This window comes from Pantoea sp. E956-1, assembly GCF_982223955.1.
Genome location: NZ_CEUYZP010000013.1, coordinates 1 through 55,797, shown reverse-complemented (window position 1 = coordinate 55,797; position 55,797 = coordinate 1). Strand labels below are relative to the sequence as shown.

56 protein-coding genes and 6 pseudogenes (1 of these 62 only partly in view) are annotated in these 55,797 nt (G+C 52.4%); 32 read left to right on the top strand and 30 right to left on the bottom strand.

The window, feature by feature from the left end; translation table 11 throughout:
* Positions 1-325, bottom strand: the 5' portion of a protein-coding gene (locus AC0T7J_RS22325; protein WP_473797190.1) for a helix-turn-helix domain-containing protein. Its footprint begins 224 nt before the window's first position; 325 of the gene's 549 nt are visible here — the first part of the coding sequence; it begins with the start codon at positions 323-325; its stop codon lies off the left edge, out of view.
* Positions 326-436: 111 nt separating this feature from the next.
* Between AC0T7J_RS22325 and AC0T7J_RS22320 the strand changes: the two genes are divergently transcribed.
* From AC0T7J_RS22320 to AC0T7J_RS22305, 4 genes are all read left to right on the top strand, one after another.
* On the top strand, positions 437-1,105 hold the full coding sequence (locus AC0T7J_RS22320; RefSeq protein ID WP_473797389.1) for an AzlC family ABC transporter permease: 669 nt from the start codon (positions 437-439) through the stop codon (positions 1,103-1,105).
* Positions 1,102-1,425, top strand: a complete 324-nt coding sequence (locus AC0T7J_RS22315; protein WP_473797188.1) for an AzlD domain-containing protein — start codon at positions 1,102-1,104, stop codon at positions 1,423-1,425. The genes AC0T7J_RS22320 and AC0T7J_RS22315 overlap by 4 nt, the downstream gene beginning before the upstream one ends.
* A 107-nt stretch (positions 1,426-1,532) precedes the next feature.
* Positions 1,533-2,435 (top strand): alpha/beta hydrolase, encoded by a 903-nt coding sequence (locus tag AC0T7J_RS22310; RefSeq protein WP_473797185.1) that lies wholly within the window; start codon positions 1,533-1,535, stop codon positions 2,433-2,435.
* Between the two features lie 56 nt (positions 2,436-2,491).
* A complete protein-coding gene (locus AC0T7J_RS22305; protein WP_473797182.1) occupies positions 2,492-3,184 on the top strand; it encodes a DJ-1/PfpI family protein in 693 nt (230 codons plus the stop codon).
* On the opposite strand, the gene AC0T7J_RS22300 is transcribed toward AC0T7J_RS22305, so the two are convergent.
* Genes AC0T7J_RS22300 through AC0T7J_RS22290 form a run of 3 tightly spaced genes read right to left on the bottom strand, consistent with a single transcriptional unit; the run spans position 3,170 to position 8,278 of the window.
* Positions 3,170-4,135, bottom strand: coding sequence for an acyltransferase family protein (locus AC0T7J_RS22300; protein ID WP_473797179.1), 966 nt, complete (start codon positions 4,133-4,135; stop codon positions 3,170-3,172). The two genes, AC0T7J_RS22305 and AC0T7J_RS22300, sit on opposite strands and share 15 nt — an antisense overlap.
* Positions 4,128-7,190 carry an efflux RND transporter permease subunit gene (locus tag AC0T7J_RS22295; protein WP_473797176.1) on the bottom strand — a complete coding sequence of 1,021 codons (3,063 nt, stop codon included), beginning with the start codon at positions 7,188-7,190 and terminating at the stop codon, positions 4,128-4,130. The genes AC0T7J_RS22300 and AC0T7J_RS22295 overlap by 8 nt, the downstream gene beginning before the upstream one ends.
* Entirely contained in the window at positions 7,190-8,278 is a 1,089-nt protein-coding gene (locus tag AC0T7J_RS22290) for an efflux RND transporter periplasmic adaptor subunit (RefSeq protein ID WP_473797173.1), read from the bottom strand. Before AC0T7J_RS22290 ends, AC0T7J_RS22295 begins: the two co-directional genes overlap by 1 nt.
* Before the next feature lie 514 nt (positions 8,279-8,792).
* Between AC0T7J_RS22290 and AC0T7J_RS22285 the strand changes: the two genes are divergently transcribed.
* A complete protein-coding gene (locus AC0T7J_RS22285; RefSeq protein ID WP_473797170.1) occupies positions 8,793-11,522 on the top strand; it encodes a cation-transporting P-type ATPase in 2,730 nt (909 codons plus the stop codon).
* Here AC0T7J_RS22285 and AC0T7J_RS22280 read toward each other — a convergent pair.
* The 3 genes from AC0T7J_RS22280 to parS all read right to left on the bottom strand — a co-directional run bounded on the left by AC0T7J_RS22280 (position 11,511) and on the right by parS (position 13,624).
* Complete coding sequence (locus AC0T7J_RS22280) at positions 11,511-12,542, bottom strand: AI-2E family transporter (protein ID WP_473797167.1); 1,032 nt, start codon at positions 12,540-12,542, stop codon at positions 11,511-11,513. The genes AC0T7J_RS22285 and AC0T7J_RS22280 overlap by 12 nt on opposite strands.
* A 171-nt stretch (positions 12,543-12,713) precedes the next feature.
* On the bottom strand, positions 12,714-13,184 hold the full coding sequence (locus AC0T7J_RS22275) for an RES family NAD+ phosphorylase (protein WP_473797164.1): 471 nt from the start codon (positions 13,182-13,184) through the stop codon (positions 12,714-12,716).
* Positions 13,181-13,624, bottom strand: coding sequence for a type II RES/Xre toxin-antitoxin system antitoxin (parS, locus tag AC0T7J_RS22270; protein ID WP_033760867.1), 444 nt, complete (start codon positions 13,622-13,624; stop codon positions 13,181-13,183). The genes AC0T7J_RS22275 and parS overlap by 4 nt, the downstream gene beginning before the upstream one ends.
* A gap of 455 nt (positions 13,625-14,079) precedes the next feature.
* On the opposite strand from parS, the gene AC0T7J_RS22265 reads away from it, so the two are divergent.
* The 5 genes and pseudogenes from AC0T7J_RS22265 (at position 14,080) to AC0T7J_RS22245 (ending at position 18,340) form a co-directional block, all read left to right on the top strand.
* The gene (locus tag AC0T7J_RS22265; RefSeq protein WP_473797160.1) at positions 14,080-15,267 is read left to right on the top strand and encodes a M20 metallopeptidase family protein; all 1,188 of its coding nucleotides are present in this window, start codon (positions 14,080-14,082) and stop codon (positions 15,265-15,267) included.
* 21 nt (positions 15,268-15,288) lie between these two features.
* Positions 15,289-16,137, top strand: a complete 849-nt coding sequence (locus AC0T7J_RS22260) for an ABC transporter substrate-binding protein (RefSeq protein WP_022624593.1) — start codon at positions 15,289-15,291, stop codon at positions 16,135-16,137.
* Positions 16,138-16,143: 6 nt separating this feature from the next.
* A pseudogene (locus AC0T7J_RS22255) lies at positions 16,144-16,868 on the top strand (ABC transporter permease).
* A gap of 9 nt (positions 16,869-16,877) precedes the next feature.
* Positions 16,878-17,564 (top strand): ABC transporter permease, encoded by a 687-nt coding sequence (locus AC0T7J_RS22250; protein WP_473797157.1) that lies wholly within the window; start codon positions 16,878-16,880, stop codon positions 17,562-17,564.
* A complete protein-coding gene (locus AC0T7J_RS22245) occupies positions 17,561-18,340 on the top strand; it encodes an ABC transporter ATP-binding protein (protein WP_473797155.1) in 780 nt (259 codons plus the stop codon). The genes AC0T7J_RS22250 and AC0T7J_RS22245 overlap by 4 nt, the downstream gene beginning before the upstream one ends.
* Before the next feature lie 324 nt (positions 18,341-18,664).
* On the opposite strand, the gene AC0T7J_RS22240 is transcribed toward AC0T7J_RS22245, so the two are convergent.
* Complete coding sequence (locus AC0T7J_RS22240; protein ID WP_473797152.1) at positions 18,665-19,390, bottom strand: glutathione S-transferase; 726 nt, start codon at positions 19,388-19,390, stop codon at positions 18,665-18,667.
* Positions 19,391-19,526: 136 nt separating this feature from the next.
* Here AC0T7J_RS22240 and AC0T7J_RS22235 point away from each other — a divergent pair, with 136 nt between their 5' ends.
* Positions 19,527-20,096 carry a TetR/AcrR family transcriptional regulator gene (locus AC0T7J_RS22235; RefSeq protein WP_473797149.1) on the top strand — a complete coding sequence of 190 codons (570 nt, stop codon included), beginning with the start codon at positions 19,527-19,529 and terminating at the stop codon, positions 20,094-20,096.
* Between the two features lie 89 nt (positions 20,097-20,185).
* Here the strand turns inward: AC0T7J_RS22235 and AC0T7J_RS22230 are convergent.
* The 7 genes and pseudogenes from AC0T7J_RS22230 to AC0T7J_RS22200 all read right to left on the bottom strand — a co-directional run.
* Positions 20,186-20,419, bottom strand: a pseudogene (locus AC0T7J_RS22230) (TetR/AcrR family transcriptional regulator); the annotation flags it as partial.
* On the bottom strand, positions 20,379-20,603 hold the full coding sequence (locus tag AC0T7J_RS22225; protein WP_473797146.1) for a hypothetical protein: 225 nt from the start codon (positions 20,601-20,603) through the stop codon (positions 20,379-20,381). The gene AC0T7J_RS22225 and the pseudogene AC0T7J_RS22230, both read right to left, overlap by 41 nt.
* Before the next feature lie 156 nt (positions 20,604-20,759).
* The gene (locus AC0T7J_RS22220; protein WP_473797143.1) at positions 20,760-20,888 is read right to left on the bottom strand and encodes a hypothetical protein; all 129 of its coding nucleotides are present in this window, start codon (positions 20,886-20,888) and stop codon (positions 20,760-20,762) included.
* A pseudogene (locus AC0T7J_RS22215) lies at positions 20,881-21,009 on the bottom strand (host cell division inhibitor Icd-like protein); the annotation flags it as partial. The pseudogene AC0T7J_RS22215 and the gene AC0T7J_RS22220, both read right to left, overlap by 8 nt.
* Positions 21,010-21,315: 306 nt before the next feature.
* A complete protein-coding gene (locus AC0T7J_RS22210; protein ID WP_473797140.1) occupies positions 21,316-21,780 on the bottom strand; it encodes a DUF943 family protein in 465 nt (154 codons plus the stop codon).
* Positions 21,764-22,618 (bottom strand): annotated as a pseudogene (locus tag AC0T7J_RS22205) (YPO3983 family protein). Before AC0T7J_RS22205 ends, AC0T7J_RS22210 begins: the two are co-directional and overlap by 17 nt.
* An 83-nt stretch (positions 22,619-22,701) precedes the next feature.
* A pseudogene (locus tag AC0T7J_RS22200) lies at positions 22,702-23,884 on the bottom strand (tyrosine-type recombinase/integrase); the annotation flags it as partial.
* A 634-nt stretch (positions 23,885-24,518) separates the two neighbouring features.
* On the opposite strand from AC0T7J_RS22200, the gene AC0T7J_RS22195 reads away from it, so the two are divergent.
* Positions 24,519-25,088 carry a DUF4142 domain-containing protein gene (locus AC0T7J_RS22195; protein ID WP_473797137.1) on the top strand — a complete coding sequence of 190 codons (570 nt, stop codon included), beginning with the start codon at positions 24,519-24,521 and terminating at the stop codon, positions 25,086-25,088.
* A 352-nt stretch (positions 25,089-25,440) separates the two neighbouring features.
* Here AC0T7J_RS22195 and AC0T7J_RS22190 read toward each other — a convergent pair whose 3' ends face one another.
* Positions 25,441-25,809 (bottom strand): winged helix-turn-helix transcriptional regulator, encoded by a 369-nt coding sequence (locus AC0T7J_RS22190; RefSeq protein WP_473797134.1) that lies wholly within the window; start codon positions 25,807-25,809, stop codon positions 25,441-25,443.
* Positions 25,810-25,908: 99 nt separating this feature from the next.
* Between AC0T7J_RS22190 and AC0T7J_RS22185 the strand changes: the two genes are divergently transcribed.
* The gene (locus tag AC0T7J_RS22185; protein WP_473797131.1) at positions 25,909-26,655 is read left to right on the top strand and encodes an NADPH-dependent F420 reductase; all 747 of its coding nucleotides are present in this window, start codon (positions 25,909-25,911) and stop codon (positions 26,653-26,655) included.
* Between the two features lie 532 nt (positions 26,656-27,187).
* On the opposite strand, the gene AC0T7J_RS22180 is transcribed toward AC0T7J_RS22185, so the two are convergent.
* Together AC0T7J_RS22180 and AC0T7J_RS22175 are read right to left on the bottom strand one after the other, a co-directional pair.
* Positions 27,188-28,501: an NAD(P)/FAD-dependent oxidoreductase gene (locus AC0T7J_RS22180; RefSeq protein ID WP_473797128.1), complete on the bottom strand. Its 1,314-nt coding sequence runs from the start codon at positions 28,499-28,501 to the stop codon at positions 27,188-27,190.
* 334 nt (positions 28,502-28,835) lie between these two features.
* On the bottom strand, positions 28,836-29,444 hold the full coding sequence (locus AC0T7J_RS22175) for a dTMP kinase (protein ID WP_473797125.1): 609 nt from the start codon (positions 29,442-29,444) through the stop codon (positions 28,836-28,838).
* A gap of 566 nt (positions 29,445-30,010) precedes the next feature.
* On the opposite strand from AC0T7J_RS22175, the gene AC0T7J_RS22170 reads away from it, so the two are divergent.
* A complete protein-coding gene (locus AC0T7J_RS22170) occupies positions 30,011-30,451 on the top strand; it encodes a GNAT family N-acetyltransferase (protein WP_473797122.1) in 441 nt (146 codons plus the stop codon).
* Between the two features lie 216 nt (positions 30,452-30,667).
* Here the strand turns inward: AC0T7J_RS22170 and AC0T7J_RS22165 are convergent, their stop codons facing one another.
* The gene (locus AC0T7J_RS22165) at positions 30,668-31,135 is read right to left on the bottom strand and encodes an OsmC family protein (RefSeq protein ID WP_473797119.1); all 468 of its coding nucleotides are present in this window, start codon (positions 31,133-31,135) and stop codon (positions 30,668-30,670) included.
* Positions 31,136-31,304: 169 nt separating this feature from the next.
* Between AC0T7J_RS22165 and AC0T7J_RS22160 the strand changes: the two genes are divergently transcribed.
* From AC0T7J_RS22160 to AC0T7J_RS22150, 3 genes are all read left to right on the top strand, one after another.
* Positions 31,305-31,964, top strand: a complete 660-nt coding sequence (locus AC0T7J_RS22160; RefSeq protein WP_473797116.1) for a GntR family transcriptional regulator — start codon at positions 31,305-31,307, stop codon at positions 31,962-31,964.
* A 237-nt stretch (positions 31,965-32,201) separates the two neighbouring features.
* A complete protein-coding gene (locus AC0T7J_RS22155) occupies positions 32,202-32,549 on the top strand; it encodes a cupin domain-containing protein (RefSeq protein ID WP_473797386.1) in 348 nt (115 codons plus the stop codon).
* A 202-nt stretch (positions 32,550-32,751) separates the two neighbouring features.
* Positions 32,752-33,375: a hypothetical protein gene (locus AC0T7J_RS22150; protein WP_473797113.1), complete on the top strand. Its 624-nt coding sequence runs from the start codon at positions 32,752-32,754 to the stop codon at positions 33,373-33,375.
* Positions 33,376-33,785: 410 nt separating this feature from the next.
* On the opposite strand, the gene AC0T7J_RS22145 is transcribed toward AC0T7J_RS22150, so the two are convergent.
* The 4 genes from AC0T7J_RS22145 to AC0T7J_RS22130 form a co-directional block, all read right to left on the bottom strand.
* The gene (locus tag AC0T7J_RS22145; protein WP_275103190.1) at positions 33,786-34,199 is read right to left on the bottom strand and encodes a hypothetical protein; all 414 of its coding nucleotides are present in this window, start codon (positions 34,197-34,199) and stop codon (positions 33,786-33,788) included.
* A 188-nt stretch (positions 34,200-34,387) separates the two neighbouring features.
* Entirely contained in the window at positions 34,388-34,918 is a 531-nt protein-coding gene (locus AC0T7J_RS22140; RefSeq protein WP_115764339.1) for a GDYXXLXY domain-containing protein, read from the bottom strand.
* Positions 34,911-35,606 carry a DUF4401 domain-containing protein gene (locus AC0T7J_RS22135; protein ID WP_473797109.1) on the bottom strand — a complete coding sequence of 232 codons (696 nt, stop codon included), beginning with the start codon at positions 35,604-35,606 and terminating at the stop codon, positions 34,911-34,913. Before AC0T7J_RS22135 ends, AC0T7J_RS22140 begins: the two co-directional genes overlap by 8 nt.
* A complete protein-coding gene (locus AC0T7J_RS22130) occupies positions 35,564-37,117 on the bottom strand; it encodes a DUF2157 domain-containing protein (protein WP_473797106.1) in 1,554 nt (517 codons plus the stop codon). The genes AC0T7J_RS22135 and AC0T7J_RS22130 overlap by 43 nt, the downstream gene beginning before the upstream one ends.
* A 988-nt stretch (positions 37,118-38,105) precedes the next feature.
* On the opposite strand from AC0T7J_RS22130, the gene AC0T7J_RS22125 reads away from it, so the two are divergent.
* The 5 genes and pseudogenes from AC0T7J_RS22125 (at position 38,106) to AC0T7J_RS22105 (ending at position 42,859) form a co-directional block, all read left to right on the top strand.
* The gene (locus AC0T7J_RS22125; protein WP_473797103.1) at positions 38,106-39,770 is read left to right on the top strand and encodes a carboxylesterase family protein; all 1,665 of its coding nucleotides are present in this window, start codon (positions 38,106-38,108) and stop codon (positions 39,768-39,770) included.
* A 530-nt stretch (positions 39,771-40,300) separates the two neighbouring features.
* A pseudogene (locus AC0T7J_RS22120) lies at positions 40,301-40,716 on the top strand (transposase); the annotation flags it as partial.
* 253 nt (positions 40,717-40,969) lie between these two features.
* Complete coding sequence (locus tag AC0T7J_RS22115) at positions 40,970-41,431, top strand: MarR family winged helix-turn-helix transcriptional regulator (protein WP_473797101.1); 462 nt, start codon at positions 40,970-40,972, stop codon at positions 41,429-41,431.
* Positions 41,428-41,889: a hypothetical protein gene (locus AC0T7J_RS22110; protein WP_473797099.1), complete on the top strand. Its 462-nt coding sequence runs from the start codon at positions 41,428-41,430 to the stop codon at positions 41,887-41,889. The genes AC0T7J_RS22115 and AC0T7J_RS22110 overlap by 4 nt, the downstream gene beginning before the upstream one ends.
* Positions 41,890-41,911: 22 nt before the next feature.
* Positions 41,912-42,859, top strand: a complete 948-nt coding sequence (locus AC0T7J_RS22105; RefSeq protein ID WP_473797096.1) for a quinone oxidoreductase family protein — start codon at positions 41,912-41,914, stop codon at positions 42,857-42,859.
* 109 nt (positions 42,860-42,968) lie between these two features.
* Here AC0T7J_RS22105 and AC0T7J_RS22100 read toward each other — a convergent pair whose 3' ends face one another.
* From AC0T7J_RS22100 to AC0T7J_RS22085, 4 genes are read right to left on the bottom strand one after another with little or no spacing between them, the layout of a single operon-like run.
* Positions 42,969-43,712 carry an SDR family oxidoreductase gene (locus AC0T7J_RS22100; protein ID WP_473797094.1) on the bottom strand — a complete coding sequence of 248 codons (744 nt, stop codon included), beginning with the start codon at positions 43,710-43,712 and terminating at the stop codon, positions 42,969-42,971.
* A gap of 58 nt (positions 43,713-43,770) precedes the next feature.
* Positions 43,771-44,874 carry an alkene reductase gene (locus tag AC0T7J_RS22095; protein ID WP_473797092.1) on the bottom strand — a complete coding sequence of 368 codons (1,104 nt, stop codon included), beginning with the start codon at positions 44,872-44,874 and terminating at the stop codon, positions 43,771-43,773.
* A 53-nt stretch (positions 44,875-44,927) separates the two neighbouring features.
* Entirely contained in the window at positions 44,928-45,509 is a 582-nt protein-coding gene (locus AC0T7J_RS22090) for a TetR/AcrR family transcriptional regulator (protein WP_473797090.1), read from the bottom strand.
* Positions 45,510-45,557: 48 nt separating this feature from the next.
* Positions 45,558-46,178, bottom strand: coding sequence for a TetR/AcrR family transcriptional regulator (locus AC0T7J_RS22085; protein WP_473797088.1), 621 nt, complete (start codon positions 46,176-46,178; stop codon positions 45,558-45,560).
* 120 nt (positions 46,179-46,298) lie between these two features.
* Between AC0T7J_RS22085 and AC0T7J_RS22080 the strand changes: the two genes are divergently transcribed.
* The 7 genes from AC0T7J_RS22080 to AC0T7J_RS22050 all read left to right on the top strand — a co-directional run bounded on the left by AC0T7J_RS22080 (position 46,299) and on the right by AC0T7J_RS22050 (position 50,246).
* Positions 46,299-46,913, top strand: coding sequence for a TVP38/TMEM64 family protein (locus AC0T7J_RS22080; RefSeq protein WP_473797086.1), 615 nt, complete (start codon positions 46,299-46,301; stop codon positions 46,911-46,913).
* Positions 46,914-46,948: 35 nt separating this feature from the next.
* Complete coding sequence (locus AC0T7J_RS22075; protein WP_473797083.1) at positions 46,949-47,332, top strand: nuclear transport factor 2 family protein; 384 nt, start codon at positions 46,949-46,951, stop codon at positions 47,330-47,332.
* Between the two features lie 66 nt (positions 47,333-47,398).
* Positions 47,399-47,785, top strand: coding sequence for a nuclear transport factor 2 family protein (locus AC0T7J_RS22070; protein WP_143789575.1), 387 nt, complete (start codon positions 47,399-47,401; stop codon positions 47,783-47,785).
* Positions 47,786-47,821: 36 nt separating this feature from the next.
* Positions 47,822-48,481: an SDR family oxidoreductase gene (locus AC0T7J_RS22065; RefSeq protein ID WP_473797081.1), complete on the top strand. Its 660-nt coding sequence runs from the start codon at positions 47,822-47,824 to the stop codon at positions 48,479-48,481.
* 1 nt (position 48,482) lies between these two features.
* A complete protein-coding gene (locus AC0T7J_RS22060; protein WP_473797078.1) occupies positions 48,483-49,163 on the top strand; it encodes a Rossmann-fold NAD(P)-binding domain-containing protein in 681 nt (226 codons plus the stop codon).
* A 12-nt stretch (positions 49,164-49,175) separates the two neighbouring features.
* Positions 49,176-49,616: an SRPBCC family protein gene (locus AC0T7J_RS22055; protein ID WP_473797075.1), complete on the top strand. Its 441-nt coding sequence runs from the start codon at positions 49,176-49,178 to the stop codon at positions 49,614-49,616.
* A gap of 21 nt (positions 49,617-49,637) precedes the next feature.
* Complete coding sequence (locus AC0T7J_RS22050; RefSeq protein ID WP_473797072.1) at positions 49,638-50,246, top strand: flavin reductase family protein; 609 nt, start codon at positions 49,638-49,640, stop codon at positions 50,244-50,246.
* A 21-nt stretch (positions 50,247-50,267) separates the two neighbouring features.
* On the opposite strand, the gene AC0T7J_RS22045 is transcribed toward AC0T7J_RS22050, so the two are convergent.
* Positions 50,268-51,158 (bottom strand): LysR family transcriptional regulator, encoded by an 891-nt coding sequence (locus tag AC0T7J_RS22045; protein WP_473797069.1) that lies wholly within the window; start codon positions 51,156-51,158, stop codon positions 50,268-50,270.
* A 202-nt stretch (positions 51,159-51,360) separates the two neighbouring features.
* Here AC0T7J_RS22045 and AC0T7J_RS22040 point away from each other — a divergent pair, with 202 nt between their 5' ends.
* From AC0T7J_RS22040 to AC0T7J_RS22030, 3 genes are all read left to right on the top strand, one after another.
* Positions 51,361-51,786 carry a VOC family protein gene (locus AC0T7J_RS22040; protein ID WP_191938706.1) on the top strand — a complete coding sequence of 142 codons (426 nt, stop codon included), beginning with the start codon at positions 51,361-51,363 and terminating at the stop codon, positions 51,784-51,786.
* Positions 51,787-51,896: 110 nt separating this feature from the next.
* Positions 51,897-53,156, top strand: a complete 1,260-nt coding sequence (locus AC0T7J_RS22035) for a cation:dicarboxylate symporter family transporter (RefSeq protein ID WP_473797066.1) — start codon at positions 51,897-51,899, stop codon at positions 53,154-53,156.
* 656 nt (positions 53,157-53,812) lie between these two features.
* Positions 53,813-54,229: a GNAT family N-acetyltransferase gene (locus tag AC0T7J_RS22030; protein ID WP_010259116.1), complete on the top strand. Its 417-nt coding sequence runs from the start codon at positions 53,813-53,815 to the stop codon at positions 54,227-54,229.
* Positions 54,230-54,310: 81 nt separating this feature from the next.
* Here AC0T7J_RS22030 and AC0T7J_RS22025 read toward each other — a convergent pair whose 3' ends face one another.
* Both AC0T7J_RS22025 and AC0T7J_RS22020 read right to left on the bottom strand, forming a co-directional pair.
* The gene (locus AC0T7J_RS22025) at positions 54,311-54,769 is read right to left on the bottom strand and encodes a GNAT family N-acetyltransferase (RefSeq protein ID WP_473797062.1); all 459 of its coding nucleotides are present in this window, start codon (positions 54,767-54,769) and stop codon (positions 54,311-54,313) included.
* 178 nt (positions 54,770-54,947) lie between these two features.
* On the bottom strand, positions 54,948-55,352 hold the full coding sequence (locus AC0T7J_RS22020) for a GNAT family N-acetyltransferase (protein WP_473797383.1): 405 nt from the start codon (positions 55,350-55,352) through the stop codon (positions 54,948-54,950).
* Positions 55,353-55,797 lie beyond the last annotated feature (445 nt).

Here is a 55,797-nt window from a genome sequence, read left to right as displayed (position 1 = left end):
AGATATCACGCCGAACGCCGGGCGGGCAGGAGGCCAGCAAAACGGCCTGATAATCGGCAAGATCGGCGGTAACCGTCAGGCCCTCTCCACGCCGAATCACCTGCAGACGACGCGCATCCGGCTCCAGCAGACGTGAAAATGGAATGTTCAGCGTTACGCAAAGCGACCACAGGGTTTCAATGCCCGGATTGCCATTACCCGCTTCCAGCTGTGACAGCGTAGATTTGGCGATCCCTGCGCGGCGCGCCACTTCAGCCAGTGAAAGACCGGCTCGCTGCCGTTCACGTATTAAGGCATTGGCAATAATGCTGATAGGGGTATTCAAACGTACTCCTGATAACCTGAGTGTTTTTTATATCGAACATAACGTTCATCTTGTAAAACGCTGTCGCGGTGTTCATTATATCGGATTATATGTTCATTATGAGACAGAATGATGCTTTTTCCGCAAATGCAGTTGCTGGACAAAGGGGTGATCAAAGCGATTTTTCTGGTCTGCCTGGCTGATGGAATTGTTGGTTTATCCTATGGCTCGCTGGCGTCGGCCGATGGGTTTCCGCTCTGGGTGCCGCTGGCGCTGTCAACGCTGGTGCTGGCGGGGGCGTCGGAATTCCTGTTTATCGGCATTGTGGCCGGGGGCGGCAGTCCGTTTACCGCCGCTGCCGCGGGCCTGCTGGTGAACGCGCGTCACCTGCCGTTTGGCATTGCGGTCAAAGATCTGGTGGGACAGGGGCCGTCCGGCTGGTTTGGTTGTCACATCATGAACGATGAAAGTGTGGTGTTTGGTATCTCTCAGCCGCAGCTGGCTCAGCGTCGCAGTGCTTACTGGCTGTGCGGTATCGGTATCGGTTTTATCTGGCCGGTCAGTGTCATGACCGGGGCGGCAATCGGGCAGTTTATCCCTGATGTTTCGGTGATCGGACTGGATGCGGTGTTTCCGGCCATCCTGATCGCCCTGATCTTCCCGGCGCTGCGCCAGCGACGTACCCGGATCCCGGCGACCGTTGGCGCGCTGCTCTCCTTGCTGGCGACCCCCCTGGTTCCGGCGGGCATGCCGGTGCTGTTCTCACTGCTGGGCCTGCTGACATGGAGATCGCGCAAATGACACATCAGGGAATGATCATCGCCGGGATTGCCCTGCTGGCCGCCGGAACGTATCTGATGCGGTTTGCAGGCGTCAGGCTGGGAAACCGTCTGCCGATCAGCGAGCGCACCCAGCAGATGCTCTCCGACGCCGCCACGATATTGCTGCTGGCAGTAGCAGCCACCACCACACTGTTTGAAGGCCAGCATTTTGCCGGTGTGGCACGGATGGCGGGTGTGGGTTTTGCCCTGTTGCTGGCATGGCGTCGGGCGCCGCTGATTATGATTATTCTGGGGGCGGCGGCGATGACGGCGCTGTTGCGTTTTCTCGACGTGCCGTGAAGATGTCATTAACCCCGGCAAAAGCGGGGATGTTATCGCGCTGAAAATTTGTCAGGATGGCACGCTCTCAGGCGTGATTAGCCCGATAACATTGCAGGGATTGCTGAATGAACACTATCCGTACCTGTTGCCTCCTGATGCTGTTGGCCGTAATGACCGTCGGTTTAACCGCTGTTCCGGCCATTGCCCGACCCGACATGCGACCGCTGGGCAAGAACATCGCCGACACAGGTTCCGCCTGGTATCGCTTCCAGAGTAAAAAGTTTGTCTCACAGGATGGGGAACGGCACTATCGGGTGTGGCTTGCTATTCCCAAAACCGATGCGCCGCCAGGCGGCTATCCGGTGCTCTGGCTACTGGATGGCAATGCGGCGATGGCCCATTTGACAGAACCTCTGCTGAAAAAGCTGAGCAGCGGCACGCCGCCAGTGCTGGTAGCGGTGGGTTATGACACTCATTTGCCCTTTGATGTGGTGGCGCGTAATTACGACTACACCCCACCTAATGATGCGCCGGATACTCTGGTCATTCAGCCTCAGGGCCGTAAAGGGGGAGGCAGCCATCAGTTCCGTCAGCTGCTGCTGAACACAATTGTCCCGTGGGCAGAGCGCCATGCGCCCAGCAATCCGCAGCGGCGTGCGCTCTGGGGACACTCCTACGGCGGACTGTTCGTGCTGGATACCTTCTTTCATGCCGCCTGGTTCAGCCATTACTTTTCGGCTGCTCCCTCGCTGAGCTGGAATCAGCAGCGCATTCTTACCCTGGCCCGACGCGCCGACGCCGGCCCGCTTAAACATCTGTCACTCTATCTGATGGAGGGTGATGGCATCACCGAACGCCGAACCGGCCACGCTGACGATCTTCAGCAGGAAGAGCGTACGCTTACCGACATCCTGCGCCCGAGTGGTGCCAGACTGATTCTGTCGCGTTATCCCGGTCAGAGTCACGGCCAGATATTACCCTCATCGCTGGTGGATACGCTGGAGATAGTTTCCGGTAGCCGGGATTGATATCTGACCAGGCATCGCGGCATGATGGTGGTTCATCATCTGCCCGGAGTTCACGCATGAATCGTCCGCTACAGATTGGTCTTTTGCTGTTCCCTGATGTGACTCAGCTCGACTTAACCGGCCCGTGGGAGGTGTTTGCGCGCACGCCTGGTCTCGAATGCCATCTCATCTGGCAAGATCGTCATCCGGTGCGTTCCGATCGCGGCCTGTCGATATTGCCGACCACTACGTTTGCCGATTGCCCGCCACTGGATGTGATCTGTGTGCCTGGCGGGCCGGGACAGATAGCCCTGATGTCGGATGACATCACGCTAAATTTCCTTCGCCAGCAGGCCGATCAGGCGAAGTGGGTTACGTCAGTCTGTACCGGTTCGCTGGTGCTGGGTGCCGCCGGATTGCTAAAGGGATATCGTGCGACCTCGCACTGGAGTTCCGTCGACCAGCTGGCACTGCTGGGCGCTGAGCCGGTCAGTCAGCGGGTGGTGCGCGACCGCAATCGTATCAGCGGCGCAGGTGTCACCTCTGGCATCGATTTTGCCCTGACGCTGGTGGCAGAAATTGCGGGTGACGCAGTTGCGAAAGCGGTTCAGCTGCAGATGGAGTATGATCCCGAACCGCCGTTTACCAGCGGTTCGCCGCATACCGCACCGCCACAGGAAGTGGAGCAGGCGCGGGCGAAAATGGCTGAGTTTCTTGCCACTCGCCGTGCGGCCACCGAGCGCGCCGCCCTGCGGCTACAGGCTGATTAGCTTACTGACGCCGGGGATGCGCAACAGCAGCAGTGACAGCGCCATTGAGAAGATTAACGTCAGGGCGATGACCAGCAGTTTATCACCCAGCGTCTGGATGCGGATTGCCGCCGCCAGCAGGCCAAAAATCAGATAGTGCAGGATATAGACGCCGGTCATGGTTTTACCCAGGGTCGTCAGAAACGGCGTCAGCCACTGGATTTTTTCCGGCAGGCGAATGGCGTTAATGCTGATTACAATCAGCACCACCAACAGATAAACCTGCGAGCCCGTCAGCACCACATCATTATGGGTGGCCAGAAAGCGCGCAAGAAAGTAATGACGCTCATACAGCCAGGTAAAGAGATAAACCGCGGGCAGCAGCAGCAGGCTGATCTTTATCACTCTGGGTGATGTCAGCAACTGCATCACGCGCGGCGCGGCCATCAGCCGACCCGTGAGGTAATAGAGCACCCAGGTCCAGATACGGTATTGCGGGAGCAGCGAAAAAGCCCGCTGGCCCGGATAGAGGCTGGCGAGCAGGTCATAAGCAAAGGCTAACACCAGCAGCAGAAAAATACCGGATGCCATCAGCCCTGGCCGCTGAATGAGACGGTCAATCAGCGGATGCGACACGTAAATCACAATCAGCGCAATCACAAACCACGGCTGTATCAGATAGCCCTTATGGTGCATCCCGGCAAACCAGAAAAAGCTGAACCAGAAGATAAAAATCAGCAGAATGCGGCGAATTTTGCCGAGCTGCCACGCGGGTGTATGCCGCTCACCGGCGTCCATATAGCCGCTGAGCAGAAAAAAGAGTGGCGTGGCGATCGTCGAAACAAAGCTCAGTACGTTCAGCGTCAGATCGATGTCGTAATGGTAGCTGTCGTAGCTCTGGTAAAGCGTGAAAAACGAGACGGCGGTGATACAGGCCAGCGTCTTCAGCATTGCCAGTCCGCTCTTATTCACCGTGCGCCTCCCGGCCATGGAAGCAACGATAGATCACCGGCAGCACCAGCAGAGTCAATACTGTCGCGAATCCGAGGCCAAAAATAATGACCACCGCCATGCTCTGGAAAAAGACGTCGCGCAGCAGCGGCAGCAGGCCCAGAACCGTGGTGAAGGCGGTCAGCAGAATAGGACGCAGACGTGAGGTCGCCGCATCAATAATCGCCAGCTGCAGCGATTTCTCCTGCCGGAACAGCCTGATCTCCTCAATCAGCACGATCCCGTTACGGATCAACATGCCCGACAGGCTCAACAGCCCAATCAGCGCCATAAAGCCAAACGGAATACCGGTGAACAAAAAGCCACAGGTGACGCCAATCAGCGCCAGCGGCACGGTGATCCAGATAGCGACGGCGTCGCGCAGCGAGTTAAACATCAGCACGGTAATGATGAACATCGCCAGGAATCCCACCGGCAGCGAACTCAGCAGCCCACTCTGCGCTTCACGGGAACTCTCCAGTTCACCTCCCCATTCAAGCCGGTAGCCTGCCGGGAGTTTAAGCTGGTCGATCTGTGGCTGAACCCGCGCCACCACCTGCGCGGAAGTTAATCCTGAGGCGGGATCGGGATCGGTCTGCACCGTCAGCACGCGCGTGCGGTCGCGGCGCATAATCAGCGGATTCTCCCACTCCAGCCGGAAGTCAGAAATCACATTGCTCAGTGGCACAACGTGCTGCAGGGCGGCGCTCCACAGCTGAATATTCTCGATGTGATCGACACTCTGCCGCTCTTCATCAGCCGGATAGAGCATCACCGGCATCAGCCGGGAACCGTCACGGAAAATGCCCACCGCGTCACCGCTGAAATTCATTCTCAGCGCCTGATCGATGTCACGCTTATCGATACCCAGTTCCTGACCACGCAGCGCCGAATAGACCGGGCGGATCACTTTGCTGCGCTCCTGCCAGTCGTTGCGCACCGGGAACGTTGAGCCATCCGCCAGGAAAATGGCATCCAGCTGGCTGCCGATGTGGCGCAGTACGTCGGGATCGGGGCCGATCACCCGCAGGGCAATGGCGCTGTCACTGGCGCTGCCAAACTGGATACGTTTGATGCGCTGATTCACCTGTGGGAAGTTCTGCTCAATATACGCCTCGGTTTTCAGCGCCAGCGCATCAAGCTGTCGGGCATCCTTAACCCGCACCATAATCTGAGCGAAGTTGCTGTACTGCCGTGCCGCGTCATAGGTCAGGGTAAAGCGAAGAGCGCCCTGGCCCACCGTCGTTACCGTGGCTGCGACCTCAGGATCCTGATTAAGGAACCGGGCAATGTCCGCCGCTGTATTCGCGGTGTAATGAATATCGGTGCCATAGGGCAGCCAGAGATCGGTGAAAAAGACCGGCGTGCTGGAGGAGGGAAAAAAGTTCTGTTTCACCAGGGTAAAGCCATACAGCGACAGAGCCAGCAGTGCCACCATTACCGTCAGCGTGGTCAGGCGGAAACGCAGCAGGCCGCCCAGCGCCTGACGATAAAGCCGGAAGACGATGCCCTGATAAGGTGCGGAGGGCTCGGTTTGCTCAGGCTGAGCCGTGCTGCGGCGCTTTTCACTCCAGTTGATAAACACCGGCGTTAAGGTCAGCGCCGTGATCCAGCTCAGCATCAGTGAAATCAGCAGCACCTGGAACAGCGATTTACAATATTCGCCGGTCGAATCCTGCGACAGACCAATCGGCGCAAAGGCGAGAATCGCAATCACCGTAGCACCCAGCAGCGGCAGGGCAGTGCGCCGTACCATGCGGGCAATGGCCTGCTGTAAAGGGTGCCCGCGCTGATGATCAATTTTGACCCCTTCGACCACCACAATGGCATTATCCACCAGCATGCTGAGCGAAATAATCAGCGCGCCCAGTGACACCCGCTGCAGCTCAAGTTTAAACAGGTACATGATCAGGAGTGTGCCGAGCACATTAAGCGCCAGCGAGGCGGCAATCACCATGCCGCTGCGCAGACCCATAAACAGCAACAGCGTTCCCACCACAATCGCCAGCGCCATCAGGAAGTTGAGGATAAAGCCATCAACCGACTGTTTCACCTCATGCGCCTGGTTATAGAACACCTTCAGGCTGATACCGGCGGGCGTATCCTGCTGATAGTGCGCCATTCGTGCAGACAGCGCATCGCCAACATCAATTACATTGACACCGGGCGCGAACGAAATGCCGATAGCCAGTGCCGCTTCACCGTCTGCAAAGTAGATATTGGACGGATTATCGGTAACACCACGTGTCAGGGTGGCAATATCGCGCAGATGTACATTCTGCGGGCTGCCAGCAGGCAGAATCGGAAGGTTAGCCAGATCGTCAAGCGTCTGCAGTTCGCCGGTGGGATGAAAACGGATCGATTCGCTGTCGACCCGCAGCGTTCCGGCACTGGCAACGCTGTTATTCCGGCTCAGCAGATCGGCGACGCGCTGCGGCGTCATACCATAGGCGGTCATTTTGCTGGCGGAGAGAGCGATACGGATCTCCTCCTGCTCGACGCCCGCTATCGCAACTTTAGCGACGCCAGGCACCAGCACCAGATCGCGCCGCAGCTGATCGGCGTAGTTGCGCAATTCGCTGTTCGTAAAGTCTTTACCGTGGATAACGAAGAAGTAGCCATATACATCGCCGAAGTCGTCGTTAACCAGCGGAGCCTGAACGCCTGGCGGGAACTGCCGGGCCGCATCACCGACCCGACGGCGTAACTCATCCCAGATTTGTGGCAGCTGATCGGCCAGATAGCGGGTATGAATATTAACGGTAATCTGCGACAGGCCATTGCCTGAAATAGACGTAACATTGTCCAGCGACGGCAGACGCTGCAGCGCATTCTCCAGCGGCAGTGTCACCTCTTCTTCGACCTGCTGCGCGGACGCGCCAGGATACTGTGTGACAATCACCGCCGACTTGATAGTAAACAGCGGATCTTCGAGGCGGCCAATGTTGAGCAGTGCATAAATGCCGCCCACGCCCAGCAACAGAATGACCATCCAGATGCGAATGGGTTTATCAAGAAAATGCTCCTGAATACGCATTATAACCCCCGCTCGCGCTGCCAGATGCGCACTGCTTCACCGTCATGCAATTCACTCACACCGGCGGCAACGATACGGTCGCCCGGCTTAAGCCCACTGATGATTTCAATGCCCTGGGCGGTGAGACGACCCACTTCGACAGGTCGATCTTTGATGCGCAGCGCCTCGCCATCCTGCTCAACCAGCCAGACGTGCGGCTGATTGGTGGGGCTGCGATCGGGATTAAATACCGCTGCCGCAGGCACGACCAGCCGCGGCTGGGCAGGGGCATTCGGCAGGTTATGCAGCTTAACGCGCACCGAGCCGCTGAGACCGGCAACGCCAGGGAGATCAGCCGGACGCGGCATCGTCAGCACCACCTGATAGGTCAGCGTGGCGGCATCGGTCTGGCTGGTGTGCTCTTTGTATTGGGCGGTAAAAAAACGGCCTGGCAGGGCGTTAAACTGCACCTCAGGCTGATAGTCAATATTCTGGATATCGAGGCTGGTGAAGAGAGTTTCGGGCAGCGTAAAGATGACGTCGAGCAGATCGGCACGGGTCAGCAGCGCAATGGGCTGTCCGGCGGCCACAACCTGATGATTACGCGCCTGTACCCTTGCAATCACGCCATCAAACGGCGCGCGAAGGCTAAGAAACTGTAACTCCTCCTGTGCGATTTTCAGCGCAGTCGCGGCGGCATCGCGATTAGCACGCTGCACATCCATTTCAGACTTTGAAACGGCGCTGCGCTGGGCCAGCGTATTGAAGCGCTGAAATTGTCGCTCCGCCAGTTGCAGTGCAGTCTGGCGGTCGCGTACCCGTAGTTTCGCATCTGCATCATTCAGGGTAGCGAGAAGCTGTCCCGCTTTTACGGGCGTTCCGTCACGAATATCAAGCTGTACCAGCTGGCCTGCCCGTTTAAACGCGAGATCGGTATTATCACCCGCCTGAATACGCGCAGGAAATATCCGGATATTTTGAGCAATGTCCGACTCAAGGGTGAAAACTTTAATTACGCGGGGCGGGGGAGCATCCGGTTCTTTTTTTTCATCACACGCTGTCATAAAAAAACAACAGAGCAAAATGAGGATAACCTTGCGTTTAATCATTTTGTTCGCCTTAACATCAGCTTTTAAACAGCGGTTTAATAAGCATTAAGGCGTAATAAACCCTTATGCTTATCGCGGCCGGGATAAAATTATTTTTAATCTACGGTATATTAGTTTAACGAAGCGGCAGGGCCGCTTCGCCTGAATCGGGTTACGCCGAGATCTGAGAGACCACCAGCCAGGTCAGTAAACCCACCAGAGTCGTTGCGGCGACCGCGAGAATAACGAAACCGCAAAGCACAATAATGCTCTGTTTTTTCATCAGAGTTTCCTTTTGCGAGCCTGAGTATAAGCCGATGCACACTGCATCAGCATACTTAAACCTTAGCTAAACAAAAACAACGTTGTCATTCTCATAATATAGGTTAGATTTAATTTAGCCATTTTATGTTATTCGTCAGACGTTTCTTACGTAAATATGATATCGGTCATTACCTGCAGGAGGGGCTGCCTGCAAAATGCATGTCTTTTAATTGCGCCTTTAATTCATCGCTAAATGGCACGAGGTTTATATATGCTAAATAATGATAAGCAGGATAAAGCGTTAGCTTTATCTGAGCGCCCCTGGTATCAGCGTAGTGTGGCAGAGATATTCTCTGACCTGCAGAGCTCATCAGCAGGATTATCCACCGCCACTGCGCAGGAACGCCTGCAGAAACACGGTCCCAATGCCCTTCCGCAAAAAGCTGAGAAATCGGCTCTGCTCAAATTCATCGCGCATTTTAAAGATGTGCTGATCTATATTCTGCTGGCCGCGGCGGTGATCACCGCGATCATGGGGCACTGGGTCGATACCTTTGTCATTATCGGCGTGGCCGTCATCAACGCCCTCATCGGCTTTATTCAGGAGAATAATGCCGAGAAGTCTCTGAAAAGTATTCAGAATATGCTCGCCAGTGAAGCGATGCTGGTGCGGGACGGCAAACAGGTCACAGTCGCGACGCGCGATATTGTGGTCGGTGATGTGGTGATGTTACGCCCCGGCGACAAAATTCCGGCTGATTTGCGCCTGTTTGAGGTCAATAATCTGCGGGTTGAAGAGGCGATTCTCACCGGGGAGTCGACGGTGGTGTCGAAGAATACCGAGACGCTGAGCGGTGAAAAATCGCTGGGCGACCGTCTCAACCTGGCTTTTTCTGGCACCACCGTCAGTTCCGGCACCGCTGCAGGCGTGGTGATCGCCAGCGGCGGTGATACTGAGCTGGGCCATATCAACGAAATGATCAGCGGCATAAAAGAGGTTAAAACCCCGCTGCTGGTGCAGATCGACAAACTCGGTAAAGCGATCTTTTTCATCATCCTGCTGATGATGGTCGCCCTGTTTATCTTCGGCTATCTGCTGCGTGACATTCCACTGGGCGAGCTGTCGCTGTCCGTCATCAGCCTGGCGGTTGCTGCGGTTCCGGAAGGTCTGCCTGCCATTATCTCTATCATCCTGTCACTGGGTGTGCAGTCGATGGCGCGTACTCAGGCGATTATCCGTAAGCTGCCGACTGTTGAAACCCTGGGTGCGATGTCGGTGATCTGCTCTGATAAAACCGGCACGCTCACCATGAATGAGATGACGGTGAAAGCGGTGGTGCTGGCGAAGAGTCGCTGGCGCGTCAGCGGAAACAGCTACGAACCTAAAGGGGAGATTGTTGCTGAGCAGGGCGAGGCCAGTGGCGTTTCTGCGGCACAGGATCCGCTGTTTCAGCAGTTCCTGCATGCGGTAGACACCTGTAATGAAAGCCAGCTGCGTCAGGAAAATCAGGGGCACTGGACGATTGTTGGCGGCCCGACTGAAGGTGCGCTGAAGGTGCTGGCGGCGAAGGGCCAGACGGCACCTCAGCCCGTTGAGGTGGTGAGCAAGCTGCCGTTCGATTCCCTCTATAAATATATGTCGGTCAGCTGTGTTGCTAACGGCGAATCTTATGTGCTGCTGACCGGTGCGCCAGACGTGCTGCTGACGCTATGCCAGCAGCAGCAAACACCGGAGGGTGCAGAGCCAATAGACCGTGCGTACTGGGATGCTGCCATCACTACCTACGCCAGCGAAGGGCTGCGCACCGTTGCTGCCGCCTGGAAGAAAACCTCAGCACCCGTTACCGCGCTGGATCATGCCGATCTGAAAAGTGACATGGTGCTGCTGGGTCTGGCCTGCATGATGGATCCCCCGCGTCCCGAGGCGATTGCCGCGATTGACGAGTGCCAGAAAGCGGGCATTCGCGTCAAAATGATCACCGGCGACCATCAGGAAACCGCGATGGCGATTGGTCAGATGCTGGGAATCGGCAACAGCCAGGCTGCTATTACTGGCTACCAGCTTGAACACATGAGCGACGCCGAACTGGCCGACGCGGCAAAAACCTATGACATTTTTGCCCGCACCAGCCCGGAACATAAACTGCGTCTGGTGAAAGCGCTGGAAGCGAGCGGCGAGATCGTCGGCATGACCGGCGACGGCGTCAATGATGCTCCGGCGCTGAAACAGGCCAACGTCGGTATTGCGATGGGTATTAAAGGCACCGAGGTGACAAAAGAGGCGGCCGATATGATTCTGGCCGACGATAACTTTGCCACCATCGCTGCGGCAGTCAAAGAGGGACGTCGGGTTTACGACAACCTTAAGAAAACCATCCTGTTTATCATGCCCACCAACCTGGCGCAGGGTTTGCTGATTATTATCGCGATTCTGATGGGCAATCTGCTGCCGTTAACCCCGGTACAAATTCTGTGGATGAACATGGCAACGTCCGCCACGCTGTCGTTTGGTCTGGCGTTTGAGCCTGCTGAAGCCAATGCGATGCGCCGGCCACCGCGCAATGTTAAAGCGCACGTGATGGACGCTTACGCTATCTGGCGCGTGGTGTTTGTCGGTCTGCTGATTTCAATCAGTGCCTTTGTGCTGGAAGCCTGGCTGCAACCGCGTGGCTACAGTGCCGAGTTTATCCGTACTGTGCTGCTGCAGATGCTGGTCACCGCGCAGTGGGCTTATATGCTTAACTGCCGTAACTCTGATGGCTTCTCACTGGATCGCGGTCTGCTGAAAAATCGCGGTATCTGGCTGGTGACGCTGGTACTGATTGCCCTTCAGGCGATCATTATTTATGTGCCATTAATGAACACGCTGTTTGGTACGCGCCCACTGCCGATCAACTACTGGCTGATTTCGCTGATTGTCAGCATCGCGATCTTCATCGTGGTTGAGATCGAAAAACGCCTCACCCGCGCATGGCGGGTGAAGACGCCATCACTGCGTTAATTCTGTCTCCGGGTCCTGCTGCGGATAGCTCGCCAGCAGGACCTTCTTAATCAGATAGGTCAGTGGAATAGCCAGTATCCCGCCCGTAATTCCCAGCAATGCCTGCCAGAACAGAAACGCCAGCAGTTGCGTGGTCAGCGCCAGATTGAGTCGTTTACCAATCAACAGTGGTTCGATTACCGAACTCAGGCAGAGGTTCAGCACCACAAAGAATCCTGCTACCGCCAGCGCGATCTGTAAATCGAACATGATGTAACTCTGGATCACCGGCGGAATGGCGGCCAGAAAGGAGCCAAGCACCGGCACGTAATTAAAGATGAACATCAGCACGCCCCAGAAAAAGGCAAACTTCAGCCCGATCAGATGCGCACCGACGCCCACGATTAATCCGCCCAGAATACTGGTCAGCGTTTTCACTCTGGCATACACAATAACGCTCTGAATTCCCTCCTGCAGCGCCAGATAATAGGCCTGATGTTTTCCCTTTACCCGCTGTTGCAGAGCAGCTTTCAGCAGCGGCATCTCATAGAGCATAAACAGCAGCATCAGGAACACCATAATCCACCATGAGATGACGCCAGGGATTTGCGTCAGAAACGCGGTGACGATGCGCACTATTGCCCCCGCATCCACAAAGGTCAGCAACTGGTCGGGCGTCATACCGATATCAAGCCGGGCAAAGGCCAGCGTCAGCTGTTCAAGCCGGGCCGCCAGCAGCACGGGCGCCTGGCGGCTGAGCTGCATTAAATCGGGCGTCAACACGGTTAACTTGAGGATAGTGACCACCATGATCAACAGCATCAGCATAATCACCAGCAGTGACGAGAAGATGCGCGGTATGCGGTTGTTTTCCAGCCGGGTGATCAGGGGATCAAGCATGATGGCCAGTAACATCGCCAGCAGTACCTGATTGATCAGCGGTGCTGCCAGATAAAGGCCGGTGAGAATAATGGTCAGGCAGGCGAGGATAAACAGCACGCGTGCCAGTGGCGGCCAGAGGGTAAACCAGCTCAGTCCCATGATTGGGCTCCTTCAGCAAAGATAAGCTGCAGTATAGATGAGGCTTAAGCTTCAGTGCTTTGCGTCAGGTCAGAGGGGGAAAGGCTTGTCTCAGGGCTTAAGAGACGATCATCGGCGGCTCCTGGCCCGTGTTCAACGCAGGAATGCGCGACCAAAAGCTATCCGGATAATTTATTTACGATCCGGTTTCAACCGACGATCAAAACGGAACGGAATGGCCTCAGCCTGTTGAACTATCCGGAAGAAATCGGGATGTTCAGGATTTAACAGATAGTTATATTCTACAGGAGAGAGGGCACTGGGAACACGCAACGCAACCGCATCGCAGGCAGAGCACCAGGCGTCTCCATAGTCAGCTAGTTCTGCCGGTGCGTCTTCATCGGCCCAGTTTGCAGGCAACTCAGTGATATCAGCGGTCTGAATCAGCGCATCGGGAACATCGATGCGCAGTAGTGTGAATGCGTCCAGGATGTGTGCTGAGTGCAGATGGACCAGTGTTTCCAGCAAAGTCAGCGAAGCTGTTTCAGAAACATAAACCATGGAGATGCCGATGCTGTTCCAGCGGCCACCCGCCTCTTTTGCGCCAAATCCCGTCCAGGCTGTCGAAAGATACTTCGTCTTGGTCAGCCTGTAGAGATTCAAGAGTAAACTCCGTGCTCCAGGCGCGTGATTAATTTCATAACCTCGTAAGCCCCGGTTTCCGATGCCATCAGTTCTGCGGGCATTTTCCAGCTCAGCGCCCTGTTAGGCTCATTCAACCATTTTTGCGCTTCATCCTTATCACCTTCGAACAGTTCAACCGCCCGATCAATAACGCGGATAATACGCACCAGTCGTTCACTTTGTTCAGCGCTGAATTTCGCTTTTACGCTGCGGCTGAACGTCGTGGAGGGAATACCGGACATTTTACGCAGGTCATTTTGTGTAATCTTCGCCCAGTTGACGATCAGGTGAGCTACATTGCCATCAAGGCCTTCATTAATCTGGCCCAGCAGGGCGACACCATCAGCGTTGTTCAGGCCTGCGGCCTGCCATAAGCGTGGCGGCCGGGTTTTATTCGCAGAAAAGCTGAATGTTTTCATCTGTCACCTCCAATTGGTCATTTAACTATAACCATTTGGTGTGAAGGGCGCAAATTTCAGGCTCTGAGAAAAGACGACGGCACATCAGGTAAGCAGTGAAACTGTTCTCAACTGCGGCCATTTTATTCCCGACGAACAATCCGAGAAATTAGCGGAAATACTGGCAGACTTCTTTATTCCCTCTCCGGTTAAAAGCGAAATATCAGCTCAGTGACAGTAGGGAAAGTAATGTCGCGTGGCGGATTATTAATATTATTGCTGATCCGCTGTTATCTCATACAGGTTTCCAATAAATAACACTATCTTATTGATTTTTAAGTATGTAGAGCACGCTGTTGCGCGTTGCTTTCTGTCGCGTGCTGTGAATAAATAAACGGTCATCAACGTCCGCCATCAGGATGAGATTAAAATAGTGGTCGGCAGCAGAGTGCCGATCGCATATTGCCGGGGCTGCTATGAATCAGGAAAAAGCACGACTGGCCGGGGAAATAAAAGCCAGAGTTAATGAACTTGAATCGCAGTTAGTGGCGATTCGACGTGATATCCATGCGCATCCGGAATTAGGTTTTGATACGCTGCGCACTGCCAGTCTGGTCACAGACTATCTGCAGGCGCTGGGACTCAATCCCCGCACCGGCGTTGGCCGCAGCGGTGTTGTGGTGGATATCGACGGCGCAGAGCCGGGTAAGACGCTGCTGTTGCGCGCCGACATGGACGCGCTGCCAATCCATGAGCAGACCGGTTTACCGTTTGCCAGCCGTTATCCCGGAAAAATGCACGCCTGTGGTCATGATATTCACACTGCAACGATGCTGGGTGTGGCAACGATCCTGCCGCACTATCGTCAGCAGCTCAAAGGCCGGGTCCGGCTGATATTCCAGCCCGCGGAAGAGACGCCAGAAAGTGGGGCTGAGGCGATGATTGTGGACGGCGCGGCAGATGGCATCGACTGGGCCGTAACCCTGCATAACAAGCCTGAACTCGCTGCGGGGGAAGTCGCCCTGACGCGCGGGGCCAGCACCGCCTCCAGCGACGAATTCGACGTTACGGTACAGGGTGTATCGACGCACGCGGCACGTCCGCACATGGGCACCGATCCGATCATCGCGACCGTGCACCTCATCAGCCAGTTGCAAACTATTATCTCGCGTGAGCGCGATCCCGCTCACTCCGCCGTGTTAACCATCGGGCACATTCAGGGGGGTACTACCCATAATATCATTCCCGATAGCTGCCTGTTTCAGGGCACCATCCGTACTAAGTCGCCGGAAGTTCGCGCTGCTATGGAAACCTCGTTTAAACGGATGTGTGAAGGGGTGGCGCTGGCGCAAAACGTGCGGGTGGAGGTTAACTTCCAGCGTGGCGTGCCGCCGCTGATGAATGACGATCGCCTGATCGATTCACTGGAACGGATTCTGTCGCAACAGTTTGATAAGCCCATCATCGCGCAGCCCAGCGCCAGCTTTGGTGCCGAAGATTTTTCACTGTTCACGGAACGGGTACCGGGCTGCCAGATTCATATTGGATCGGCCACGCCGGGCCGTGACGATCACCTGCATAACTCCGACTATCAGCCGGACGAACGCAGCATTACCGCCGGGACGCAGGCGCTGACCCGCCTTGCAATTGATTTACTCTCTTAATAATAAATAAATGAGGTTTATATGATGATGCGTAACCGCCTGTTCACGGCTTCTCTGACCGTGGCGCTGCTCGCCACTTCCGCGTTCAGCCAGGCGAAAGATTTCGGCACCCTGAAGTTTGCGACTGAAGCGGCTTATCCTCCGTTCAACCAGACCACACCGAGCGGCAAAATCGTCGGCTATGAGCCGGATATGGTGGCGGAGCTGGCTAAACGTGCTGGCTTTAAATATGAAATCATCGCCCAGAAATGGTCGGGCATGATCCCGGGTCTTATCGACGGTAAATATGATGCGGTGATCGATGCGGTGACCGTAACGCCAAAACGGGCAGAAGCGATCGATTTTACCCATCAGTACACCGTCAGCGTCTCCAGCTTTGTGACTGCGAAAAAAAGCCCGCTGGCCACGCTGCCAGGCAGCGGCACGATTGTGACGGCGGATGATGACGCCGGTATGAAAAAAGCGATCGACGATCTGAAAACCACCTTCAAAGGGAAAACCATTGCGGTTCAGGTCGCCACCATTCAGGCGGATTTCCTGCAGAAATACCTGGGCGATGTTGCCACAATCCGCACCTATCAGGCGGGTCCTGAAACCTTCGCCGACCTGATGAATGGCCGGGTGGATGCCGTCATGGCGTCTCGTACCAACCTCAACGCCTTTGTGAAAAAACATGCTGAGGCGATCAGCAGCAGCGGCTATGGCTTCTCCGGTGGCGTGCTCGGCGCAGGCTCGGCGATTGGTCTGCGTAAAGGCAACAGTGAGCTGCAGCAGGTGCTGAATCAGGCGCTGGACTCGATGATCAAAGATGGGACGCTGAGCAAACTGTCAATCAAATGGTTTGGCGAAGATGTCGCGCCGAAAGCGTAACCGCTTATGCTGATGAATATTGACTGGCAGATACTGGGCTTCGGTGATGAGGGCTGGGGTGGCGTGCTGCTTAACGCCGCCGCCGTCACCGTCAGCGTGTCGTTATGCGCCTGGCTGCTGGGTGCGTTGCTGGGCAGCGTGCTCTGCTGGATGCAGATTGCCGGTTCACGCTGGCAGCAGCGACTGGCGGCAGGCTACATCACTCTGTTTCGCGGCGTGCCGGAACTGCTGGTGATCTACCTCTTCTACTTCGGTGGACGACAGGTGGTCTCCACCGTGGGCACCGCGCTGGGCTTCCAGGGACCGTTCGATGTGAACGGCTTTGTGGCGGGTGCGATGCCATCGGGCTGATCTCCGGTGCGTATCAGAGCGGCGTATTTCGTGGCGCATTTTATGCCATTCCCGGCGGAACGCTGGAAGCGGCGACGGTGACCGGCATGGGACGGCTGATGATGTTTCGCCGCATTATCGTGCCGCAGGCATTACGCACCGCGCTGCCCGGCATGGGTAACCAGTGGCAATCGGTGATCAAGGAGTCGGCGCTGGTCTCGGTCACCGGGCTGGTGGAAACGATGAATCAGGTCTCCACCGCAGCCAACTCCACCCAGATGTCCTTTTTCTTTTACAGCGTGGGTGCCGTGATCTACCTGATTATCACCACCTGTTCCGATATGGTTTTCCGCTACGTGGAAAAGTTTGCGATGCGCGGTCAACAGCGCGTGAAGGGGTAAGGAGTCCACGTGGATATCATGTTTTTACAGCAGACGCTGCTGGCGCTGCTGAAAGGTTTGCCGCTGACCATCAACCTGGCGCTGCTCTCACTGCTGGGCGGCGGCGTGCTGGCGCTGCTGCTTAACCTGCTGCGCATGACGCGTGTCGGCAGCGTTTTTTGTCGCTTCTATGTCTGGCTGTTTCGCGGTACGCCGCTGCTGATCCAGATCTTTATGGTCTATTACGGCCTTGGCAGTTTACCGGCGGTGCGGGAAAGCCTGTTCTGGCCACTGCTGCGCGATCCCTACTGGTGCGGCTTGCTGGCGCTGATCCTCAATGATGCCGCCTACACCTCAGAAATCCTGCGCGGCGGGTTGCGCGCGGTGAGTCAGCAGTCGCTGGAGGCCGCTAAAGTCTCGGGCATGTCGTCGTATAAGATCTTTACCCGCATCACCTTACCGATTGCGATTCGACAGGCATTACCGGCCTACAGCAATGAAATCATCTCAATGATTAAAGCGACGTCGCTGGTCAGCACTATCAGCCTGATGGAGATGACCGGCATTGCCGACTCGATAGTCTCTTCCACTTTCCGGGCGCTGGAGGTGTTCCTGAGCGCGGCGGTGATCTACCTGATACTCACCATGCTGGTCAGCAAAGGGGTATCGATGCTGGAACGACGCTTATCACCTTACTATTTTGGAGCACGATCATGACCGCACCGACCATCATGCTGAGTCATCTCAAAAAGAGTTATGCGGGACACGAAGTGCTGCACGACATCAGCCTGACCGCGCAGGATGGCGATGTGATTTCGCTGATTGGTGCCAGTGGGTCGGGCAAAAGTACGCTGTTACGCTGCATCCCGTTTCTTGAAGTGCCGCAGGCGGGCGAAATTGCGGTCGGTGAGATAAACGTCACGCTGGATAACGCCGACGAAAAACTGAGCCGCGAGCAGCGCCGTCGCATTAAGCTGATGCGAATGCAGCTCGGCTTTGTGTTTCAGAGTTTCAATTTGTGGCCGCATAAAACGGTGATGCAGAACATCATTGAAGCGCCGGTTCATGTGCAGAAGCGCAGCCATAAAGAGGCGATTGAAGAAGCAGAGGCGCTGCTTCATAAAGTGGGACTCTATGCAAAACGCGACGCCTGGCCGTCACAGTTGTCAGGGGGACAGCAGCAGCGTGTGGCGATTGCGCGAGCGCTGGCGCAGCAGCCGAAAGCGATACTGTTCGATGAGCCAACTTCCGCGCTGGATCCGGAGCTGGTGGGCGAAGTATTGCGGGTAATCCGCAGTCTGGCGGAAGAGGGACGTACGATGATTATCGTCACCCATGAAATGGGCTTTGCACGTGACGTGTCGAACAAAGCGGTGTTTCTGCATCAGGGTATGATTGAGGAGTCCGGTTCGCCGGAACAGGTGTTCCTCGATCCGATCTCGCCACGCTGCCGCACCTTTGTGAACAGCCACTTTGAGCGCAATACAGGCTGAAGCGGCATTCTGATAAGGCTGACGCGCTGAGATTTCTTGTGTTGAGATCAGAAAACCCCGGAATATTTTCCTGATGCCAGTCAGTTAAGCGACAGGTGATAACGTAGTCTGGTGCCGGCTTGCTCTGAAACTTCAGTATGTATTGTTAAAAAGGGCACGAGAGGTGCTCAAGTCCGCACTGCGGCTCGCCCGCCCGGAAAAAAAGCTGCCACGTTTGACCGTGACAGCCTTTACAAATCTAATCTTAATTGATCAGCATCAGGAAGATTTTCCGGGTTTTTTAATAGCAGCCAGACCACGTTATCCAGAACGATCAGCGCGATCTCACGCCCGGTCCTGAGACGATCCAGCAGCAGCAGGGCGGCCCGCTTCAACCATCGCCTGCCATTGCTGATAGCTGGGACGGCTCTGGATTTTTGCATACCACGCTTTCAGGGCGCGACACTCGTCAGGAACAGCAAGATTCACCAAAGCCGCGAAAATCATTCCTCCAGTTACGGCGATATCCGCCATCGAAAACGTATTGCCCGCGACATAAGGCTGCGAGCGTAGAACGCCGTCAAAGTAGTGCATCCCTCTGATGGCCTTTACACGCATCTTCGCACCCCATTCCGGATTCTGATAGAGCTCCACCTCCGGCCCCAGCCCTGCGGTGGCATGATGAAAATAGACGCTGACCGCATCAAGAAATTCGATCTCAGCCCGTTTGGTCATCATATGGATTACGCCTTTTTCTACCGGCGTGACGCCTGTCAGAAGCGGGGTGTCATCCAGCACATCGAGATATTGCGTAATGGCGGTGCATTCAGCGATCAGCGATCCGTCATTCAGCGCTAAAACCGGCAGGGTTCCGGAATAATTGATTGCTAAAAATTCAGGTTTTTTATGCTCACCTTTCCACAGGTTGACCGGAATAAATTCGACCTCAGAAAGTAATCCCTTTTCCGCCAGGGCAATCCTGACCCGTGCAGGATAAGGGCCATCATACCAGTCATAAATCTTCATCGCGGGGAGTGACGTAACTGCAGATGCATTGTGGATATCAGTCATGATTAAGTTACCTACCTGTCAATTGGTAGGTAAATTGTGGTGCTGAACTTTTCTGTTGTCAATCCCTGTCTACCAGTTGGCAGGTAATTATTTTCCCCTTATAATGCGTCTCCACCTCATGAAGGAAAACTGAGTGATGAGCCTGAACGCGCGTGAAGCCATTCTGGCGGCAGCAAAAAGTGCTGCCCAGAATCATGGCTATAACGGGATTAATTTTCGCAGTATCGCTGACGAAGTAGGCATCAAGAATGCCAGTATCTATTATCACTTTGCCAGTAAGGCCAATCTGGGTGCCGCGGTCGCCAACCGATACTGGCAGGATACGGCTGAGGATTTAAAGACCATCCGCGAGCAAAGTGCCTCACCGGATGCGGCCTTGCAGCGCTATCCGCAGATTTTCCGCAAGTCGCTTGAAGATGCCAACCGGCTCTGTCTCTCCAGCTTTATGGCGGCGGAATATGACGATCTGCCCGAGGAAGTGAAGCGTGAGGTTCAGTGTTTCGTCGATGCGAACGTTGACTGGCTGACAGAGGTCCTTTGCGAAAAGTCGCCCGATAACCCGGAGAAAAATGCGCAGCGTGCGCTGGCAATCTACACCGCAGTTGCAGGCGCGCAGTTAATAGCCCGCACACGCCAGGATATAACAATATTTGATAACCTGATTGCGACCTATCAGGAGAGCGGCCTGATTCCGCTGTCACACTGAATTAAAACGACACCGTGCCTGCAAGAGTTGCAGGCGTCAGCACTCAGAGCTTCAGGGTTATCAGTGTAAGCAGCGGTGAACATTCAGGGTTAAATCGCAGTATGGCGCAAGCCGCCGGCCAGCTGTATGAACACGTCGATCATCTTCGGCAGCGCCTTTTCCGGCTCGCTGCTGGAAGCGACCCACAGTGCGGCATTCAGCGCCGCGCTGTTTAGCAGATGAGCGGCGGCATCGGCGTCGACCGGCTTCATTATCCCGCTGTCGATAAGACGGGTAATCGTTTCACGCGTCGCTTCCAGGCAGCTGTTCTGGCTGGGCCATTGCTTCAAGATTCCCCGCCATGAACTCGGCGGCACGCGCCATATTAGCGGTATGTTTCAGGAACGCGCCCAGCGCTGGCAGATCGGCTTTATGGCCGGTGTAGTTGGGGTTTTCACAAGCCCAGAAAAGCAGATTGCCTAAGGCGCTTACGCCGCGCAGATAGTCGTTTCGAGCCTCGTCACCCACAGAGGCCAGCAGGCGCAGATCGTCTTGCGCTGTCTCCGCTGCACCACCGTTCAGCGGTAACGTGAAAAGATTTCAGGTATTGAGGTTAAGCATTTTCCTCCCCATGCCCGCGATGTGCTGTTTCTGCGTGAGCAGCAGTTTCATGCGCCCAGGCGATCAGGTCAGCAGCCAGATCTTTCCCGTTCTGGCTAGTACGATGAACTGCGCAGCTTCAAGCGCTGCGGCAATCGGGCGCAAAATGTCTTTAGGGTTGGTGTACACGTCCAGAATGTCGCGCTCATGCATGGCGCACCTCCTGTACAGGCAGAACGGCGGCAAGGGAAAGGATGTAGTGAGGTGCAAAAGCTTTACGCGCTTCGCGTTCGCTGGTGGCCTCAATGATCTGGCAGGGTCTGGCCTGTCGGTCAGCGCGATAAACAGAAGGTGATCATCCCTGCATGAGCAAGTACAAGTAACTCTATTTCTTCACAGCCAAGATGTTTGGTTGCCAGCGGAAGGGGGTAATAATCAAATAGCGTGATAAATCACTCATTTGCTACGTTCGCCATCCACGCAATCGCCTTACTAAAAGGGTGTGAGGCAGGCGGTAAGGCGTTGCCGCTTTTCTCACCGTCGAGATAGCCTCCTGAATATTTTGCTACTTCCGCTTTGCTGATGCACGGTTGGGCCGCGCTGATGATTTTATTGCAGTCTCTACGCGAGGGGAGCGGATCTAATCCGATTTGTTCTTTACTATATCCCCTTTATTATTCATACGATATGTTCCACTATCCAGAACAAAATAACTCCCTGTATTTTCACTGTTCCTTACCATAAGGAGAGAGTTTTTTTCTATACAATTCATCGGTGGTTTCATATCGTTGAAACAAAGATTGTCATATCCATCTGTTTCTTTATAACCATCGCCAAAATACCAAAATACAACTACGAAAGAACCATCTGGGTCAGGCTTTGGAATACCATATTTTTCTTTCAACATGTTTTTATTTTCTAGCCACCAGATTATTTTCCCTTTATCTGTCTGAGGGAAGCTTCTAACTAAAACATCGCTATAGTTATTTTCCTGATGAACCGCGACAATCTCTACAGGACGTAAACAGAGCCAAATCCAATAACCCAGTAAAACACAAAAAGCCAGGAAAAATAGAATCAAAGCTTTTTTATTTATTACTTTCATTGCGCCCCCCTGTGATTTCTACGGTTGCTTCCATATTGGTCATAAATGGCTTGAAACCAAACTGATCATACCGCTGGAGAACAAACCAGATGCGGAAGAAATGAAACTGGCTGAATTTTGTTTTCAGAATATCATCGCTGTCGAGGCCAAAGTGGTCCTGTACTTTGTAATGCACCACTGCCCGGTAGCAATCATTTTCAATATGTAGTGATTTTAATGTGATATGTGTTGCCCAGGTATCATGCACGCTGATTCCCATACCGTTGAAATTATCCTGAAAGCGGTCAAATTTAGGGAGTTTTCCACGAGATATAGCAGTCCTTAAATCATCTTTTTGAGCAACAGCATAAATTCTATTTTTCCAGTCAAGTTTTTCTTGCAATACTTTTTCTAACAAAATACGAGTACTGTTTTTTTCAGATCTATCATTAAGAATATGCTCCTTCAATGCACTGTTCAACGACATATCCTGCAAGGGCGTACCGTTGCCGTTCTGCATGTGAGTAATCATCTTTTCGATCAGGTGACTGTAAGGCCCGTAAAGGGAAAATTTGCGTGATAACGAGCTGAACTCGTCAAACAGCATTGCGGCGCACTGCTGTCGGGTAATCTATTCACCCTGGCCACGCAGATTACAGCAGAACATGGACTGAGGGCGATCCATTGAGGAACGCCGGGTAAGCGTCCAGGGATCAATCCGGTCAGAAATGTAATCCAGCCGGTACTGGGATTTTAACTGTGCTTCGGTTAAGTCGCCGCAGCGCATATCTTTAGCGCCGTAGTCGTCCATCCGGTTTTGGGTTTTGAATATGGCGCAGGGAAACTGTAGTGCGGCCATCGTGATACGTTCCTTGTGTTATCGTCCTTTGAGGTCTTCACAGGGAATAATACGCGGTGAAATGTCAGAGTGTAAATGTTGTACAGCCCTGCCCGGCGTTCATCAAAATACTGATGGCGGTTATAGATACCTTCCACGCCCTTGATACGGTGATTCAGGCAGCGCTCGGCAACAATGGCATCCACCCCCAGCGCCGCTAAATGGGTGCGACCAGTGCGCCGGAAGTCATGAATAGTGGCGTTGGGTACGCCTGGCATTTCAAGGCGTACTTTTGCCAGAACCGCCGGCAGGGTGCTTTCTTGAATATGGGGGATCATGCGGTGCTGCATCTTCCGGGCAGGGAGTACCCATTTACTGTTGCCGGAAAAACTGTGTAATTCTCTGAGCCATTCAAACCGCAGGCGGTGGTAGCGGAATATCGATAGCATCGCCGTTCTTAGCGCATTCTGTGGGTAAGTGCCACACAGCCCCATCTGAATCGAATTCGCTCCACGGAGCGCCACAAAGCTTCATTTTTCGACAACACAGGCAGAGTATCAGCTTCATGGTGAGTTCGTTCTCACGGCTGAACCCTTTAGCCATGCATATAGCCTGGAAAAACTGAATAAGTTCCTCGCGGGTTAACCAGCGCTCCCGGCTTTTCTCCTGCCCACAAGCATCGGCAACTTCAAAAGCACCGGTGGGGTTAATCTCCAGCATATGTCGTTTTATACCGTAGTCAAAGATACGGCGAGTCCAGCGTAGTACGTCATTGGCGATGGTAGGTGCTCCGCGAGAGACAATCTTCTGCAACATATCGTCGATGTGTCGGGGCGAACGTCCTCTATCTTGAGATGGCCTATATTGGGGTTTATGTCCTTGTCAATGCGGCGGCGCAGAATATCGGGATGTTTCCACCGCCCAGGGATTTGCCGATCAAAATACTCGGCGGCTAATTCTGATACCCGGAGCGCGTTTTTCTCCTGCTCTATTTTCTCCAGCGCGTCAGCTTTGCGTGCCTGCTTTTCCCCGGCCACGTCAAAGCCCGAGGGCAACACGGGCAGAAAGCTCTTTAGCTGTCTCTCTTGCTTTGGCTAATGACATTTCTCCATAAGAACTAATCAGCATAACTTGCGACTTTCCGGCGTACTGATACCGGAAGCGCCATACAGGGACTTTATCCCCTGCCCGGTAGCGCAGATAAAGACCATGACCGTCTGAGCGTCCTTCAAACCATTCTCCTGCCTTAATCCATGCCCGTATCTGAATATCTGTCAGCTTTGCCATAGTGCCACCTGAATATTGAATAATGCTTTGTACCCAAACTGGATCGTTAAAAATGCTTTGGGTACAACCTTGGGTACAAAGAAAATAGGTGATGTGATGCAACCATATGCGACAGTATGAAAATTAAAAAGCCCGCATTTAGCGGGCTATATTGGTTTTTTGCGATTGCATGTGACGGCATGCAAAATCACTCAATAATCTGAACCAGGACATTTAAAGCGAAGTAAGGAGATAACAGGAGTTAAACCTCATCACATTAATTATGTCACCTGTAAATTATTATCCAGCATTAAACGGCCCACAACTGCACAGCAATTTTAAGAATTTTCTCAAAATAATCAAAGAAAAGCTGTACTGAGTTTTGATGTTTTGTATAAATTTCATGATGAAACCTTTGCTTTTAATAGAAAAAAATTCGGCTTTAAGCGAGGCGGAATGCATTTTCATTTTTTTTATACTGCTGCAATTCATTGTTTATATTTGCGATTACCTGACATTACTACAACGCTTAATAACTCTGCTACATAAGGCACCTTAAGCGAGGTAGAAACATGACAACTCATTGAGGCGGAGCAGGTAATATTGATCAGAATTTTTCTGATATCGGTTTTTCCTTAATATTCAGGAGTACAAAATGAAAAATAACAAAAGCTATAAAGGATGGCTGGCTATATCAGCCGTCGTCGCTCTGTTCAGCACTGCCAGCGTACAGGCTGAGATGCAGACAAGCGCCCCGCAGGGTGGGAATACACCGCAGACCGTAAAGAATGACAAGCTCAGCCCTGGTGATGAAAAAGCACTGAAGGATATGGCGCAGGCCAATATCAACGAAATTGCCGCCGCCAAAATTGCGCTGAACAAAACACAAAGCGCAGAAGTTAAAACCTTTGCACAGAAGATGGTGGAAGATCATGGCAGTGCCCTGACAAAAGTTCAGGCAGTTGCTAAGCAAAAAGAGGTGACATTACCGACTGCGCCTGATGCTAAACATAAGGCCATGGCCGACAAGCTGGAAAAGCAGAGCGGCGGTGCTTTTGACAAAATGTATATGGAAAATGCCGGAATAATGGACCATAAGATGGTGCTGTCGACGTTGAAGAGTGACGCGACGAAGATAAAGGATGCGGATGTGAAGGCGCTGGCCGAGGCGCATATTCCTGTTGTAGAACAGCATCTGAAGTCCGCTCAGCACATGTCGATGTAACCTGGCTGGCCGGTTCCGAATTATCCGCAAGCGCTGTCAGGGGATCATCGGGATCAGCCAGAACGACATAATCCACCATTGGCTGGCGTTGCTCTCTCGTTACGCCAGCCATGCCCTGCGCTACAGTCATAAGGTATCTCGCTAACATTACACAATCAGCGGATGAAGAAAGCTCGCCCTCGTGTGATGAGCACCCTGCAAAAGATCGAGCACGACTTCGAGCGGATGAATATTCTGGTTGCGGACGATCACGTTGTCGTACTCATGTTAAGAAAAACCACGTGCCTGAGAAGATATTTTAAGCGTTTCCTGCGCTCAGCCACATTGGTATAACCGGGTTGAATTGCGAGCTTCAGGAGCCATCAAGCCCCAGCGTTTCACGACGCAGGAAGGCCCAGTCAATCAGAGCAGTCATTGATGGCCCAAGCGCTTTTCCCAGATCGCTAAGTGAGTACTCAACACGCGGTGGAACTTCGGGATAAACCGTGCGTGTCACGATGCCATCCTGTTCCAGTTGCTTAAGCTGCTGGATCAGCATTTTTTGATTTACGCCCTCAATCCGGCGCTCCAGCTCTGAAAAGCGCAGCGGGCCTTTAGCGGCGAAAAGCTGACAGATAATAATGGTCTTCCATTTACCTTCAATAATCTTCAGCGCTTCGGTGGTAGCCTGAGCCCACACCAGTCGCTGCTCCGGAATATCACAACGCCAGTCTCTTTCCATACTTACCTTCAGGTTAGTAACCCACTATTTTTTCGGTTCTTGTTGTTTATTCAGTGAATATGTAGGGTATCTCACTCACCCCAGAATCAGGAGCGAAATATGAAAATCGGCGTCATTGGCACAGGTAATATCGGTGGTACCCTGGCACGTAAGCTCAGTGAAGCGGGGCACAAGGTAAAAATCGCTAATTCACGCGGAGTGGAGGGCGTGCGTGATTTCGCGGGTGAAATTAATGCAGAACCCACAGACATCAGGGGAGCGGTCACAGACGTCGAAGCCGTGATTCTCTCTATTCCGCTGCCGGCACTGAGCAGCCTGCCTGATGGACTTTTCGATCACCTTCCACCCCATGTCCCGGTGATCGACACCAGCAACTACTATCCTGGCCTGCGTGACGCACCGATTACTGCACTGGATAATGGGCAGACCGAAAGCGAATGGGTTCAGGAGCAAATCGGGCACCCTGTGGTTAAAGCTTTTAATAATATTCTTGCCGACTCGCTCGCCGATTTGGGACAGCCGCAGGGAAGTCGGGGTCGTCTGGCGGTTGCCGTAGCGGGAGATCATCCTGATGCCGTGCAGACGGCTATGTCACTCGTTAACGACACAGGCTTTGATCCTGTATTCTCAGGCGCTATCGCTGAATCATGGCGCCAGCAGCCCTGCACGCCTTGTTACTGTTGTGACTGGGAAGCGCCCGTGATGCTGCGAGCTCTGGCGTTGGCCAGAAAGGGAGAAGGGCAGACCCGACTGCCACAGCTTTATGCCAGTTTCGCGACGCTGGGCGATGCACCCTCTCATCAGGATATTATCGAAAACAACCGTGCCATAAACTGGCCGGTTTAAATCGCCCGGGAAGGATAATCTGTCTGCGTTGAAGATCTGGATAAGGATTGTTCTGAGAATATTTTTGCATAGTGGCTTGCTGGCGCAGGCATCTATTGTCCACGGCATTGCCCTACAGGCTTTTCTTGAAGCCTGAGATCCAGATTACTGACCGGCGAGTGCGGTAATGAAGTCGCGATAGGTATGAAGTGGGCGGCCAGGCAGGGTGACCAGACGTTCCCGGTCGCCCTCCTGTGGAAGCAGCCGTCACTGACATAACGTTCAGCCATCAGCCGCATTTCATACGCTATCCAGCGTGGTATAAACTCCGCCATATTGGCTTCGAACGCATCCGGATTATCTCCACCCTAAATTACCGGGCGGCCCCGAAGCTGTTGCCAGGCTGCTGCTGCCTCTTGTCCGGTCAGCGTATCTGGCCCACTAGATTGAGCCTTTCGACCGGTAATTCTTCGCAGGCCTGGTCACGCCTTATCAGTTCAGTTGCCGCCACTTCAGCAATATCACGTGTATCGACCATTACAGTTACGGATTATCAGGCCTCTTTACGGCCCAGATAACGCTCTTTCATCAATGACAGTTTTATGCCGATATCCAGTGCCGGCGATGGCGGCATGAAACTGGCCTTGCCCAGCGACAGCATATCCGCAATATGCGGGTTGTCCTGTTTCATTATGAAATCCGCCAGCAGACTGCCCGCCACGGTCTGTTTTGAAACGCCTGCACCGTTACAGCCACCCGCCGTACAGATAAATTTATTCAGCATGCCCCATTCAGGCGCGCCGTTTCGCGTAACGCTGATGGTGCCGGACCAGGTGTGGGTTATCTTTACGCTGCCCAGGGTCGGATAGACTGTATGAAATAAGCGCTGATGCAAACGGGTCGCCTTCCAGGTCTGCGCGGCATTCACCTGACCGCTAAGTGCGGGTATCACGTGCTGGCGAATCAGGAAACGGCGGTCTGAGGTAAAACGGAAGGTTGCACCGGCAATCGCATTCACCGGCGTAAGCCCCCAGCTCTGCATGGGGGGCAGAGTAGCCAGTTGTTCATCGGTTAGCGGATCGGTAATGCTGGCGAAGGTCGCCATTGCAGCCTGACGCGAAAGTCCCGGTCGCAACTCTGGCGATAATGCATTGGTGGCCAGCATCACCTTTGGCGTTTTGATGATGCCAAACGGTGTCAGCACTTCAGCCACGCTGCCGTAGCGAATCCCCAGCACAGGCGTATTATCGAAGCGTTGAACATTTTCAGGTAAAGAGTGGTTTAGGCCGGCGATTAGCTGCGCCGGATTAACCAGCACACAGCCTGGTGTATATATCCCTTTGCTGTAAAAGCGCGTGCCGAGTTTAAGGTAAAGCTCCTCGCTGTCTGACATCTGCCATGGCTCATCCATTAAATCGAGGTGGCTGACGTACTCTTTCAAAATACGATCGTTGCCACGCTCAGCCTGGCAGTGATATTTACCGACCTGTTCCCAGTCGCACTGAAGATGATGCTGAGAAATAACCTGCTCCAGCTGACGAATGCCTTCCTGAAGCAGGTTACGGTAAGCGTTGGCCTTTTTTAATTCAGCGGTCGAGCTGCCAATATTATGAGGCAGACCGATAACAAACCCGGAATTACGAGCCGATGCGCTTTCCCGTGTGCTGTGCGCGTCGACGATGATGATTTTCAGGCCGGGATTAATTTCAGCCAGGCGGCGCGCAAAGGCAACACCTGCAAACCCTGCGCCGACGATAACCCAGTCGGCAGTGATATCCCCTCGCAGCATGGGCTGCGGTGGAAAACAATGCTCACCCGCAGGCCAGCCCAGTTGATTATGATTAAATGGTATCGATGCGTAGCGCAATTCCCTGTGCCTTATCTGAAAAAATAAAGCAATTTTATAAGTGAAAGCGGGATATGAGTGCCAGCGGTAATCTGACTATTGTTGATTTCAGACAAGTAAAATTCAGATGGGTGACTTTGAGTTTAACAACCAAAGGTGGCGAGAATTCACGAAGAAGTGATTATAACGCGACTGTTATGGGGTTTATTTTCTGGTGTCAAAGACCGAAAAAAGTGATCTGCAAAGGCGATATATTCATGAGATAAGAACAGGGGAGAGCGAATCGGAACCGGTCGCCCTGTTAACGGGCAATGTTGACGGAGAATCAGCCCCTGAAACCGATGCCTGTCCGGCATCAAAGCGTTTTATAGATTTCAGCAATGACCTGCATGGTTGCCTCTTCAAGGGTTCCTTCATTGCGGCATAAAAACCAGCCATAATGGGTCATCTCCTGCTCGAATGCTCTGGTGCAAGCGACATGCGCTTCCAGTTTGTGAATGACTGTACTGCCCAGCCCACGCGATCGTGCCGCGGCTCGTTCCCATGAAATCTCAGGTGTCGTGACCACCCCGACATGCAGGTCTGGTGCTCGCACGTTGAGCTCAATGTTTCGCTGCAAAATCTCTGCAAAGGACACCAGCCGCCGAAACGCGGCATCAGACGGGTACCAGCGATCCATCAGGATAATGCCGTTCCCGGGCTGTTTAGTGAGTACATTCTGTGAAATCCAGGCTCTGCTAACGGCAAAGCGTTCACAAATCTCCCGTTCCAGACTAACGGAGGGATTTCTGGCGAGCCTGTTAACCAGCGCCATTGTTTCTGCCCTGAAGGGATCGCTTTTTTGCTCGCTTAGTCGGATCACCTTTCTGTTGTCTGCCCTTAGCCTTTGCGTAACAGACTCCAGCAGGGTGGTTTTACCGGTTCCCTTGGGCCCATCCAGAGAAACAAACAGCTGACGACTCATGCAAGGAATGAGAAGTGAGGAAAGATTTTTGTGAATCGTGCATCCGGTAAAAACATCTTATTTTCCTGATTTTAATAGCTGAACTGACATCGTTCTCTGTAGCCGTCAGGCACGTCAGCGTGAACATGATTTTTAAACAGACACTGATAAACACGCTGGCAACGGTTCTGACTCACGAGTTTATAGAACAGGATGTCAGCATGTGGCTCCAATGTGCCCTGGTCAGAACGACACCGGACTGGATTCTCATATAAAGTCGCAGTTTACGCCATTCTATGTCCGGAGCATGAAGAAAACGCTAATGGGCATGTTTGGCCGCTGAGCACAGAACGACTTATGAAGGTTGTCTTTTGACCAGGGTAGAGAGTCGGGAGGTTTTGATCTCCGGTTTCCACAATGTCAGCGGCAGCGCCTGAAATGCGTGATCCAGGGTGGTTATCTTTGTCTGTTATGAGGGAGGAGCAGAACATAAATAGCAGTCACCTCATTGAAGGTTCTGTGGCTCCCTATAGGATATGACTGCGTTATCATTAAAATTTATCTTTGTCACATATGGAGTAAGTCTTATGAGTATAAATATAAGACCAGCACAATTTTCTGATGTTAATGGAATTTTCTCAGTCCGAACCTCTGTTATCGAGAATCATCTGAGCCAAGAAGAAATGCGGAGAATGGGGATCACTGAAAGCATCGTGGGCGATATGATTGCAAATGACCATTGTGCATGGGTTGCCTGTGATAACGACGAAATTATAGGGTTTTCAATGATTTTAAAGGGTAAAGGCTGTCTTTATGGCCTTTTTGTTCTTCCTGAATACGAAGGCAGAGGTGTAGGTCGCAGACTCATTATGCTTGCGGAACAGGAGTTATTCAGACATCACGAAATTGCCTGGCTGGAAACCGATGAAAACAGCCGTGCGGCAAAATTTTACATGCAACTCGGCTGGGGTAATAAAGCAAATTTGGATGGCACTTTCATCAGGCTAGAAAAGCATCGTGAAAGTTGACCTCCTACAGCTTTCATCTGGTTCCGCTTTTGCCATGCAGCAGACCTGCCTTATGGAAGGTTCACCATGAGCGAGGAGTGGACAACAGGCTGGCACAAAACTATTCGTCTTTGCCTCGCTAATAACGTTGATTCAGCTACACGCCTCTCAGTGTTGCTGATTCCCTCTTACTGAGCAGACATAAGCATAACTAAGGAATCGTATTCAACTGGAAGGTCAATGACTGATAATAAATTCAGGTTCATAGAAAACAGGAAAATTAACTGATCTTGCAATAAAACAGACTTTATGAATTTCATGGTGAATAGCCATTGCAGCATCGAGATTTATACCGGCCTGAACCGTAATTTTTGGCCTGAGTATGGCTGAAATAAAGCGACCTGCACCCCCTTTTAAAACCTCACCTTTGGCTACCGGTGAGTCTTCATAATCCAGCACAGTGATGCCAGCATCTGAGGCGAGATGCAGATACCAAAGCATATGACAGGCCGAAAGAGAGGATATCAGGAGATCTTCAGGGTTCATTTTACCAGGGTCACCGCCCAGCAGTGGGTCATTTGAGCAATGAATGGTTTCCTTTCCGGTTATGGCGATATCCCATGTCCGCGCATATGACTTATAGCCTGATGTGCCCGTGCCCAAATTCCCTGTCCACGAGATATGTGACGTATAAACATGTTCCATTAATTTGCCAAACCTCTCTAAATGATGAAGCTATACATTCAAAATTGCGAAGCATCGGCCACTTTTCTTGATTCGTAATGAATGATAAGCGCATCTGCCTACAAGGTTGTCATAAAAGCTGAGTTTATGGAATAATGGTATACCATTTATTTTATAAAAAGTAGACTCAATGAGCATAGTTTCTCTATCAACCGCTGACATGCTTGCCCAGGAGCTTAGACGTTTAATTAACAACGGTTCATTGCAGGATGGAGCTCGGCTGGTTGAAAGGGACCTTGCCAGCCGGTTTTCTGTCAGCCGTATTCCGTTGAGGGAGGCTATACAGCAGCTTCAGCGGGAAGGTTTAGTTGAGGTTTACAGAAACCGTGGAGCGGTAGTAAAAACACTTTCTGTCACCGATGTGGATGAAATTTACCAGCTCCGGGCTTTGATGGAAGGTGAGGCTATTTTTCAAAGTATGCAGTACATCGACTCTGAAACGATTAAACGAGCAGAGCTTGTCCATAAACTTCTGGAGAGTACATCGGACCCCGTACAGCAAGGTTTATATAATCGGGAGTTTCATGAATTGCTGTACCGAAAGTGTAAAAATCAGCGTCTGCTGAAGATGATAAATGAGTTGCAACAACAGATTGAAAGATATGAGATTTTTCAACTTCGTTTAGTGTCGGATACCCTTAAATTTCAGGTAGAACATGAGCATATTTTAAGCGCCTGTCAGCAGAACGACCCAGCCGGTGCGCGCGAATATACCGTCAAACACATTCTTTCAGCAGGCCTAACCCTGCGATCTTATATTCTCGGCCATGAAACCCCTGCGACATACTGATGCCGGAATTAGCGTAACTGAACTGCAGTCAGGTCCGCTTCTGACATAAATCGGGCATAGATGTCACGTTAATATGCTGCTATGCCAATACATTCATGGCTATTGGGTTTGTCGAACGATGCCGTTCAGGCCTTTATGGATTTATCAAAAGCATAACCAGTTGCGAATCGATAACATTTCTCGCTATAACTTTCTTGAAATCTTGATAAAAGTGCACGTCTAAACAGGAGAAGGATGATGATTTCAAAGGAAAATGCAGAGCATTATTTCTGGGGCGACGATTGCGATGGTTGGTATCTGGTAAACCGTCAGGACATGCTTATTATTCATGAAAAAATGCCTCCGGGCACTTCTGAAAAGCGACACTTTCACTCCGTTGCCAGACAATTTTTCTTTGTTCTCAATGGTGTTCTTTCAATGGAGTTGGAAGGTGAGATGCATAATATTAAAGCCCTGCAGGGGCTAGAAATTCCACCGGAGTCAAAGCATCAAGCCAGAAACGAGACTGAATTTCCCGTAGAATTTATTGTAATTTCGCATCCAACGACGCGAGGAGATCGTTCTGACCTCCCTTCATCCTTCTGACAAATTATGAACAACGGCTATGGCTTGTCTTAAGGTAAGGCCAGCGCGCTAAGTGTTAACGTACCTGAGTATTTGCAATGCCTGCTTCAGGCACAAAGCGGACTGACCTCGAACATAGTCCGCTATGAGCGAAAAGCGGAACATTAAAAATAATGACATTGTTCAGACCCCCATGTCCGCAGCTGACTAAAGTGAAAATAAAATGAATAAAAACAGTTTTAAAGCTTTTCCCCTGTTACGTGTACTGATGCTGACGTGTGTGCCCATGTTTTTACAGGGTTGCGCCAGTGCACTTTGCCCTTTTGGCACCACTGAAGGCACAGTTCCGGACTTTAAAAATAGTTACTGGAGATCCACAGATAAAAAACCGGCTAAGACCAATGAACAAGTCCTGGAGGAATGCACTCATGCTGCCAATGCTGAGGAGCAACGCCTTTCGCAGGCCTATCTGCAGCTGTGTAAAACCGGTCATATAACCGGTGAAAACCAACGCTTTGCACAGAAATTACTGGGCAATCCACTCTTTTCTGGCTCTACAACAGCAAAAGTCGCCCCTCAGCATCAGTCAGCTGGTGCAGCTGGTGCAGCTGGTGCAGCTGAAGCTCAGCTGAGATGGTCGATGTCTCATAGCGATAATCCTCAGGATTTCAAAGAAGATTGTGGCTTTTACATCGAAAAGAACGCAGCGGAACGGTCCGGCACCATGCTGGGTTTACAGGTGGGGCATTACAAAGAGCAGGTTTTTAAACAGTGCATGGCAGAAAACCATATGACGCTCATTGTTCCAAAAACTGAATTCAGTCAGTGCAAGTCGATAGGGTGGTAATTTACTGGATGAGTAAAAGTAATTATGAGTACGCTCTTTGCATGTGTGGCAGGGTAGATACTACAGGTTTAATTTATACTATTACCTACTGGGGTTTTTTAACGAAAAAGCCGATGTAAATGGGGAAAATAGAAAAGCGCACTCTTTATTGAGTGGAAAATACTCACAGTATTTCGAGCAAGATCCATGATTATCTGGTAGGCAGAGTGTAATTAAGTGCTATCACGTGAACCTTATGGATTCAACATTCAAATTAGTCTGTAATTAAAACTGCTCACTGGAGTGTCGGAAAACATCGGAATTCCGACACCCAGGACTCACCTGTTTCCATATGTCTGGCCGAAAAAGGATACCACTAGTTCCTTTTTATAACGGTCCTTCTGCCCCGATCCTGATTGATATGATACGCATCAATCCCGGTAAACCAGATAAGCAAGGGCGGCAGCTGAACAGAAAGCATAGGGGCTTAAAAGCAAAACGTCCGAATAAGGCGTTTCACATATCCTGATAACAGGCCATGCCAGTACAACCAGCCAAATGAAGAGTGCAGAGCATATGATAAAAAAGCTCCCCCTCAGGGAAGCGTCAGGATAAAATCGCTTTGAAATCATCGCTAATGGCATGCCGATGATTAAAGAGCCCATCGTGGTCCCAATAACACTCGTCATGACGATAAAAAAATAAGTGAAAATCATACCCACTACGGGTGTACTGCTTTTTCCCCAGGAAAGATAGGTTAAAACCAGTAATGAACCCACGACACTACTAAATATTGCTGATATCACAGATATCCTAATCCAGTTGTCGTCAGTAATGTTCGTCATAATTTTCTCAATGTCTGAGCAGCTATATTGATGCAGCGTACCCGCTTAAATTTCCGCCGCGAGGTTTATAGCAAAACAGGCTTCCGGCACAGCATCCTCGTGACGACCTGTGACGGGCATCCAGCAATAAGGACATTAAGGCCGCCTGTCAGGTTTTTTTGGGGCAGGGCAGCTAGAGTCTCGCTTAGTTAAGGCTGAATCACCTTACCCTGCTCATCAAGCAGATCCGTCAGGAGAGCTGTGCCATCGCTTCCCACCCGGAATGCCCCGTAACGTGCCTGCGCGAATCTGTCGGCATGACCTTCCTGAAAGAAATAAGCGTTGGTGCCGATGGTCAGCGAGCCATAATGTTGATGGTACTTCACCCGCAGCTGATTTGGCTGCAGAGGTTCACCCTGATCAAAACGGGCCTGAGTCGCATGACGCTGCGCATCAAGGTCAACAATCAGGGTTCCGCTGGTGGGCAGGCATGGCGCTGACAGGGTCGCGCCGCAGGACTCAGCCTGTTGATACAACGTCAGTTCCAGCGGGCGGGTGAGGGCATAATTCAGCGCCATGTAATCACCCTGCATCAGGGATCGCGGATCAACCGGGGCAAGAGGTAAAATCATGACCGCACCTTGCTTCAGCAACTGCTCTTTTTGCCAGATGCTGACATTGACGGCTATCAGCGCCAGCGCTATCACAGCGCCAGCCAGCCATCGGCTCTGTTTATGCATTTTCACTGGCACCTCCGATTTGTGCAGGTAATACTTTTTTGACTCCCCATGCCAGGCCCAGTAAAACCAGACCGCTGACCAGCAGCAGCAGCGATTTCTGCAGCAGAATTACCTCCAGGAAGTAATACCAGCCAATGACATACAACACCATGAAACCGCCACTAACTACCAGCAACCCCAGACTGCCCTGATAACGTGCCATCAGAATTAACCACAATCCCAGCCCTATACCCGGTGCATAGAGGGAGGCCACCCCGCAGATAAGTGCAGCGGGCAGCGTGATGATCGAAAACAGTGGCTGGCTGTGCCTTTTCCGACTGAGCGCACTCAGCACTAAACCAGCCGCGATTCCTGTGCCTGTCGCGGACTGAAGCGTGGAAAATTGCGATGCTGACCAGAGGAAATCCGTGAGATACGCCGCGTTTATCCCGAGGAAACTCAGCAACATCAGACCACAAGGTATGCCATACAGCAGGGGGTGTACCGCGTCAGCATAGGGCCCTGACTGTAACCTAAGCTGATGACTGACTGTCCACATCCACAAAAATACGACTGCCGCCACCAGTACGGACACAGCAAGGCGTCCAGCCATCGGAGACAGGTAAAGCCGGGCCACAGAATGGCCCGCCAGCACCAGGAAAAAGGTCAGGGCAGTGATGGCCATAAACCGATAAGTGCGGTCGGGCATAGCCACCCCATCGCGGCCAGGATCGGCAAGGCAGTCAGTGAACTCAGCATAATAAAGCTGGCATCATTGCTCTGGATTTGCAGCAGAACGCCAGTTATCAGCCCGCACGTTGCCGCAATCGCCCATGCCAGTCCGAGGTGATGTTTACCGTCACGCTGACTGCTTAACAGGCCACGCGCAATAGCGGCAAGCAGCAGCGAAGGAATAATAAGGGTGGCAGCGTTCGGGTCTTCCAGCAGATCAGTGGCATAGAGCATCAGTATCATCAGTAACAGAATGATGATCGCTGCGACCCAGCCTCCGACGCTCAGCGCCAGCCTCAGATACCAGGGCAGGTCGGATGCGTGACCGCGTTGCTTAATTGCCTCAACCTGCGAGGCGCTCAGCAAACCCTGCTGACGCAAAGTGTCTGTCAGTAAGGTCAGCCTGGCCGGAACCAGATCGATTGGCCCCTTTTCAACCAGTTTGCGTTGCCACTTCAGCAGAATTGAACCATTTACCGCCACCCAGAATGCCATCAGGATGCCGGTCAAAAACAGATCACCCGTATCGTAGGCTAAAAGAAATAACTGCATGATTAGCGCACAGCCAACAATGGTCAGGCTGGCAATGCCCAGCGTCAGTATGCAGAGATCCTGATAGCGGTAACGGTACAGGTAATAACCTGCCAGCAGGGTGATCACCCAACCGCCGGTGATATAAGGAAGGTGGTCATCGCCGCCCCAGTCAGAGAGGTTCCCGGCCACAATGGCGGTCAGCTGAAGCAGTAAAAATCCCGCCATGACTCGCGAAAACCAGCGGCTTGCCAGCCAGCTCTCGGGCTGATGCGTTATCGCCCGCCAGGCCAGTGCTTCCCTGATAATCAGGCAGGCTGCCAGCAACACCAGATATCCATAGAGCACAGCGTTCGGGAGCCTGGTTAAACTGTCAGACGCGGCGAGATCCAGCAGTGACGACGGCAGGGTGATGTAATAGAGCTGGAACGCCAGGTTAGCGACCAGCCAGCTGCAAAACCACAGGCTGTTTTGCCGGGCAACCAGCGCCAGCGGCAGAAGAACGTATAACCAGGCCCGGAATAGCTCCCAGCTGTCTGCACCGGTCTGATAAATCTGCCCATACAGCGCAAAAAGGGCACCGAAGCTTAACCCTGTCGCCAGTAATGCGTTGCGTGCCAGCGTGCTGTACCAGCGCCACCAGACAATCACCGCCAGCGCAACGATCAACAGCTCGGCCAGGGCAAATTTCGCCATTTTCGGCAGCCAGGCCCAGTTCCAGGCAATAAAGAACACCGCTCCGGCAACCAGTGACAGTAATCCCAGACAGGAAAGAACCGGGATAAGAAACTGACGCCACTGAGCATCTGACGGTCGGATTCCACAGAAAGCAAAGATACGCTGGCAGGTCTCCGGGGTCAGGCTTCCTCCCTTCAACAGGCTTGCGATCTGGCGACAAAGATACTCTGCCGTCCGTGACGGCATCCCGGTAATGCCATCGGGTGCAAGCTCCCTCATTCTTTCCCTGCCTCTGTTTGCGGTATGACTTTGATGATGAAGTTAACGACTGTTCTTCGCTGCGATTAATCCGCGTCACGCTCTGATGAGCGACAAACTCTGCGGATAATGTTGCTGAACGAATTTAATCATCATTTCGCGGAAATAACAGCGAAAACAAAGGCGATGAACGCATTCTGCGCGATCATACACATTCTGATGATGATGGTTTTCCAGTGCCAACGGTGACCTGGAGCACCTGCGTTTCCTGATGCCAGAGTCTGGCCTGCATTGCTTTTCAACATGCCAGCCATCGTAAAATTCGAATTTAATAGTTACAGGCGGCAAAGCGTGATGATGTTAACTAAGCGTGGACCGCGAAAGGTAGAATTCTCTTTACCTGAACCTGTTTATCTCTCTTTGGAGTATCTCTGGCGGTCCTGGCATTGAGCGCTGGTTGTTCAGCGTTGCGGAAGGGATCCTGTCTGAGAAAGGCTTCAGGACAGCGATAAATAATGCTTTAAAAGACTATCATCCTGAATCCTCTTACTATCATGAACCTGCCTGCAGTGCCTTTTCATCGCCACACTTTGCAGTCATTACCCCTCTTAAGGGCACAGATAACGCGCCTTCATCAGTGAAAATGCAATGCCGATATCCAACGCAGGCGAGGGCGCTTAAAACTGGCTTTACCCAGCAAAAGGATATCGCGATGTGCAGGTTCCTTCGGTGGATGCGAGTGTGTTTTAGATGCGGGATGCTGATGAAGATGTGTTTCAAGGCGTAATTATTGGCAAGCATTTTCTAAAGCAATTTTTCGATATGATGCAACAAGCTGCTCTCCTGACTTACATATCCCCTGAATAGTGAGCGCGAATATAGATACATTTCACCAGAAAAGAACGGCAACACGCGATAATGGCTGGGTTTATCTTGTTTTGTGAGCCAGACATTACTGGGCGTTGCGACATTTCATGTATAAGAAATATTTCACCAGAGCAAGGTACGCATGAAAAATTCTAAGTTCAGATTGTCCCCGACGTTTTTACTCTTTTTGCTTGCCTCTTCAGCCACCGCACAAAATATTACTCCCGAAATTACGACGCAATCTGGCAAGGTTAAAGGCACAGTCCATCAAAGCACGTTGTCATGGACCGGTATTCCTTATGCGAAAGCCCCGGTCGGAGAACTGCGCTGGAAAAAACCGGTTTCCCCTGACGCATGGCAAACCGTCTTCGATGCAACCCGACCCGCCACAGACTGCATCCAGGTTTCCCCAGACGGAGCCAAAGGTAATGAGGATTGCCTGAATCTCAATATCTATCGCCCAACCGGAGCCAGCACCCCGCTTCCGGTACTGGTTTATATCCACGGCGGCAATAATCAACTGGGCAGTTCCAGTGAGTTTGCTCCTGCATTTATCGCTGAAAAATATAATGCAGTGATTGTTACTGTAAATTATCGTCTGGGCGCACTGGGCTTTAATCCATTAAAAGCCCTGAACGATGGCGACCCGCTGGATGATTCCGGGAACTACAGCTTACTTGACATCAAAAAATCGCTGGAGTGGATCAAAAACAATATTCAGGCTTTTGGTGGTGACAGAAATAATATTACCGTCTCCGGATTTTCGGCTGGCGGCAGGGACGTGATGGCGATGCTTATCTCACCCTATTTTAACAATACCTTCGACAAAGCCATTGTTTTCAGTGGCGGCATGACCACCTCTGACAAACATGAAGCGGAAAGTGTGTTCGCGCAAAGACTGGCACCTCTGGTCGTCAAAAAGGGCATAAAACCGGATGCCGAAGCGGCGAAAATCTGGCTTCTGTCAGGCTCGCCAGAAGTCCGTCATTTTCTCTATCAGCTTCCCGCCGCAGAACTGGCAATGCTCTTTGGCGATGCGGGGATCCGCATGAATCAGTTTCCGCACCTCTATCGCGATGGTGTGGTGATCCCGAAGGATGGTTTCGAGACCAAAAAATATAATGCCGTCCCGGCCATCATGGCCACAGGGCAACAAGAGTTTTCTTTCTTCGCCCGTAACGACCCGATGTTTGCAACACAGGTGAAAGACGGTACGCTTGGAAAAAACCCTACGCTGCTGAATAAATACACCTTTGCAAATTACTATGGCGGGCTGCTATACAGCCAGTTTAATGTTAATCAGTCCGCTGAGATCATGTACAAAAATTATAACGCGCCGCTGTATGGTATGGAGTTCCGCTATGGCACGGATGCGTTTGTCACGGGTGATAAATTATCCGCCATTGGCTCTTTCCACGGCGTGTTTATGCCTTTTTGGGATAAAAATAAGTATGCTGAATTTACGCAGGATGCGCTGAAGCTAAAAGGCTCTAAGGCACTCGGTGAATCTTTTAATACCTACATTAAAAACTTCCTGGCCACAGGGTCACCAAACGATCAGACCCTTCCGGAATGGAAGAAATGGACTCCGGAAAATGCAGCTGCGGGGGAGTCACTGCTGGTGATGGATGCCAACAAGCAGAAAGCCATCATATACATGAGCAACAAGACCTATAGCTATAAAGATATTCTCACCCGCATCGAGCAGGACAACTCCCTGTCAACTGCAGACAAAAACAGTGTTATCAAAAACGTGCTGAACAATCGCTGGTTCAGCGCACCGCTTGATCAACACTTCGCCCACTAATCCGATGTCTCCTGCTATTGCAGGAGACAAATTTTTCACTCAGTAAGCGAACTGCAGATTATTTTGCGTACGTTGCTGTTATCCGCTGCTGTTAACGTGCCACGGTATAGCTTTGCTTTAACCGTGATTCCAGGCTTACAGCATCACTCTTTCGGTTTCCGACATATTACGCTGAATGTAAATGCGGCTCTGTGGTCAGATGACGTCAGGCCAGTATAACTGATTGAGATTAATTCTCTTTTTCTTACAGTCATTGGTAATAAAATCTGGTTCAGTATGATGAGGTAACCGTCTTTGCAGACTATTCTACGAATGTCTGCTGAATGAAATTCGCACACTGCCAACTCGTTCAATAAAACCTGTATAGCTGACTGCACCTGGTTGGCATTAAACTGAAGACAACACGCACAACGGTAAGCAGCCGTAGTCCGCTATGAGCGAGAAGCGGACATATTCAATGAAAGCAATCGGAAGCCTTTTATGGCCCCTGTTTGGCTTTCAGTTCTGCGGCAGATCAACGCGCATTCAGGCCTGGAATGAAGCAGGATTACCATCTGCTGACATCAATTGACTCTGTAGGTCCTCCGCTGGGAATGCACATGCTTGTTGTGCTCCGCAGCCATAACTTTGAGTCAGCTGAGCAGGCTGCAGCTTTTCTGGGTACGGTGCCTGTCGAAAAGCGTTCACGCACGTCGGTACGCAGCCGCCCCGTATGTCTAAAATCGGTCCGCCTCAATTAAGAGCAAAGCTTTACATGTCAGCCTTATGCGGAAAAATTCACAATAAATGGATGTGCAATCTCTACGATGAGTTATGTCTGTGTGACAAGCCGAAAATGGTGACCATCGGTGCCCTGATGAGAAAACTGGTGCACTGATGTTATGGCGTACTGAAAACGAAAACTGCATTCTGCGATGATTATTGCTGCTCTATTACACATACCTGAGTCCGGGAGTGATATCACAATACTCATTCATCACTCTGAAAGATTGTGCTGAGCTTGATGTGAGCAAAACCCGGAGTTTCAGTTATCCGTATGAAAAACATGTCTGCGCTGAATAAAAAGCCTACATCGCAATAGCTTACGTAAAAAAGGTTCTGAGATATCTAAACGTAAAATAAGAATGTCTGAATTTCAAACAATGTAATTTGACAACCAGTTACCATAATGCAAACCTGTTACCATAACAGGAGGATTTATGGCACATTCAAAAACTGATCAGCTAACGCAGGTTATTCTTAACGTTTTCCAGCTCAACGGTGCCCTGACAGAGTGGGGTGACAGATTTGTCCTGCCTGATGGTCTTACCGGCACACGCTGGCGCATGCTGGGTGCAGTTGCACTGGCACAACGGCCAGTTACCGCGCCTCAGATTGCATTGACTATGGGTGTTACACGGCAGGGTGCGCAGAAGCAGCTCAATACACTGGTTGAGTCCGGACTGATGGAAACGCAGCCCAATCCAATGCACAAGCGGTCGCCGCTTTATGCGCTGACCGAATCAGGTCAGTCAATCTATGACAGCGTTAATGCACGATGGCAGCATCAGGCAACCGAAATGGCGGGACAGTTCAGCGCAGCCGAACTGGAAACGGCGGAGCATGTTCTGAAAAGTCTCATTGAGACTCACGAAAAGTCTCTGGCGGAGCAGTGCCTATGAAACGCCGGATTCATGCTACCGCTTCGATGTTGTCAGCGTTGTTTCTGGCAACGTTCTGGACCTCGACAATCATCACCGAGCTTTTTCTATCGGCTACAGCAGTCGCCGAAGTGAAACAGCTGATTGCTTATGCGCTTCTTGCGTTTGTACCGCTGATGGGTCTGACAGCGGCTACCGGTTTTTCGATGGGTGCCAGGGTCAATCATCCGCTGATTAAGCTGAAACGCCGCCGCACTCCTGTCATCGGCATAAACGGTCTGTGCATTCTGGTGCCATCAGCCCTTTTCCTGTGGATTCGTGCCAGGGCAGGTCAGTTTGACGGCGCTTTTTACAGCGTTCAGGTGCTTGAGCTGATTGCAGGGGCACTGAACCTGACGCTGATCGGATTAAACATTCGTGACGGCCTTCAGCTGAGCCGCCTCCACCGCGCCCGTAAACCGGGCATCAATGAGCAATAATGTTGCCTCGTAAGGATTAACTATGCGTGCTGCTGTCGTGACCCGTTTTGATGCACCACCGTCATATGGCTACTTTTCTGAACCGGTTGCCGGTGAAGGTGAAGTTGTTATTCGTGTGCTGGCCGTACCCCTGAGTCCTATTGTGAAAAGCCTCGCGACAGGCAAGCACTACTTGGGTACCACAGAGACGAACTTTATCCCGGGAATTGATGGCGTGGGCATTGATCCGGACGGTAAACGGGTTTACTTCCTGTTTCCCAAATCGCCATTCGGTTCTATGGCCGATCAGGCTTTGGTGCCGGCACATTCTGTCATGCCGGTTCCGGAAAGTGTGGGCGATGCACGGGCGGCTGCGGTCGTAACCGCAGGGCTTTCATCCTGGGTTGCCCTGACGCTGAGAGCCGGTTTTCAGCGTGGTGAATCGGTACTGATTAATGGTGCCACCGGCTCAGCGGGCGGGCTGGCCGTTCAGATAGCCGCGTGGCTTGGCGCAGGCCGGATTATTGCAACGGGCCGTAACCAGGAAAAACTGGACCAGCTGCCGGCCGGGGTGGAAAAAATCGTGCTGGATGAATCTGCAGATGAAGCACTGAAGCAGGCTTTCTCCGGAAGGGTCGATGTGGTTCTGGATTACCTCTGGGGGGAGCCGGCAAACAGAATAATCTCGCAGGCAACGGCAAATCGTGGTTCGCGACTGGGAGAGCCGCGGCTGCGGTATATTCAGCTGGGTTCGGCAGCAGGAGAATCAATCGCCCTTTCTGCGGCTTCGCTTCGAAGTTCCGGGCTTGAGATACTGGGCAGCGGCATAGGCAGTCTGTCGGTTCAGGCGCTGGTTAAGGGAGCAGGCGAGCTGCTGACTGCAATCCCTCAGGGGGGATTCACCACGCCGGTGCGGACCTGCGCGCTTTCTGACGTGGGCAGAATGTGGAATGAGGATACCGGCGACGACCGGCTGATCCTTATCCCGTAGGCGCTAAGGTCAGAAGAAACGATTAATCTGCTGACTGACTGAGCTTGCCGTTGTAACGGTGATCTCCATACCCGATAAAGATGGCAGCCGGCAGGCTGCCATCTGTGCCTTACCAGTTCTGCCGGGTTGGTGAGATGATCAGGTCATTAACCGTCACATTTTTAGGCTGATTAAGCGCATACACCACAGCATTGGCCACATCCTGCGGGCTGATAGCAATTTTAGTCAGTTCCTGAGCGATCTTGCGGCCTTCAGGATCGCTGACCTTATCTGCCCAGCCGGTATTTATGACGCCAGGGCTGATGGTGTTCACGCGAATGCCCTTATTCACACCCAGATCCTTGCGCATCGATTCCGTCATCGCATGAACAAAAAATTTAGTGGCGCTGTAAACACCTGCGCCCGCATCGACCTGATGGCCCGCAACGGACGCCATGTTCAGGATTTGTCCGTCTTTTTTCTCCAGCATTCCCGGAAGGACGGCCGCAATGGCGTTCAGGTAACCCTTAATGTTGACGTCGACCATTTTGTTCCAGTCATCCCAGACTACGTCGCTCCAGCTTGAGAAAAGCATCAGGCCGGCGTTGTTGATAAGGATATCAACCGGACCGAAAGCTTCCATGGCGTATTTCACCAGTGCCTGAGTATCTTCCGGACGTGTTACGTCGGTTACCAGGCCAGCTGCATGACCGCCCTCTGATTTAATGCTCTCTATTACCCTGTCGAGGCCGTCCTGGTCCAGTGCGGCCGCAACGATATTCACGCCGTGACGCGCCAGCTCCAGTGCCGTTGCAGCGCCAATGCCCGATGACGCGCCGGTAATGACAGCCGTTTTGTTCTGCAGGTGATTCATTTTCTTATCCTTCTTTATCAGGTACAGGCGGCGGAAGTCGTTCCGCCGGTTTTTACTATCAGTATTTTCCTTCCGGCCAGTCGGTATAGCCCTTAGCCCCGCCGCCGTAATACGTTTCTTTCGGCGCAATGGTCAGTTCGGCACCGTAACGCAGGCGCTTCACCAGGTCCGGGTTGGAAATGAACAGGCGGCCGAAGGCAACGGCATCAATAATTCCCGCGTTCCGGCGGCTGATGGCCATCTCAAGGTCGTAATTATTGTTGCCGATAAACGGACCCGTGAACTGCGCGCTCAGCGCATCCATATCCACATCGGCAGGCACGTCCCGCGAAGTGGCCGTTGCGCCTTCGACAAAGTGCAGGTAGGCCAGATTAAAGCGGTTAAGCTGCTGGATTAAGTAGCCATACATCGCCATCACGTTGCTGTCCGGTGGGGTATTCCCGGCGTCAGGCGTGACCGGTGACAGGCGGATACCGACTCTGTCACTACCCCAGATGTTAACGATGGCCTCTGTCACCTCCAGCGTCAGGCGGGCCCGGTTTTCGATGGAGCCGCCGTAGCTGTCGGTACGGTGATTGGTGGAGTCCCGCAGGAACTGGTCGAGCAGGTAGCTGTTGGCAGAGTGCACCTCTACGCCGTCAAATCCAGCCCGCAGGGCGTTCTCTGCTGCGAGTCTGTACTGTTCGATAATGCCGGGGATTTCTTCAGTTTCGAGCGCGCGCGGGGTGGATACCGGCACAAAACCGTTCACGGTGTAGGTCTGGCCTTCGGCTTTAATAGCGGATGGCGCAACCGGACTTGCACCGTCAGGCTGCAGCTCTGTGCTTGAAAAGCGGCCAACGTGCCACAGCTGGCAGACGATTTTTCCGCCCTGAGCGTGGACCGCGTCCGTTACTTTTTTCCAGCCGGCGACCTGCTCTTCATTCCAGATGCCCGGCGTGGCGGCATAACCGCGGCCCTGAGCCGAGATGTTCGTGGCTTCTGAAATAATCAGGCCGGCACCAGCGCGCTGCGCATAGTAGGTCGCATGCAGTTCATCAGGTACGCCATCCTCACCGTAACGGCTGCGGGTAACGGGTGCCATCACAATGCGGTTAGTCAGCTCAAGGCTGCCCATCGCGACGGGGGAAAATAAATCGGTACGGATACTGTTGTCAGTCATGTAAACCTCTTAATAGTTGACCGGTCGTCTAGTTAATGAGTAAAAAAACACGGCTATCCAAGTAGCCGTGTTGTTGCCTTCATTGCGTTGCCGAAGGCGTTGTCCGGGTCGTGGATTTTTGCCATCAGGGAGGCGCCCAGCCAGAGCTGATAAAGTTCTTCAGCCAGCTCACCGGCATCGCTCACCGCAGCCAGCGAACCGTCTTCCTGCCCCAGCCGGATACAGCCGGCAATTTTGTGCACAATTTCCTGGGTGCCCGTTGCCAGTACCTGACGCATGCTGTCGTACTGATCGCAGACTTCCGCGCCGAGCTTGACCACCAGGCATTTGCTTTCCGGCAGGTCTGCGCCCTGGGTCGTCTTCCAGAAGGCGAAGTAGCGCAGCAGCCTCTCTCTCGCCGTTCCGGCACCGCTGAGCTGGTTGTCTGCCTCCTGCAGATAGTGGCTGAAGTAGTTCTCCAGCAGCGCTTCTGCGAACTCTTCCTTGGATTTGAAGTAGTAGTAAAACGAGCCTTTGGGAATACCGGCAGCCTGGACTATCTCGGAAAGCCCGACGGCACTGTAGCCCTTGTGGGTAATAATCGCCCGTGCCACATCAATGATGTGCTGACGCATATCTGTCGTTTGTTTTTTCATAGTGCGACTACTCTATTTAAAAACTGACCGGTCGTCTAGTAATGCCTGTCACATTTTGTGCGATCTGTTGCTGAGTGGCTGCAGCAGCCTGACGGCATGCTGGCCGATCATTTTCAGGCTCTGATGCGTGGCGCCGTCTTTAGCCTCGATCGACATCCCCTCCAGCAGGGTGTTCAGAACGGTAGCCAGCGCGGCGGTATTGGTTTCCACGGGCAGCTGCTTTTCCTTCACCGCTCTGGATAATCGTTTTTCAAACAGGTCTTTTCCCTCCTGCCTGAGAAGGCTGACCGCCCTGACCACATCAGCCGACTCAGCGGAGACGTTGATCGCTGCAAGTACCACCATGCAGCCGCAGGGTACTGAGGGGGAAAGCAGGATATCGGCTGCTTCGCTGAAGAATCGGTCAATGGCCTCTAGGATGTCCTGTGCCTCTTCAAGCCGCGCCCAGGTTGCCTGCCAGTAAACCTGCTCATAGTAATTCACGGCTTCCAGAAACAGGCTGGCCTTGTTGCCGAAGGCCGAATAGAGGCTGGGCGGGTTAATCTCCATCGCAGCGCAAAGCTCAGCAACCGATGCCGGCTCAAAGCCATTGCGCCAGAAAAGGTCCAGCGCCTTCAGCAGCGCCTTATCACGGTCAAAGCTTCGCGGCCGGCCTTTAGGCTTTTCCACGGCTTCAGGACGTTCATGGTTTTTCATACGGGTCTCAATCATTTGCTTGACACATTACATAGCGATCACTATACAATAAATAATATTAAATAGTGATCACTACAGAATAAAGGTGGCACCGTGGCAGACTTTATCTCAACCCTGAGCCTTTACCTTCAGAATACCGGCGGGATCGGCATCGGGTTTTTTTATGCGGTTTTTGTCGCAGGTTCGCTGCTTTTCTTCCCGGCTTCTCTGCTGACTGCACTGTCGGGATGGTTATTTGGCGTAACGGGTGGAACGCTGATAGCCCTGCTGGCTGGATTGACGTCGTCACTGATCGCTTTCGGACTGGCCAGAAGCCGGCTCTTTCCGCTGGCCTCGCGAGCGGCTGCCCGTAGCCACTACCTGAACCGGGCACTTACCCTGTCGCAGCACAACGGAATCGTTCTGGTGCTGCTGCTTCGCCTGAGTTCAGTCGTGCCGTTTGCGCCGCTGAACTATGGCCTGGGCGCGAGCGGTATGTCGTTTAAAAAATACCTGGCCGCAACGGTGCCGGGCCTGATACCGGGCACATTTATTTATGCCGGCGCGGGTGCTTCAGTGTCAGACGTGAGGACGCTGACGCGGGGGGATTTCTCCCCCATGCAATTTATGCAGGACACCATGATGTTACCCGGCCTGGCTGCTGCCGCAGTGGGCCTGGTGCTCCTCTATCTGCTTCAGCGAAGCATCAGAAAAAAGATGGGGATCTGAAAGGATGCCCGGTTTATTTAAAAGGAGAAAAAGTGATGAGTGACGCGACTTACTTGCAGGACTACAACGCTATTGTGAACGTACTGAACCAGTACAACGAGGGGGGTAAGCAGGCGAAGAGTGAGCTGATGAAACCCGCTTTCAGTGAACAGGCCACTATTTTTGGCGTTGACGGCGACGGCAATCTCAGCGGAGGTCCGATTCAGGGACTGTTTGACACCATCGACACCGCCTTCCGTCCTTCACCCGAAGCGAAGGCCGCCATTGTACGTGTAGATATTGTCGGAACGGCCGCCAGTGCCCGCATCGATACCGATGACATTTCGGGCTTTCGTTTTACCGACTTTTTCAACCTTCTGAAGGTAAACGGCCGCTGGATCTTGGTCAGCAAGATTTACCACACCCACGTTGCTCCCTGACAGCCGTCCGGTTAACTGACCACGACAGCCTGCAATCCTGCGCGCTGCGTAAAAAAGGAAACGAAAATGAGTAAAAATATCAAAGCGGTACCCACGGCGGATTACCAGGCCGTTACGGAAACGGCAGGCCGATATGTTGAAGGACTGCGTACCGGCAATGCGGAAACGGTGTCCGAAGCTTTTCATAAAGATGCGGTGATGTACGGCTTTACCAACGGCAGCCTGCTGGGGGGGCCGGTTGAAAATCTGTACGCCTTCGTACGTGAAAATGGCAGTGCGCCGGATATCGTGACCCGGCTGGATGTGCTGGCCATCACGCCGACCACCGCTGTCGTGCGGGTTGATATGGAAAATGACGCCATTGGCGCAAATTACAACGACTATCTGACCCTGATTAAGATAGACGGGCGCTGGCAGGTGATCGCTAAAGTCTATCACCAGTTTGAAGGCTGAAGTAACGGACGGCTGAGACACAGTAAGGAGCGAATTATGAGCCAGGTTTTCATTATTGGTGGCGCAGGTCAGGTTGGTCGGCGCCTGAGCCAGATACTGACAGACAGAGGATTTGCTGTGCGTGCCCTGTTCCGTAAACCGGTGCAGGAGACGTTATTACGACAATTGGGTGCGGAGCCTGTCAGGGGCAGCCTGACTGAGCTTAATGCGGCAGCGCTGGCGGCTCATCTGAAAGGCAGTGACATAGTCGTGTTTACCGCCGGAGCCGGCGGTAAAGGCGGTCCGGAAATGACGAATGCAGTAGACGGTGAGGGACTGAAAACGGCCGTGGATGCTGCTCTGCAGGCCGGGGTAACCCGCTTTCTTCTTGTTTCCGCGTTTCCGGAAGCTTCCAGAGGACAGCCTGTTTCTGACACGTTCGAAAACTACATGCGGGTCAAAAAAATGGCCGACGTCGCGCTGGCGCAAAGCGATCTGGACTGGGTGATTTTACGGCCCGGTACGTTGCGAGATGATCCCGGCACCGGCCTGGTCCGTGCAGGACTTGCCATTCCCTACGGTGATGTCTCGCGTGATGACGTGGCGGCCACGCTGGCAGAAATTATTGAGCACCCCGGTGTCAGTCGCGTCATTATTGAGCTGACTGCAGGAGAAGATCCTGTACGCGAAGCTGTACAGAAGATGGCGGGCCATTAACGTGGCTCATCCTTCCACGCAGACGACCGGAATCCGGCTGCTGCTGCTCGGTGCAACCGGCCTGGTTGGCAGCCATGTTCTCAGGCAGGCGCTGGTCAGCCCCGCCATTAACGCGATTATTGCGCCCACGCGAAAGCCACTGTCGCTGCAGTCCGCCAGCGGCACAACAAAGCTACTCAATCCGCTAATCAGTCAGAATACCAGCGCGTCCGGGCAGGATTGGGTCGCAGACGCGGTGATCTGTGCACTCGGCACGACGATCAAAAAAGCCGGAAGCCGGGATGCTTTCAGGCAGATTGACTATGATTATCCGCTGGCCTTTGCCCGCCTGGCGCGGGACCGGGGCGCGACTGCTTTTGCCCTGACCTCGGCTGCCGGCGCAAATCCGGACTCGCGGTTTTTCTATCACCGCGTTAAAGGTGAGCTTGAGCATGCGCTGATGCAGGAGGGATTCCGCTCGCTGACTTTCGTCAGGCCCGGCGTGATAGGCGGGGCGAGAAAGGAAGCGCGACCGGGCGAAATGGCGCTGAAGATCACTCTCACGGCGTTCGCACCGCTTCTGCCGCGGCGCTGGCATCTCAACCCGGCAGCGGAAATCGCCGCCCGTCTTATGCAGGCGATCGTGCAGCCACAGGCTGGTATCAGCATCATACCCGCAGCCGAAATGACCAACATTATTTAACAGGAAACCCTTATGCCCGTTGTTAAATTCAACGCTACCCTAAATGCTGACGCAGACCGCGTCTGGCAGACCCTCCGTCAGTTTGGCCGCATCAGTGAATGGCATCCGTCGATCCTCAGCAGTGAAATTGAGGATAACCAGCCTGACGGGCTGCCGGGCTGCCGGCGCAGGCTGGTGCTTGATAACGGTGAAATTCTTCGCGAGCAGCTGCTGATGGCTGATGAAGACCGTCAGTCTTTTTCCTATCGCTTTATTGAATCGCCGCTGCCGGTCGATAACTATGTCGCAACCGTCAGCCTCATTCCCCTGACCGGGCAGGACGTAACGGTTATTGCCTGGCAGGCCAGTTTTGAGGTCCGTTCCCATGATAATGCGCAGGAGTTGGCGGCCGTGGTCAGTGAGCTGATCGAGTCCGGACACCACAGCCTGGCCGGCTTCCTTGAAAACCGTTAAAATCTCAGCGGAGCAGCAGGTATGAATCAGTTTATGAAAGCGGTAGACCTTGCAAAAGCTTACAGGCTTATCAATCACGGTCCGGCGACGCTGGTCTCTGCCCGGCACGACGGTATTGAAAACGTTATGGCGGCATCGTGGGTATGCGGTCTGGAATTTGAGCCCGCAAGGCTTACCGTGGTGCTGGACAAGGGAGCCTTCACCCGCAGGCTGATTGAGCAGAGCCGATCCTTTGTGATCCAGGTACCGCTGGCGTCCCAGGCGTCGCTGGTTTATCACCTCGGTTCGCACTCTCTGTTCAGTGAGAAAGATAAGCTCACCCGATCAGGCGTGTCCCTGTTCAGCCTGCCCGGTACTGACGTTCCCCTGGTATCAGGGTGTGCCGCCTGGCTTTACTGTGAACTCATCCCCGAAGAGCATAATCAGCAGACCTACGATTTGTTTATCGGGGAGATAAAATCCGCGTGGGCAGACAGCCGTTTCTTCCGGGACGGGCACTGGCAGTTTGAGCATCTGCCGGCAGACCAGCGCAGCCTGCATTATATTGCCGGCGGCCATTTCTACACTACCGGTGACGCCATTGAGATCGCGGATGCGCCAGCGGAAACGCCCGGAGCATCGGAGAAATAATCAACAGGTGGATAACTGAAGTCAGGCCGGCAGCTGGCGGCGGCTGCACCCCGCCAGCATGATGATCAGTTCTGAAATGCGTCTGACATCATCTTCCAGATGTTCGAGCGGGCGATGGATCAGTCCGACATCCCGATAAAAAACCTTCTCACCCAGACTAATCGCCCTGACAGAGGATGGCCAGCGCTGCCAGGCAGCGATGCGGGGCAGCAGGGCGACACCCACGCCGTTGCTCACCAGCTTAAGAATAGCCTCCAGCTCGTCCACCTCACAGATTTCAGTGACGGCAAAATTCATTTCTCTCAGAAAACGGTCTGCCAGGCGTCCGCCGAATGACGAACGGTCGTATCGGATAAAGGGCTGTCCGGTCAGCAGGCTGGCAATATCGTCACCGGTCACGGTTTTAGGCACAATAAGATGAAACGGCTCGTGTGCCAGGGCGCTCCACTGCAGGGCCTGCGGCAACGGGAAAGGGGGTTTCAGTACGGCGGCCATATCAATCTCACCGGCATCGACGAGATTGATTAAATCCATTGATAAACCCGGAACAACCCGGATCCGGCAGCCGGAACTCTGCTTACTGAACAGCGTCAGCGCATCCGGAAGCAGGGTACGCTGTACGGAGGCAATTGCGCCAATCGTGACGGTTTTACCCGGCACCTTCCGGGGCAGTCTCTCCCCCAGCCCGTCATAGAGGGTCATCAGCTCCTGCGCCTGAACAACAAGCTGAAGCCCGTTCTGGTTCAGGCGTGCATTTCTCCCCGAACGGTCGAACAGCGGGAAGTTCAGATCTGCCTCAAGTCGCTGCATCTGGGCACTAACCGCGGCCTGAGTCAGGCCGATTTTATTGCCTGCCGCCGCAAAGGTCCCTTCCCTGGCAACTATCAGAAACGTTTTGAGTTCACGAATCAAAGTTCACCCATACTCAAATATAATTTGTACTATATAAAGATATATATTGATTTTAATCAAATAAATTTATTTATAATCTCCTTTGTGACGGTAATGTTAATGTCACACCAGACGCTTATCTGGTTCAGCACACGGCATTGCTCAACTTAAATCAGACGTTAAGCTGCCCGACAGCAGCGTCTCCCCTGTGAGGATGCATCAAATGAGCCTTTCTCCTTTCCATCTGGCAATTCCTGTTTATGACCTTAAAGCCACGCGCCATTTTTACGGTGAGGTGTTCGGACTGAGTGAAGGCCGCTCCAGCGAACAATGGGTGGACTTTGATTTTTATGGTCATCAGCTGGTGATCCATGAACACCCCAAAACCGCATCTCAGGAAAGCGTCCATTCAAATCCCGTTGACGGCCACGACGTACCAGTGCCGCACTTCGGTATCGTATTGCAGTGGGATCAATGGGAGGCCCTGGCTGAACGTCTCAGGTCGTTTGGCACTCAGTTTGTTATTGAGCCTTACATCCGTTTTAAAGGCCAGGTCGGTGAACAGGCCACCATGTTCCTCTTTGATCCCTGCGGTAATGCGCTTGAATTCAAGGCGTTCAAAGATATCAGCCAGCTCTTCGCTAAATAGACCCCAGACGCGGCTTCAGGTCGCGCCTCACTGTTTTTCACCCGACTGTATCACGCGTGCCTGCTGCTGCTTTCTGGCAGAGGCTACGCTGTTTAATCTGAGGGCTGGACATGAAAAAAATAACACTGGTTTGGCAGATAGTTATCGGGCTTGCACTGGGAATAGTCGTGGGGTGGTATTTCAATACGCATCCGGAATATCAGCAGTGGGTCAGTCACGAAATCCTTAAGCCGCTCGGCGATATTTTTATCAAAATGATGAAGATGGTCGTGGTACCGATCGTATTCTGTTGCATGATTCTGGGTATAACCGGCAGCGGAGACAATAAATCCTTCGGCAGAATGGGCGTCAAATCTCTGGGCTATTTTTTTACCGTCACGGGGATTGCCATCATTTTTGGACTGGTCCTGGCCAACCTGATCGCGCCGGGAGAAGGCACCAGCATACAGGGAATGGCGCACGGTGCCGGGCACATGAAAATGGAGCCGGCACGCGGCGCACTGGTTATCCTGCAGAACATCGTGCCGGATAACCTGTTTGTTGCGCTCTCTGAGGGCAAGCTGCTGTCGGTGCTGTTCTTTGCCGTCCTGTTTGGCATTGCGCTTAACGGACACCCGCGCGAAAAGACAGCTCCGATTCTGGGCGTTCTGCAAAGCGTATCGGACGGTATGTTCCGCGTGGTTTCCATTGTCATGGCGTACGCGCCGGTTGGCGTGTTCGGTATGATTGGTGCCACCGTCTCAACATTCGGTTTCGCCTCGCTTCTGCCCCTTCTAAAGCTTGTCGGTACCGTTTATCTCGGCCTGATATTGTTCGCCCTGATTGTGCTGGGGGGTATCTGCGCTCTGATTGGTGAAAACGTATTCAGACTGATAAAACATTTCCGCCAGGAACTGGTACTGGCCTTTTCAAGCGCAGCGTCGGCTGCCGTTATGCCTCAGCTGATGTATAAGCTGGAGCGGTACGGGGTACCGGGCCGTATCGTCAGTTTTGTTGTACCGGTAGGCTATGCGTTTAACCTGGATGGCGCATCGATCTTTCTTGGCGTTGCAACCATATTTGTCGCGCAGCTCTACGGCATTGATCTGACACTGATGCAGCAAGTTATTCTGGTCGTCACCATGGTGCTGACCTCAAAGGGTGCCGCCGGCGTTCCGGGTTTTGCCATTCTCATCCTTTCAGCTACGCTGGCTTCAGCAGGGCTTCCGCTGGATGCCGTCGCACTGATAGCCGGCATATTCCGCATTATCGATAGCGGCACCACAACCCTGAACGTACTGGGGAATATTGTGGCTCCGCTGGTCATTAATCGATGGGAAAGGCAAACCGAATCGGTCGCTGATGTTAAAGCTCAAATAAATGAGCCCTGAAACTATCATCGGCAGAGACGACGAACAATGCGAAGTATGTCTGTTAATGCCGCTTTAGCGGCATGGAGGCGTCGGATGACGCTGAGGGTCACACCAATGCTGAACGGCGCCGTGTTCCCGATGTAGCCGGTTACAGACGCATAAATCCTGCCATACCCTTCACTGAACAGCCTAAAGAAGCGTATTCAGAAGTCATTTTTACGCAGGCAATGCATATGGAATACATCATCCTACGTCGGAAAATTTTATTTATATGAATGCGTTACTTACGGCACATGCCACCATTTCTGCCATGTGCGCTGCGCGTGCCGTCAGGAATTGTGCTGCTGCGTCCAAACTCCCTCATACAGTGTGCCGGTAACGGAAAGTTTTTCAAAAGGCGGTTCCTGCTGTCTTCGCTAAAAATATGTGTGCCTTACTCAAAATTTTGGCCTCTTACTTTCAGCGCCGTAATGCCCCTTGTCGGTTCCTGATACTGGCGTCCGCTTCTGGCACACAGCGGACTTTTACTGCAGGCTTAGGTCCGTTATGAGCGAGGAGCGGACGTTTCACTTTTGAGAGCTGAAGGTTTCCAGTACGTTGAACATAACTTCACTGTTGCGAATCATTGCTCATAAGTTTATAAAATCAGAAACCTATATGGAAATGAAGGCACTATGAATATTTCAATCAGAAAGTTACTGCCGCTAGAATGGGATCATGCTTACAGTCTGATTTCACAGCTACGGAACATTTCCAGGGAAAAATTTATCGAAAGCGTCAGAATTCAGACGTTGAACGGTTATGAACTTGTTGGCGCATTTGGCAATGAAAAAATGCTTGGCTTGATGGGTTTCCGTCCCGTTCATACTCTGGCCAGAGGATCACATCTCCATATTGATGATTTGATCGTAGATGAGGCTTTAAGAAGCACAGGGATAGGGAAAAAATTGCTGGATTTTGCCACCACTGAATCAGAAAGCAGGGATATGAACTTCGTGTTCCTTGATGCCCGACAGCAGGCGATACCCTTTTATGAACGGAATGGCTTTGTGGCTCACACATCACCTTCAATGAAAAAGCCTCTCCGATAAGACCAGATAGCCTGTTCATAGGTGGGGGTGCGGACATTATAACTTTGCATCTACACCCTTTAGCACCCCAAAAACATGAAGTTAAGGAAGTTTTTTGCACATAAAAACACTCAACGGATCTTTTGTATAAGGTGGGAATGCATTGCATATCTCATAACCGCATCTACGATAAAGTGCTATAGCCGGTTGCTGATGAATCCCTGTTTCAAGCTGCAATAGGCTCAAATTTTTTTCTGAAGCAATCTTCTCGATTGCACTGACTATCTGTTCTCCGAGCTTCCTCCCCCGATATTCCGGTCGAATATAAACCCGCTTAATCTCAGCTGAGCCATTTTCATGAAATAGCAAAGCACCACAACCTGCAGGTAAGCCACCTTCATCACGTACGATGATGCACCGGAGTTGCTCATCATTAACTTTTGGAAGATCAAGGCAGTGATTACTTTCTGCAGGATATAGTGCGTTCTGAAAGGCATCGAGTTCGCTTACCAGCCACAGCAGGTCAGAATCACTTTTATCTACTTCTGAAATGCTGAACATTCGCTATCCTCGATTCAGTTTTAACTACGGAATCTAACATAATATTCCATCTATGACGGCTTTCAGTATTTAGCATAAGAGTACATGTGCAACTTCCGCTGCTGGCACAGAGCGGACACGGCATCAACATTCTGCAGATTTCCTCTGCCTTCCTGGCAAGCCAAATCAGTGCGATAGCTTAACCAGTACAGCCGCCGGGCTCTGCCGAACTGTCGGAAGCCAGTTTACGCAGGAGTTCACCATGAAGATAATAATTCACAATACCATTATTTATTGTGCCCCCTAAAGACTGATAAAAACGGTTTGCTCCGGCGTTTGATTTCTCGGCATTCCAGCTGAGGCTACGACACTCATGTTCAAGAGCGAGTTTCGCCATAAAGCGCATTATGGATTCCCCTGTGCCTTTTCCTCTCTCATTCTTGGAGACATAAAGCTCTTTGATATGCAGCTGGCCACTGTACCGGGGAGAAGGGTAGAGAATACTGCAACACGCCAGCCCAACGATATAAGCGTCGCAGCGAGCCCTGAGCACCAGAGTACCGGAGAGCTGACTGAACAGTCGATTGCGGAGGTAATTCTTCAACAGTGGTTCCTGAATGATGCCCTTACCATAATAGTGTTCTTCCATTTCGGTAAAAATTTTCACCATGGATTCCCATTCATCTGGCGGACACAGTTCTACCCTTACTTCCATGTTTACTCCTTTTAGCTAACAAAACGCCACAGCTGAGGTAGGGTTTAGTATCATTGCAGCCATTAACAATTCAGCCCGGTTCTTGGATTAAATCTGCCGACACACCAGAAGCGTCGTTTCAATCGTGTCTTATAGCGTACAACTTGGTCAATCCTGCGCTTTTCAGATGTTAACACGCTCAATTAAGCAATTCAGATATGTACGCTATGAGCGAGAAGCGGACATTTTGGATATAACTCATAGACATTATGAGCAGCACAGCTTTGATAATCATTTAGAAATTGTGACTAAAAGCTGGCGGTTAGTGAGTTTTTCCTAATGATAAATATCATCA

What these genes read in the sequence shown, in the direction of transcription:
- AC0T7J_RS22155 (WP_473797386.1), top strand. Translation starts at nt 32,202, where the DNA reads ATGATTTCAAAGGAAAATGCAGAGCATTATTTCTGGGGCGACGATTGC.
- parS (WP_033760867.1), bottom strand. Translation starts at nt 13,624, where the DNA reads ATGAAAACATTCAGCTTTTCTGCGAATAAAACCCGGCCGCCACGCTTA.
- AC0T7J_RS22185 (WP_473797131.1), top strand. Translation starts at nt 25,909, where the DNA reads ATGAAAATCGGCGTCATTGGCACAGGTAATATCGGTGGTACCCTGGCA.
- AC0T7J_RS22145 (WP_275103190.1), bottom strand. Translation starts at nt 34,199, where the DNA reads ATGACGAACATTACTGACGACAACTGGATTAGGATATCTGTGATATCA.
- AC0T7J_RS22220 (WP_473797143.1), bottom strand. Translation starts at nt 20,888, where the DNA reads ATGCATGAGCGCGACATTCTGGACGTGTACACCAACCCTAAAGACATT.
- AC0T7J_RS22195 (WP_473797137.1), top strand. Translation starts at nt 24,519, where the DNA reads ATGAAAAATAACAAAAGCTATAAAGGATGGCTGGCTATATCAGCCGTC.
- AC0T7J_RS22130 (WP_473797106.1), bottom strand. Translation starts at nt 37,117, where the DNA reads ATGAGGGAGCTTGCACCCGATGGCATTACCGGGATGCCGTCACGGACG.
- AC0T7J_RS22025 (WP_473797062.1), bottom strand. Translation starts at nt 54,769, where the DNA reads ATGTTCAGCATTTCAGAAGTAGATAAAAGTGATTCTGACCTGCTGTGG.
- AC0T7J_RS22305 (WP_473797182.1), top strand. Translation starts at nt 2,492, where the DNA reads ATGAATCGTCCGCTACAGATTGGTCTTTTGCTGTTCCCTGATGTGACT.
- AC0T7J_RS22105 (WP_473797096.1), top strand. Translation starts at nt 41,912, where the DNA reads ATGCGTGCTGCTGTCGTGACCCGTTTTGATGCACCACCGTCATATGGC.
- AC0T7J_RS22170 (WP_473797122.1), top strand. Translation starts at nt 30,011, where the DNA reads ATGAGTATAAATATAAGACCAGCACAATTTTCTGATGTTAATGGAATT.
- AC0T7J_RS22235 (WP_473797149.1), top strand. Translation starts at nt 19,527, where the DNA reads ATGAGCCTGAACGCGCGTGAAGCCATTCTGGCGGCAGCAAAAAGTGCT.
- AC0T7J_RS22175 (WP_473797125.1), bottom strand. Translation starts at nt 29,444, where the DNA reads ATGAGTCGTCAGCTGTTTGTTTCTCTGGATGGGCCCAAGGGAACCGGT.
- AC0T7J_RS22040 (WP_191938706.1), top strand. Translation starts at nt 51,361, where the DNA reads ATGAGCCTTTCTCCTTTCCATCTGGCAATTCCTGTTTATGACCTTAAA.
- AC0T7J_RS22160 (WP_473797116.1), top strand. Translation starts at nt 31,305, where the DNA reads ATGAGCATAGTTTCTCTATCAACCGCTGACATGCTTGCCCAGGAGCTT.
- AC0T7J_RS22055 (WP_473797075.1), top strand. Translation starts at nt 49,176, where the DNA reads ATGCCCGTTGTTAAATTCAACGCTACCCTAAATGCTGACGCAGACCGC.
- AC0T7J_RS22075 (WP_473797083.1), top strand. Translation starts at nt 46,949, where the DNA reads ATGAGTGACGCGACTTACTTGCAGGACTACAACGCTATTGTGAACGTA.
- AC0T7J_RS22100 (WP_473797094.1), bottom strand. Translation starts at nt 43,712, where the DNA reads ATGAATCACCTGCAGAACAAAACGGCTGTCATTACCGGCGCGTCATCG.
- AC0T7J_RS22135 (WP_473797109.1), bottom strand. Translation starts at nt 35,606, where the DNA reads ATGCCCGACCGCACTTATCGGTTTATGGCCATCACTGCCCTGACCTTT.
- AC0T7J_RS22320 (WP_473797389.1), top strand. Translation starts at nt 437, where the DNA reads ATGCTTTTTCCGCAAATGCAGTTGCTGGACAAAGGGGTGATCAAAGCG.
- AC0T7J_RS22065 (WP_473797081.1), top strand. Translation starts at nt 47,822, where the DNA reads ATGAGCCAGGTTTTCATTATTGGTGGCGCAGGTCAGGTTGGTCGGCGC.
- AC0T7J_RS22110 (WP_473797099.1), top strand. Translation starts at nt 41,428, where the DNA reads ATGAAACGCCGGATTCATGCTACCGCTTCGATGTTGTCAGCGTTGTTT.
- AC0T7J_RS22285 (WP_473797170.1), top strand. Translation starts at nt 8,793, where the DNA reads ATGCTAAATAATGATAAGCAGGATAAAGCGTTAGCTTTATCTGAGCGC.
- AC0T7J_RS22280 (WP_473797167.1), bottom strand. Translation starts at nt 12,542, where the DNA reads ATGGGACTGAGCTGGTTTACCCTCTGGCCGCCACTGGCACGCGTGCTG.
- AC0T7J_RS22315 (WP_473797188.1), top strand. Translation starts at nt 1,102, where the DNA reads ATGACACATCAGGGAATGATCATCGCCGGGATTGCCCTGCTGGCCGCC.
- AC0T7J_RS22190 (WP_473797134.1), bottom strand. Translation starts at nt 25,809, where the DNA reads ATGGAAAGAGACTGGCGTTGTGATATTCCGGAGCAGCGACTGGTGTGG.
- AC0T7J_RS22125 (WP_473797103.1), top strand. Translation starts at nt 38,106, where the DNA reads ATGAAAAATTCTAAGTTCAGATTGTCCCCGACGTTTTTACTCTTTTTG.
- AC0T7J_RS22165 (WP_473797119.1), bottom strand. Translation starts at nt 31,135, where the DNA reads ATGGAACATGTTTATACGTCACATATCTCGTGGACAGGGAATTTGGGC.
- AC0T7J_RS22095 (WP_473797092.1), bottom strand. Translation starts at nt 44,874, where the DNA reads ATGACTGACAACAGTATCCGTACCGATTTATTTTCCCCCGTCGCGATG.
- AC0T7J_RS22265 (WP_473797160.1), top strand. Translation starts at nt 14,080, where the DNA reads ATGAATCAGGAAAAAGCACGACTGGCCGGGGAAATAAAAGCCAGAGTT.
- AC0T7J_RS22030 (WP_010259116.1), top strand. Translation starts at nt 53,813, where the DNA reads ATGAATATTTCAATCAGAAAGTTACTGCCGCTAGAATGGGATCATGCT.
- AC0T7J_RS22290 (WP_473797173.1), bottom strand. Translation starts at nt 8,278, where the DNA reads ATGATTAAACGCAAGGTTATCCTCATTTTGCTCTGTTGTTTTTTTATG.
- AC0T7J_RS22150 (WP_473797113.1), top strand. Translation starts at nt 32,752, where the DNA reads ATGAATAAAAACAGTTTTAAAGCTTTTCCCCTGTTACGTGTACTGATG.
- AC0T7J_RS22070 (WP_143789575.1), top strand. Translation starts at nt 47,399, where the DNA reads ATGAGTAAAAATATCAAAGCGGTACCCACGGCGGATTACCAGGCCGTT.
- AC0T7J_RS22140 (WP_115764339.1), bottom strand. Translation starts at nt 34,918, where the DNA reads ATGCATAAACAGAGCCGATGGCTGGCTGGCGCTGTGATAGCGCTGGCG.
- AC0T7J_RS22245 (WP_473797155.1), top strand. Translation starts at nt 17,561, where the DNA reads ATGACCGCACCGACCATCATGCTGAGTCATCTCAAAAAGAGTTATGCG.
- AC0T7J_RS22050 (WP_473797072.1), top strand. Translation starts at nt 49,638, where the DNA reads ATGAATCAGTTTATGAAAGCGGTAGACCTTGCAAAAGCTTACAGGCTT.
- AC0T7J_RS22035 (WP_473797066.1), top strand. Translation starts at nt 51,897, where the DNA reads ATGAAAAAAATAACACTGGTTTGGCAGATAGTTATCGGGCTTGCACTG.
- AC0T7J_RS22310 (WP_473797185.1), top strand. Translation starts at nt 1,533, where the DNA reads ATGAACACTATCCGTACCTGTTGCCTCCTGATGCTGTTGGCCGTAATG.
- AC0T7J_RS22090 (WP_473797090.1), bottom strand. Translation starts at nt 45,509, where the DNA reads ATGAAAAAACAAACGACAGATATGCGTCAGCACATCATTGATGTGGCA.
- AC0T7J_RS22295 (WP_473797176.1), bottom strand. Translation starts at nt 7,190, where the DNA reads ATGCGTATTCAGGAGCATTTTCTTGATAAACCCATTCGCATCTGGATG.
- AC0T7J_RS22260 (WP_022624593.1), top strand. Translation starts at nt 15,289, where the DNA reads ATGATGATGCGTAACCGCCTGTTCACGGCTTCTCTGACCGTGGCGCTG.
- AC0T7J_RS22115 (WP_473797101.1), top strand. Translation starts at nt 40,970, where the DNA reads ATGGCACATTCAAAAACTGATCAGCTAACGCAGGTTATTCTTAACGTT.
- AC0T7J_RS22240 (WP_473797152.1), bottom strand. Translation starts at nt 19,390, where the DNA reads ATGACTGATATCCACAATGCATCTGCAGTTACGTCACTCCCCGCGATG.
- AC0T7J_RS22210 (WP_473797140.1), bottom strand. Translation starts at nt 21,780, where the DNA reads ATGAAAGTAATAAATAAAAAAGCTTTGATTCTATTTTTCCTGGCTTTT.